This window comes from Nocardioides sp. (assembly GCF_047606145.1).
Classification (GTDB): domain Bacteria; phylum Actinomycetota; class Actinomycetes; order Propionibacteriales; family Nocardioidaceae; genus Nocardioides.
The window spans coordinates 1-48555 of record NZ_JASGET010000152.1 but is presented as its reverse complement, the minus strand read 5'-3'; the positions used below and the strand labels follow the sequence as shown (position 1 = coordinate 48555).

Genomic DNA, 48555 nt, shown 5'->3' with positions numbered 1-48555 from the left:
GGCGACCGCCGCCGTGCGCAGCTCCGGCACCGGGTCGGTCTGGGCGGCGTAGGCCGGCAGCAGCGCCAGCACGCCGGGCACCACGGCGATCCTCACGCCAACCCCCGGATCGCCCGCTCGGGCAGGCGCCGACCCGCGATCGCGTAGGCCATGTCGACCACGTCGCGGGTCTCGCGAACCTGGTGCGCTCGGAAGATCCGGGCCCCGGCCAGGGCACATGCGGCGGTGGCGGCCAGCGTCCCGGGCAGCCGCTCCGCGGTCGGCCGGCCGAGGGTCTCGCCGACGAAGTCCTTGTTGGACAGCGAGACCAGCACCGGCCATCCGGTGGCCACCATCTCCCCCAGTCGCCTGGTCAGCTCCAGGGAGTGATGGGTGTTCTTGCCGAAGTCGTGTGCCGGGTCGATCACGATCGACGCCTCGGGCACTCCGGCCGCCCGCGCCCGCTCGGCGTAGCCGAGGGTGGCCTCCAGCGCCGCGGCCACGACGTCGTCGTACTCCATCCGGTGCGGATCGGTGCGGGGTCGCAGACCGCCGGTGTGGGTGCACACGATCGCGGCGCCGAATTCGGCGGCGACGTCGACGAGGCCGGGATCGTGTCCGCCCCACGCGTCGTTGAGCAGGTCGACACCCTCGCCACACACGACCCGGCCGACCTCGGCCCGCCAGGTGTCGACCGAGATCACCAGGTCGGGATGGTCGCCGCGCACCCGGGCGACGAAGCTCGCCACCCGGCGGATCTCCTCGGCCGCGTCCACCTCCGGTCCGTATCCGGCCTTGACCCCGCCGATGTCGACGATGTCGGCGCCCTCCTCGATCGCCTGGGCGATGCGGTCGAGGGCGGCGTCCTCGGCGTAGGTGGCGCCGCGGTCGTAGAAGGAGTCGGGAGTCCGGTTGACGATCGCCATCACCAGCGGCTGACCGTCGTCGAAGACACGCCGTCCCAGTCTCAGCGGGCGGTCGGTCGGCATGGGGCGACCTTATCGAGCGACCCGACCACTCACCGCCCCGATAGGGTCGTGGCCATGAGCTGGTTGGTCACCGGAGGAGCGGGTTACATCGGATCGCACGTCGTCGTGGCGTTGCTCGAGGCGGGCATGGAACCGGTCGTCATCGACGACCTCTCCTCCGGCTTCGCGAGGTTCGTGCCGGACGGGGTGCCCCTGGTCGAGGCCTCGCTGCTCGACACCGCGACGATCACCGCGACGCTGCGCGACCACCGGGTCGAGGGCGTGATCCACCTGGCCGGGTTCAAGTACGCGGGGGTGAGCGTCCAGCGGCCGCTGCACACCTACTCCCAGAACGTCACCGGCACCATCTCGTTGCTCGGCGCGATGGTGGAGACCGGGGTCGACACGCTGGTCTTCTCCAGCAGCGCGGCGACCTACGGCACGCCCGACGTCGACCTCGTCACCGAGGCGACGCCCACCCACCCGGAGAGCCCGTACGGCGAATCGAAGCTGATCGGGGAATGGCTGATCGCGGACGTCGCCCGGGCGCATCGGCTGCGGCACACCAGCCTGCGCTACTTCAACGTCGTCGGCTCGGGCAGCCCGGGGCTCTACGACACCAGCCCGCACAACCTGTTCCCGCTGGTCTTCGACGCGCTGGTCGCCGGCAGGACGCCGCGGATCAACGGCGACGACTACCCGACCCCGGACGGCACCACGGTGCGCGACTACGTCCACGTCGCCGATCTCGCGCACTCGCACGTCGTCGCCGCACGCAGGCTCGCCGCCGGCGAGAGCCTGGAGCCGGTCTACAACCTCGGGTCGGGGGACGGCTCGAGCGTCCGGCAGATCATGGACACCATCCGTGAGGTCACCCAGATCGACTTCGTCCCCGAGATCGCACCGCGCCGCGCCGGCGACCCGGCCCAGATCGTGGCCTCGGGCAAGCTCGCCCGCCGTGACCTGGAGTGGGAGATGCGGCATGACCTGCGCAGCATGGTCTCCTCCGCCTGGGAGGCGCGCCAGGCCGCCGGCTGAGCCTGGCGGGCCTGGCTCTCGTCGGTCCCGGTACTCGTGACCCGACCACCGATCAACCCGACTCCCCGCCGGCCGAGTAGCCCTCGCGAGGAACGAGCGAGGGTGTATCGAGGCCACGAACCGAAGGGCCTCGATACGCTCGCCGGCACTCGCCGTTCGATCAACGGAAAGTCGAGCGGTCGACGGGGGTCCACACCGCAAGGCGACCGCCGGATCGGCGAGATGTCGCCACTTTCGACCAACCCGACCTGCTGGCCCGTCCACCCCACTAGGATGGGCTCACCCGGGCCTCGTGCCCGGGTACGACGCGTGTCGGTCGCGCCGTCGGTCCCCTGGCGTGATCGGCGATGGCGTCGGTCCCCACCGCAAGGAGCGGGGCCCGTTCGCGCGAGCGAACGGGCCCCGTGCGGTGTTCCTCAGGCCTCGGTGGACGGCGTCTCCGGGGTCTTCGGCGCGGCCTTCTTCGCCGCGGCCGTGCTCGACTTCTTCGCGGTCGACGACGCCGTGGTCTTCTTCGCCGGCGCCTTCGCCGGACTGGACTTCTTCGCGGTGGTCTTCTTCGCCGGGGACTTCGTGACCGCAGTCGTTGCGGGGGCCTTCTTCGCCGCCGGCTTCTTCGCGGCCGGCGCCGGCGATGCCGGCTTCGGCGCTGCCGGGGTCGTCGCTGCCGGGGTCGTCGCCGGAGCGACCGACTCCTTGCCACGCAGCTTCGCGACCACCACCTCGCCGCGCTTGGCCAGGTCGTCATAGGCGTCGGTGGCGCTCACGCCGGCCTCGTTCAGCTTGGCCTTCGCCTTGCCCGGCAGCGAGGCGACATCGGCCTGCAACTCGGTGAGGTTCTTCCGGGCCTGGCCGCCGAACTCGGCGTACGACGCCCGGGCCTTGCCGGACAGGGCCTTCGGGTCGAACACGTTCTTGCGGGCCTGGCTGGTGGCGTCCTCGACGCGCTTGCTCACGTCGTTCGCGTAGCCCTTGACGGTCTCCACCGCGACGTCGGCGGCACCCGCGCCGGCGTACAGCGGCTTGGCGGGCAGGCTCGGACGCTGCAGCTTCGGCAGCTTGGGCAGGTCGACCTTCGGCAGCTTCGGGAGCTTGGGCAGCTCGAGCTTGGGCAGAGTGGGCATCAGTTCTCCTTGGTGTCGGTGACGTCGGGGGTGTCGGCGCTGTCAGCGTCATCGGCGTCATCAGCGCTGTCAGGGGTATCGGGGGTGGCGGCAGCATCGGCGGCGTTGCCGGCTGCTTCGGTCGGCTCGGCGGCGACGGCGCGCCCGTTCAGGGCCAGGAACGACTGGTAGACATCGAGCAGCGACCGCTTCTGTCGTTCGGTGAGCTGGGTGTCGCCCAGGATCGCGAGCTCCACCGAGCCGCCGGTGTGCTCGTGCGGGCTGAGGATCCCGGCACGGACATAGACCTGCTCGGCGGAGATCCGCAGCGCCTTCGCGATCTGCTGCAGCACCTCGGCGGACGGCTTGCGCAGACCGCGCTCGATCTGGCTCAGGTACGGATTGGAGACGCCGGCCTGCTCGGCCAGCTGACGCAGCGACATACTCGCCGATACGCGCTGCTCCTTGAGGTACTCACCCAACGATCCGACGGTCTTGCCGACCTTGCTCTTGGCCATGTCTCCATCATGCTAACTCTTGCTAGCAGATTCAAGCTCGAGGCAGCAGACGTGGCGCGAGTCACGACATCTGCCCAGGTCATCTGGGTGACACAGCAATGGATGAGGGCGCGCGAGCCGCTAGGCGAGCATGCGGTCCAGGGTCGGTCGCAGTGCACCGACCGGCGTACCTCCACCGAGCACCGGACGCTCGCCGAGCGACCGGACCGCGTCGAGGTCGACCCCGTCGAGGCCGGCGAGCCCGTCGCGCAGCAGGGCGGCGACCATCGCCACCGGCCGGGCCCGATCACCGCCGTCGGCGATCTTGAGCGCATAGGCGCGTCCGTCCGGCAACGCGACGGCATAGACGGCCTCGGCGCCGAACTTGCCGATCGCTCCCGGCACGGCGCGCAGCAGGACCGCCTCGTCCCGGCCGGTCCCGGACACGTGCTCGGGATGGCTGCGGATGGCGTCCGCCACTCGCGCGGCCGGGCCGGTCCGCGCCTGCGCCAGCCGGGCGTAGGCGCGGGCCAGCCCGATCAGGGAGACCGAGAGCAGCGGAGCGCCGCATCCGTCCACCGCCAGCTGGGCCGTCTCACCGGTGACCGCCTCGTACCGCTGCCTGATGGCGACCTGGAGCGGGTGGACGGGGTCGAGATAACCGTCCACCGGCCAGTCGCGCCGCACACAGGTGGCGAGCATCGCGGCGTGCTTGCCGGAGCAGTTCATGGCCAGCCTGGTCGGCTCCTCGCCCGATCTGATCGCGGCGAACCGGGCGCGTTCGTCGAGCGGATAGTCGGGGACGTTGCCGAGCGCGTCGACCTCGAGGCCGGCACCGGCCAGGATGCGTCGTACGCCGTCGAGATGGAAGCCCTCGCCGGAGTGCGAGGCGCAGGCCAGCGCCAGCAGGTCGGCGGGCAGGTCCAGCCCGAGGTCGACCATCGCCAGCGCCTGCAGGGGCTTGCTCGCCGAGCGCGGCAGCATCGGCGCCGCGACGTCGCCCAGCGACCAGGCGAGCTCACCGTCGGCGCCGAGGGCGACCATCGCACCACGGTGCAGCCCTTCGACGAAGCCCGAGCGGACCACCTCGACGAGCGGGACGAAGGCATCGTCGGTGAGCAGCGGTGACTGCGGCATGGCGCCAGTGTGTCAGGGTTGGCCCGTGCCAAGCATTCCGCAGTTCTCCCCCTCGCCACGTGAGCTCGACGACCTCGAGTTGATCACCTCCGGCGCGGTGCCCGGACCGCTCAACGCGCCCGGCTCGCCGCTCACCCTCGACCTGCCCGACGAGGTCGCCGCCGCGGCGAAAGAGGCCGGCGCGGTCGAGGTGGTCGACCCCGAGGGTCTTCCGCTGGCCCACGTGGCCTGGCCCGGTGGAGCGGTGAACGTGCTGAGCGTCCCGGCGTACGGGCCGTTCCGACGCCTGCATCTGACCCCCGCCGAGGTCCGCCGGCGCTACCCCGGCCGGACGGTCGTCCCGGTGGTCGGTCCCCTCACCGATGCCGCGATCGCCGAGCTCGCCGGTCTCGGTCCGGTGCTGCTGCTCGCCCTGGTCGGCACCGGCACCCCGGAGCTCTCTCCGGTCGCGCTGCTGCGCGCATCGCTGCTGGCGGCCGGCCAGCTGCCGGATGCCGTGGTGGTGGCCTGTCCGCTCGCCGCGCACGGCGACGCCGAGGTCGATCACGGCCTCGGCACGCAGGTGGTGGCGACGTACGCCGGCGAGGACCCGGTGCACGCGCTCACCGAGGACCCGACCGACAGCTACCCCGACGACATCGCCGCGGTGATCGACTTCGACCGGCCCGAGCCGGAGCGGAGGGGGCTGGTGCTCTTCTTCACCGGCCTGTCGGGATCGGGGAAGTCGACCCTGGCACGCGCCCTGCTGGACCGCCTGGCCGAGCAGGGCCGACGCACGGTGACCAGCCTCGACGGCGACGTGGTGCGCCGCAACCTGTCCGCCGGACTGACCTTCTCCAAGGCCGACCGCGAGACGAACATCCGCCGGATCGGCTGGGTCGCCGCGGAGATCTCCCGGCATGGCGGGGTCGCGGTGTGCTCGCCGATCGCCCCGTTCGACGCGACCCGGCGAGACGTCCGCGGCTACGTCGAACAGGCCGGCGGCGCCTTCTTCCTGATCCACGTCGCCACTCCGCTCGCCGAGTGCGAGCGACGCGACCGCAAGGGCCTCTACGCCAAGGCGCGGCGTGGCGAGATCGCCGAGTTCACCGGCATCTCCTCGCCGTACGAGGTGCCGACCGACGCCGACGTGGTGGTCGACACCACCGGCCACAGCATCGAGGACGCGCTGGGCGACGTCACCGACGCGCTGCGCGAGGCCGGCTACCTCGACCTGTAGCCGGGCCGCGACAATTCGTCTAGGTATGCAGGCGAGTGGGCGCTTCCCCGTTGGAGTTCCACCGGGGAAGCGGGTGTTCGGCTGCATACCTAGACGAACGGGCGGCGGCGGCAAACCCACCGATCGTGCCCTACACTGCACCGGTCGACCTAAGTCGACTTGAATAGTTGAACTACGAGAAGAGTGAGTAGGGTGCACGACCTCTTCACCATCGACGCTCTGGATGTCCTGATCGTCAGCTTCGGCATCGGCATCGTCGTCGGGCTGACCGGGATGGGCGGCGGCGCGCTGATGACGCCGGCGCTGATCTTCCTGGGCATCAACCCGACGGCAGCGGTCGCCAATGACCTGGTGGCCGCCTCGGTCAACAAGTCGGTCGGCGCGGCCGTCCACTGGAGACACGGCTCGCCGAACATCCAGCTCGCCCTCTACCTGATCCTCGGATCGGTACCGTTCGCCTTCGTCGGCGGCTTCATCGTCCACGACCTCGGCTCCGATGCGGAGGACTTCCTCACCTACGCCATCGGCGGGGCCCTGCTGCTCGCGGCCGCGTCGTACACGTTGCGGATGTATCTGCAGCTGCGCCTGGTCACCGGCGGCAACGAGGCCCCCTCCGGGGAGGTGGTCCTCCGCCCGGTGATCACGCTGGCCGTCGGCGCGCTCGGCGGCCTGCTGGTCGGGATCACCTCGGTCGGCTCCGGGTCGCTGATCATGGTCGCGCTGCTGCTCCTCTACCCGACCCTGTCCGCGGTCAAGCTGGTCGGCACCGACCTGGTGCAGGCGGTGCCGCTGGTGCTCTCGGCCGCGGTCTCGCACTGGATCAACACCGGGGTCGACTGGGCGATCCTGATCCCGCTGATCATCGGCGGCTCGCCGGGCACCTTCATCGGCGCCCGGATGGCACGCTGGATCTCACAGTCGGTGATCCGGCGCGGCATCGTCATCGTGCTCACCCTGACCGGTCTGAAGATGCTCGGCGTCTCCCCCACCTGGGTCGGCATCGTCGGCGCCGGCATGCTGCTGCTCGGCCCGCTGCTGTGGGGCTTCGTGCGGCAGACCCGCGGCATCCCGGCCTTCGACAACAACTCCGGCGCCTGGCGGCTGCCGGAGAGTTCGGATCAGGCCAAGTAGCGGCGCAGGGCGAGCAACTGGTCCTCGGGCTCGAAGCCGGCCGCGCGGATCTTCGCCAGCTCCAGCACCGAGTTGGCCGGCCGTGGCGCGAGCTGCCTGCCCTCGCCGTACGCGGCGGTGCTGGTCGGCGCGACGTCGTCGCGGGAACGGCCGCACAGCTCGAAGACCTCACCGGCGATGGCGTGCCACGAGGTCGGCTCGCCGCTGTTGGTGACGTGATAGACGCCGTACGGCGACCGGGAGCCGAGCAGGTGGGCGGTGGCGTCCGCGAGGGTGTCGGTGAAGGTGAGCCGGCCGACCTGGTCGTCGACCACGCTGGGGCTGACGCCGCGCTCGGCGAGGCTCGCCATGGTGCGCACGAAGTTCCCGCCGTCGCCGACGACCCAGGATGTGCGCAGCAGATAGTGCCGCGGCGCGAGCGCCACCGCCGCCTCCCCGGCCGCCTTGGACTGGCCGTAGACGCCCAGCGGCGCCACCGGCTCGTCCTCGGCATGGGACGCACGGACGCCGTCGAAGACGTAGTCGGTGGAATAGTGCACCAGGGTCAGCCGGTGCTCCCTGGCCACCGCCGCCAGGCGCACCACCGCGGTCGCGTTCGCGGCCCACGCCAGCGGCCGCCCGGCCGCCGTCTCGGCGGCGTCGACGGCGGTGTACGCGGCCGCGTTCAGCACCACGTCGTACGCCGACCAGTCCCAGCCGGCCACCGCCGCCGGGTCGGTCAGGTCCAACTCGCTCCGGGTGGTCACCTCGGCCTCGGGGAACGCCCTCGCCAGCGCCCGCCCGAGCTGGCCGCCGCCCCCCAGCACGAGCGTCCTCTTCGGTGCCATCGGGGTGACCTCGGCCAGTCGCGGGTTGTCCCGATCCTTCGCGGACAGCTCGACCTCGGCCGAGTCCAGCGGGATCGGCCACGGGATGGCCACCGTCTCGTCGGCCAGGTGCAGCGCCGGGTAGGCGGTGCCGGGCCGCCAGTGGTCGTTGACCAGGTAGGAGTAGACGGTACCGTCGGCCAGCGCCTGGTAGGAGTTCCCGACCCCGCGCGGCACGAAGACCGCCACGTCGGGTCCGATCTCGGTCCAGTAGGTGGTGCCGAAGCTCTCCCCGGCGCGCATGTCGACCCAGGCCGCGAAGACCCGGCCGACCGCGACCGAGACGAACTTGTCCCACGGCTCGGTGTGGATGCCGCGGGTGGCCCCGCGCGCGGCGTTGAAGGACATGTTGTTCTGCACCGGACCGAAGTCGGGCAGGCCGAGCTCGGTCATCTTGGCCCGCTGCCAGTTCTCCTTGAACCAGCCACGGGCATCGCCGTGCACCGGCAGCCGGACCACCAGCAGCCCCGGGATCGCCGTCTGCTCGACCGCGAGCTCCTCGACGGACATCGGGCTCACTGTCCCTTGGCGGCGTACGAGGCCTCGGTGTCGGCCTTCGCCGGCCGCCACCAGTCCTCGTGCGCCTGGTACCACGCGATGGTGTCGGCCAGCCCGGACTCGAAGTCGGCGAAGCGGGGCGTCCAGCCGAGCTCGGCGCGCAGCTTGCCGGACTCGATCGCGTAGCGCCGGTCGTGCCCGGCACGATCGGCGACGAACTCGATCTCGGCGGGATCCTCGGGATCGCGGCCGAAGTGCCGCAGGATCGCGCGGACCACCTCCAGGTTGGAGCGCTCGCCGTCGGCGCCGATCAGATAGGTCTCCCCGATCCGGCCCCGCTGCAGGATCGCCAGGACGGCGGCCGAGTGGTCGTCGGTGTGGATCCAGTCCCGCACGTTGCGGCCGTCGCCGTAGACCCGGGGCCGGCGACCCTCGATCACCTCGGTGATCTGGCGCGGGATGAACTTCTCCACGTGCTGCCACGGACCGTAGTTGTTGGAGCAGTTCGAGATGGTCGCCCGCACGCCGAAGGAGCGCACCCACGCCCGCACCAGATGGTCCGAGCCCGCCTTCGTCGCCGAGTACGGCGAGGACGGCCGGTAGGGGGTGTCCTCGGTGAACCGCTTGGCCGGCACCTCGTCGGTGACCAGCGGCAGGTCGCCGTACACCTCGTCGGTGGAGACGTGGTGGAAGCGCACCCCGCTGCGACGGACGGCCTCGAGCAGGGTGAACGTGCCCACGATGTTGGTCTGCACGAACGGCGCCGGGTCGGCGAGCGAGTTGTCGTTGTGCGACTCGGCGGCGTAGTGCACCACCGCGTCGACCCGGTCGACCAGCGGGTCGACCACGCCGGCGTCGGCGATGTCGCCGACCACCAGCTCGACCCGGTCGCTCGGCAGCCCGGTCAACGACTCGCGGGTGGCGGCATAGGTGAGCTTGTCGAGCACCGTCACCCGGGCCTCGGTGTGGCCCACCAGGTGGTGGACGAAGTTCGAGCCGATGAAGCCGGCGCCGCCGGTGACCAGGATGTGTTCCACGGCGATCATCCTAGGATCCCCGGACTCGCCGATGGGCCCCCGCCGGATTCCGTAGGGTGAGCGCCATGAAGGGGATCATCCTGGCCGGCGGCACCGGCTCGCGCCTGCACCCGATCACGCTCGCGGTGAGCAAGCAGCTGATGCCGGTCTACGACAAGCCGATGATCTACTACCCGCTGAGCACGCTGATGCTCGCCGGGATCCGGGAGATCCTGGTGATCACCACCCCGCACGACGCCGAGGCGTTCGGTCGGCTGCTGGGAGACGGGTCGCAGTTCGGGATCGAGCTGAGCTACGCGGTGCAGCCGAGCCCGGACGGGCTGGCCCAGGCGTTCACCATCGCCGCCGAGGTCGGCTTCGTCGACCCCGCCGGCGGCGACCGGATCGGCCTGGTGCTCGGCGACAACATCTTCTACGGCCACGGCCTGGGCAACCAGCTGCGCCGCTTCTCCTCGCTCGAGGGCGCGGCCGTCTTCGGCTACCCGGTCTCCGATCCCTCGGCGTACGGCGTGGTGGAGTTCGACGAGACCTTCACCGCCGTCTCCCTCGAGGAGAAGCCCGCGCGGCCCAAGAGCCGGTACGCCGTCCCCGGGCTGTACTTCTACGACGGCTCGGTGGTGGAGATGGCGCGCACCCTGAAGCCGTCCGCGCGCGGCGAGCTGGAGATCACCGACCTGAACCGGCTCTATCTCGAGGCCGGCACGCTGCAGGTGCAGGTGCTCCCGCGCGGCTCGGCCTGGCTGGACACCGGCACCGTGGAGGACCTCAACGAGGCGGCCAACTACATCCGGGCCATCGAGCACCGGCAGGGTCTCAAGATCGGCGCCCCCGAGGAGGTCGCCTGGCGGATGGGCTGGCTCGGTGACGACCGGCTCGCCGAGCTCGCCCAGCCGCTGCGCAAGAGCGGGTACGGCGACTACCTGCTGGGGCTGCTGGGCTGAGCTGCCCCTGCCCCGGGGCGGTTTCACCGGTTCACCGGTGAAACCGGCACTTCCTGCGCGATGCAACCCGCAAGAAGTGCCAGTTCTGCGCAAGAAGTCCCCCAGGTCCGGCCGAAGGATCGCCGGCGGGACCGCCCGGATCCCCTCAGGGTCGCCCCAGCGCCCGATAGGTCCAGCCGGCAGCCCGCCAGGCGAGCGGGTCGAGGCAGTTGCGGCCATCGAGCATCCGCGGCACGGCGACGTGCTCGCGCAGGGCCGCGGGGTCCAGCGCCAGGTACTCCTGCCATTCGGTGAGGAGTACGACGACCTCGGCGTCGCGGACCGCCTCCTCGACGGTGTCGGCGAACTGCAGGTCGGGCCACTTCTTCTTGGCGTTGTCGATCGCCCGCGGATCGGTGAGCGTCACCTGGGCGCCCTGCAGCTGCATCTGCGCAGCCACCGACAGCGCCGGGCTGTCCCGCACGTCGTCGCTGTTCGGCTTGAACGCCGCCCCGAGCACGGCGACCCGGCGGGAGACGATCGAGCCGCCGCACACCTCCCGGGCGAGATCGACCATCCGCACCCGGCGACGCATGTTGATCGAGTCGACCTCACGCAGGAAGGTCAGCGCCTGGTCGACCCCGAGCTCGCCGGCACGGGCCATGAACGCCCTGATGTCCTTGGGCAGGCAGCCACCGCCGAAGCCGAGGCCGGCGTTGAGGAAGCGACGGCCGATCCGGGCGTCGTACCCGATCGCGTCGGCGAGCCGGGTGACGTCGGCGCCGGTCGCCTCGCACAGCTCGGCCATCGCGTTGATGAAGGAGATCTTGGTCGCCAGGAAGGAGTTGGCGGCCACCTTGACCAACTGCGCGGTGGCCAGGTCGGTCTCGATCTTCGGCGTCCCGGCCGCCAGCGCGGCGGCGTACACCTCGTCGAGCACGCCCATCGCGGCCGTCGCCTGGGCGGTGGGGACGCCGTCGCGCTGGGCCGCGCCGTAGACGAACCGATCCGGAGTGAGCGTGTCCTGAACGGCGAGGCCCTCCCGCAGGAACTCCGGGTTCCACAACAGCTCGGCGGCGGGCTCGGCGTCCTGGATCGTCTCCAGCAGCCGCTCCGCGGTGCCGACCGGCACCGTCGACTTGCCGACCACCACGTCGCCCGGCTTCAGCGCGGGCAGCAGATCCGCGACGGCGGCGCGGACATAGGTCATGTCCGCGGCGTACTCGCCCTTCTTCTGGGGCGTGCCCACACACACGAAGTGGACCGTCGCGTCGGCCGCCTCGGCCGCGTCGGTGGTGAACCGCAGCCGGCCCGTCGCGAGCGTCTCGGCGAGCAGCTCGGGCAGTCCGGGTTCGTGGAACGGCGGCCGGCCGGCCGCGAGTTCGGTGACCTGCTCGGGGAGTACGTCGATCGCCACCACGTCGTGCCCGAGCTTGGCCATGCAGACCGCGTGGACGGCTCCGAGGTAGCCGCAACCGAAGACTGAGAGGCGCACGCCGCAAGTGTAGGGATCAACCCCTTCGGCGGCCTGTCCGTGGGGACAGTTCGACCCATCTGGGTAAGACGGTTCGTCGGGTTGCGACGAGTATGTCTACGATGTTGGCTGCATTAGCCCGATGAGAGGTGTCTTGGTTCTGTCATGACCGAAACCCACGCCGACTACCGACTGAGTCAGCTCGACCAGTTGGAGGCGGAGTCGATCCACATCTTCCGTGAGGTCGCCGCCGAGTTCGAGAAGCCCGTGCTGATGTTCTCCGGCGGCAAGGACAGCATCGTGATGCTGCGCCTGGCGGAGAAGGCGTTCTTCCCCGCGAAGATCCCCTTCCCGGTGCTGCAGGTCGACACGGGCTTCGACTTCCCCGAGGTGCTCGCCACCCGGGACAACTGGGTCAACCGGCTCGGCGTACGGCTGATCGTGGCCTCCGTCGAGGAGGCGATCGCCGAGGGTGTCGTCGTCGACGACGGCAAGACCCCGCGCAACCGCCTCCAGATCGGCACCCTGCTCAACGCGATCGAGGAGAACGGCTTCACCGCCGCCTTCGGTGGCGGCCGGCGTGACGAGGAGAAGGCGCGCGCCAAGGAGCGGGTCTACTCCCACCGCGACGAGTTCGGCCAGTGGGACCCGAAGAACCAGCGCCCCGAGCTGTGGAGCCTCTACAACGGCCGGCTGCACGAGGGCGAGCACATGCGGATCTTCCCGATCTCCAACTGGACCGAGCTGGACATCTGGGACTACATCGGCCGCGAGGGGATCGAGATCCCCAGCATCTACTACGCCCACCAGCGCCGGGTCTTCGAGCGCGACGGGATGCTGCTCTCCGAGACTCCGCACAACCCGCTGCGGGGTGGCGAGGTCGTCGAGGAACGGACGGTCCGCTTCCGCACCGTCGGCGACATCACGCTGACCGGGTGCGTGGAGAGCACGGCGGGCACCATCGAGGAGATCATCGACGAGGTAGCCACCGCACGGGTGACCGAGCGCGGCGCCACCCGTGGCGACGACCGGTTCAGCGAGGCGGCCATGGAAGACCGCAAGAAGGAGGGCTACTTCTGATGGCCGAGGTTTCGACAGGATCAACCAGCGACGCTCCGGGCTCGACCACCGGACCGGACCAGAAGCCGACCATGGACCTGCTCCGGTTCGCGACCGCGGGCTCGGTCGATGACGGCAAGTCCACCCTGATCGGGCGCCTGCTCTACGACAGCAAGTCGATCTTCGCCGACCAGCTGGAGGCGGTCGAGGCCACCTCGACCGCGAAGGGTCATGACTACGTCGACCTGTCGCTGCTCACCGACGGACTGCGCTCCGAGCGCGAGCAGGGCATCACCATCGACGTCGCCTACCGCTACTTCGCGACGCCGAACCGGAAGTTCATCATCGCCGACACCCCGGGCCACGTGCAGTACACCCGGAACATGGTCACCGGCGCCTCGACCGCCGACCTCGGCCTGGTGCTGGTCGACGCCCGCCACGGGCTGACCGAGCAGTCCCGTCGGCACGCCGTACTGCTCTCGCTGCTGCGGGTGCCGCACCTGGTGCTGTGCATCAACAAGATGGACCTGGTCGACTTCTCCGAGGAGGTCTACGAGCGGATCCATGCCGAGTTCACCCAGTTCGCCACCAAGCTGAACATCCCCGACCTCGAGGTCATCCCGATCTCGGCCCTCCAGGGCGACAACGTGGTGACCCGCTCGGAGAACATGGACTGGTACTCCGGCCCGACGCTGATCCACCACCTCGAGCACATCCACGTCGCCTCCGACCGGGACCTGATCGACGCCCGGTTCCCGGTCCAGTACGTCGTCCGGCCGAAGTCGGACGAGCACCACGACTACCGCGGCTACGCCGGCCAGCTGGCCGGTGGCGTGCTCAAGCCCGGTGACGAGGTCGTCGTGCTGCCGTCCGGAATGACCTCCACCATCGCCGGCATCGACCTGTTCGACTCCGAGATCCCCGAGGCGTTCCCGCCGATGTCGATTACCGTGCGGCTGACCGACGACGTGGACGTCTCCCGCGGCGACATGATCGCCCGGGTCAAGAACGCTCCCGAGCCGACCCAGGACATCGACGCGATGGTGTCGTGGATGACCAACCAGCCGCTGCGGCCGCGGCAGAAGCTCGCGATCAAGCACACCACCCGCTCCGCGCGGGCACTGGTCAAGGACATCCAGTACCGCCTCGACGTCAACACCCTGCATCGCGACCAGGACACCAAGGAACTCGGCCTCAACGAGATCGGCCGCGTCCAGTTGCGCACCACCGTGCCGCTGCTCGCCGACCCCTACTCGAAGAACCGCACCACCGGCTCGTTCATCCTCATCGACGAGGCGACCGGCGTCACCGTCGGCGCCGGCATGATCAACGGCTGACGCGGTCGGCCTGCCTCCGCGGACGGAATCACCGGTGAACCGGTGAAACTGGAACTTCTCGAGGGTTGCAACCCTCGAGAAGTTCCAGTTTCACGCGAGAAGTACGCCGCCCGGGCCGGCCGCTCGGCGTGGCTCCAGGCTCAGCTCGGGGTGACGACGATGGCGCCGGTGTAGGTGGTGCCCGCCTCGATCGTGGTGGCGGTGCCGTCCACCGTCATGGTCGCCCCCTTCACCTTCGAGTCCTCATCGAGGGTGAGGCTGGTCAGGTAGGAGACGTCGGTCGGCTTCCACGTCGAGGAGACCAGGGAGACGATGACGCCGTTGTTGACCGCGGCCGAGGTGGTGTTCGAGACCCGACCGAGCTGCTGGTACTCGGTCGAGCTGATCGAGCTGACCGAATGCGCCGTGACGCTCGCCGAGATCACGCCCTTGACGGTCGAGTCGGTGAAGGTGAGCGCCATGTTCTGGTCGTCGCGCCGGCCGTTGTAGAAGTCTCCGGCCAGCTTGATCGAGGTGAACTCCGCGATCACGTCGGAGCTGGTGGCCGTCTCGGTGTCGAAATCGTCGTCCTTGGTGATCTCGTCGGTCGGCTCGGTGTAGGTGCCGGTGCCGCTCCCGGGGTCGTCGGTCTCCATCAGCTGCAGCAGCACCCCGTTGTCGGTGGTCAGCTTGGCGCCGTCGGAGCCGTCCACGCTGATCGTCGCCGCGACCGCCTTGACCAGGAACATCGTCTCCGCGGTGGTGAACCTGGTGGCCCCGTCGATGGTCACCGAGCCACCCGAGCCCTGACAGAACATCACCCCGAAGCGGGTCGAGTCGATGACGGTGTTCGTCTCGGCGAGAGCGGCACGCTCCTTCCTGGTCAGCTGCAGGTCCTGGCTGGTGTTGACCGCGGCGACCGCGTCGGCGGTGCTGTTCCCGAAGTAGATCGAGCCACCGGTGGTGATGCCCGCGTAGGCCACGTTGCGGAACTTGCAGCCGTAGAACTTGTCGATCGCGGAGCCGTCGGCGTAGGTGCCGTAGCCCTCGGTGTCGGTGATCGCCAGGACACAGTTGATGGCGGTCAGCTCCGCCTCGTTGTCGGAGTCGGTCGAGAGCACCCCCCAGTTGGTCGAGGAGACGTGGGAGTTGACATAGGTCGCCTTGGTGGCGCTGCCCAGCGCCACCGTGGCACGCACGTTGCCGGAGAGCCCCAGCATCCACGGCACCGACATCATCGTCGGGCCGAGCCCGAAGCTGTAGTCCGAGGGCAGGGTGCCGTCATGGGTCGCGATCCGGGAGTTCTTCACGATCACGTTGGCGCCGTCGTTGGCGATCACGCCGGGCCGTACGGCGCCGTGGTTGACGATGCTCGCGCCGTCGATCACGAACCGGGTCCCGCTGCCGGTGCCGACCAGCGAGGCGCCGTACCCGGCGAAGTCGAGGCGACCGTTGCCGTGGTAGCGCACCATCGGGTTGATCAGCTCGTAGGTGCCGTCGGTGACCCAGAAGCCGTCGAAGGCCTCGCCGGTGGAGCGCAGCGTGATGTTGCGGGCCTTGGCCGCACCGAGCGTCCCGATCACCGCGGAGAGCACCGAGTAGTCCTCGTTGATCCCGTCGGCGTCGACGTAGACCGCCTGGCGCACGTCGAAGGTGTAGCCCGCGAAGGTCTGCTCGTTGACGGTGGTCACCGCGATCACCACCTCACCGCGGTAGGTGCCGGCCTCGATGGTCGTGGTCACGCCGTAGGTCGAGACCAGCGCGGAGCCCGTCTCCACGCCGTTCACCGTGATCGTCAGGATCGAGCCGTCCGGTGCCGCGAGGGTGGCACCGTCGGCGATCTTGAGATAGCTGCAGGTCGTGGTCTCCTCGACGGTGAGCGTCTCGCCGTCGGCGACGACGATGCGCGTGCCCGACGCCGTCTTCGCGTGAGCCGGATCGGTCAGGCCGATCGGCACGATCAGCGCGGTGCCGGCGACTCCGGCGGTACGGAGCAGATTGCGGCGGGTGAGCAGGTTGGATGCCATAGGTCTTTCCTCGTTGAAGGGTCCGCTGGCCGGTCGGTCAACTGCCTCTCGACGCTAGGCCCTGAGCGCGTCGTGTGACCCCGCCCACATGTGGATGCCTCCCATCCCTGCCATGAATGCTCGCGCGCCGTCCCGCTATCCTCGTCGGGTGCGGGCGGTGCTGACCCGGGTGCGATCGGCCTCGGTGAGTGTGGCCGGCGAGGTCGTCGGTGCGCTGCCCGGACCCGGGCTCCTCGTCCTGCTCGGCGTCGGACGCGAGGACGGTGCGGACGAGGCGGGCTGGCTGGCCCGCAAGATCTGGACGCTGCGCATCCTGGCCGACGAGCGCTCGGCCAGCGACGTCGACGCCCCGATCCTGGTGGTCTCGCAGTTCACCCTGTACGGCGACGCCCGCAAGGGCCGCCGGCCGACCTGGACGGCCGCCGCGCCGGGCGCGGTCTCCGAGCCGCTCTACGAGAGGTTCTGCGACGCGCTCGTCGCGCTCGGCGCCCACGTCGAGCGCGGCGCGTTCGGGGCGCACATGCAGGTCGCCTCGGTCAACGACGGGCCGGTCACGCTGCTGCTGGAGACCCCTGACATAGGATCCCGGGGTGCCCGATGACCTCCCCGCGAACGGCGACCTGGTGACGATCTACACCGACGGAGCGTGCCTGGGGAATCCGGGGCCGGGCGGCTGGGGCGCGGTGCTCCGCTACGGGTCGCACGAGCTGGAGATGTACGGCGGCGAGGCGGCGACCACCAACAACCGGATGGAGCTGATGGCCGCCATCGCGGCACTGGAGAAGCTCACCCGTCCCTCGCGGGTCGCACTGTTCACCGACAGCAGCTACGTGCGCAACGGGATCCTGAGCTGGGTGGCGACGTGGAAGGCGAACGGCTGGCGCACCTCGGCCAAGAAGCCGGTGAAGAACGAGGACCTGTGGCGCCGCCTGGACGCGGCCGCCGACCGGCATCGGGTGGAGTGGCACTGGGTCAAGGGCCACGCCGGTGACCCGGGCAACGAGCGCGCCGACGCCCTTGCCGGGCAGGGCGCCCGCGAGGCGGCCGGATAGGCCGAGAGACCGGGAGGCCGGCAGATACGGACCGCCCGCCCCGGCGGGGGCCGGAGCGGGCGGATCAGCGGGCGTCAGCCGACCGGGATGACGACCTCGGCCACCGAGCCGACGGCGGCGTGCACCTGCTTGTCGACCGGGTCAGCCTTCGGCGCCAGCGTGCGCAGCGTCCACTGGCCGTCGCCGGCGAAGAACCGGAAGTGACCGGTCGCCGAGGTGGGCACCTCGGCGGTGAACTCGCCGGTCCGGTCCAGCAACCGGACGTAGGCGCCCTGCACCGGGGTACCGGCGCGGGTCACCTGGCCCTGGATGACCGCCTCCTTGGCGACGTCGACGCCGTCGAGCGAGAGGCCGCCCTCGGTCGCGCCACACATCAGGCCTCCCCGGCCTCGTCGCCGAGCACGACCGGTACGCCGACCAGCGAGCCGTACTCGGTCCACGAGCCGTCGTAGTTCTTGACGTTCTCCTGGCCGAGCAGCTCCTTGAGGACGAACCAGGTGTGCGAGGAGCGCTCACCGATGCGGCAGTAGGCGATGGTGTCCTTGCTCCAGTCGACGCCGGCCTCGGTGTAGATCTCCTTCAGCTCCTCATCGGACTTGAAGGTGCCGTCGTCGTTCGCCGCCTTGCTCCACGGCACGTTCGCAGCGGTCGGGATGTGACCGGCACGCTGCGCCTGCTCCTGCGGCAGGTGGGCCGGGGCGAGCAGCCGGCCGGCGTACTCGTCGGGCGAGCGGACGTCGACCAGGTTCTGCGCGCCGATGGCGGCGACGACCTCGTCGCGGAACGCCCGGATGGTCAGGTCCTGCTCGGTGGCGGTGTAGCTGGTGGCCGGGCGCTGGGTCGGCTCGTCGGTCAGCTCGCGGGAGTCCAGCTCCCACTTCTTGCGGCCGCCGTCGAGCAGCTTGAGGTCGTCGTGACCGTAGAGCTTGAAGTACCAGTAGGCGTACGCGGCGAACCAGTTGTTGTTGCCGCCGTAGAGCACCACGGTGTCGTCGTTCGCGATGCCGCGCTCGGAGAGCAGGGCCTCGAACTGGGTCTTGTCGACGAAGTCGCGACGGACCTGGTCCTGCAGGTCGGTGGTCCAGTCGAGCTTGACCGCACCCTTGATGTGGCCCTTGTCGTAGGCAGAGGTGTCCTCGTCCACCTCGACCAGCACGACCTTCGGGTTGTCGAGGTTCTCCTCCACCCACTGGGCGGAGACGAGCGAGTTCTCGCGGCTCATGTTTTCCGTACCTTTCTGTTGCGCCGCTCTCGGCGCGGGGTCTGTTGGGTCAGGCGATTCGCTTGAGAAGCAGGTAGAGCTCACAGCCGAGGCAGAACCGGAAGGCCGCGTTGAGCACCGCGGCGACCAGGGCGAGCCCGATGGCCACCAGGGCCGCCGTGGTCCAGCCCAGGCCGAACGCGACGAGCGCCACCAGGGTGAAGACCAGCCCGACCGCCTGCGCGAACCGCGGCGGAGCCGGGTCCTCCAGCTCCGCCGGCGCCTCCAGCCGCGGCCGCACCAGCGTGCGGAACACCCAGGCATGCGGTGTTCGCTGCACGCCGAGCGTCGCGCCGATCGCGAAGAACATCGCCTGCACGGCGGTCAGTACGACGGCCGCCGGGGTCGGCAGCACCAGGATCGCCACCAGGACGACGACGGTGACGGCCGCGGTGAACTGCGGGCCGCGAGGGTCGATCCCACGCGGCCGCGACGGGACGGCACCGGCCGGACCGGCCGGACCTGTCGGACGTGCGACGGTGGACATGACTCTGCTGTGCTCCTGGACGGATGAGGGCGGGCGTCGGAAACGACGATACTGCAGTAATTGAGTAGATATAAGGGTCTACTGCGAGCTCAGCCGCACATTCGACACAGCGACGAGCGCACGCGGCAGTGGTCCACCGCACGGCGCTTGGTCAGCATGGTCGAGAGCACGACATGAGGTTATCCCGGCCCGAAACGGAGCAGAAACGAATCGTCCGAATGGTGAGACTGACGTCTTGAATACTGAACACGATCAGTCGACCGCCTTTGCCAACGCGGCCAGCACCTGCTCCTTACGCGGTGCCCCGGCCGCCCGGGCGACCTCGACCCCGGTCCGATCGAGCACGAGGGTCGTCGGCGTACGCAGCACGCCGAGGCTCCGCACCATGTCGAGGTGCTGCTCGGCGTCCACCTCGACGTGGACCACCCCCGGCACCTGGTCGGCGATCTCGGCCAGCACTCTCCTGGTGGCGCGACAGGGTGCGCAGAACGCGCTGGAGAACTGCACCAGGGTGGCCCGCTCGCCCGGCTCGACGGAGCTCGCGGCGGCCACCGACGACCAGGCGTTCGGCGGCCCGTCCGTCCCGGCCCGGCGGGACTCGTCCGCCGCGATCCGGACCGCCCGGGTGCCACCGAACCGGCCGTCCGTCATCGCCCGGAACCCGCCGAACCCGAGCGCCACCACCACTGCCACCAGCGCTATTCCGACTCCCGTGCTCACGTTCGGGCACAACCCCGCCACCGGCCCCGGCATTCCTGCGGGCCGACCCGGCGGGACGCGACGCCCGGGCACTGTGCTCGGCGGGCCCCGTGCTCAGCGGGCTTCGAGCGCGGCTGGCTCAGTCGCGCGGACCGCCGTGCATCAGGCCGTCGAGGCCACCGGGAAGGGTGGCGGCCAGGCCCGGGTCGAACTCGCCGTCGACGAGCACGAAGACCACCCGGGCGACCTCGTCGCCGCGGTTGGCCCAGGCGTGGTCGGTGCCCCGCTGCACCACGATGTCGCCGGCCCGCAGGGTCACCTCCTCGGCGTCGAGGATCAGGGTGATCTCACCGGAGAGCACGATGCCGTAGTCGACCGAGGCGGTCCGGTGGATCGGCGACTGCAGCCCCCGCTCGTCGAGGTGCCCCGGGGCGAACTCGTTGATCCGGATCTTGGTGCCCCGCTCGGGCGGCGGCACCGCGAGAGTGCGCTCGGTCGGCTCGTTCGGCTCCTCGGCGGCGATGACGGCCGGAGCGCCCGCGGTGTTCCAGATCTCGTGGAAGGCGACCCCTTCCCCCGGCAGCTCGCGACTGACCGGCACCGGCCCGTCCGAGAGGATCACCGACACCCCCTCCGGGGTGTGACCGGTGACGACCCGGCGAGGTGCGGGGAAGGCAGCGGAGGCGGGGACGGGCTCGGGCATAGGGGCTCCTGTACGACGCGGTGACGGGATGGCCCAGCCTCACTCCCCTGTGGCCGCGGCCACAAGGGCATCCGGCATCACCAGCCGCTATCGCTGGCATCGCCACATCGGGTCAATCGGCGTCCTCGACCTCCACCGCGATCTCGTGCAGCAGCTGACGAAGCCACACCACCGCGGGGTCCTTCTCCCGCCTCGGATGCCAGTGCGCCGCCTCGGTGATGAAGACCTGCGGCACCGGGGTCTCGGCGGTCGTGAGTCGCAGGCTGTCCAGACAGCGACGGGCGAGTCGCGAGGGCACGAAGGCGCACATGTCGGTACCGGCGACCGCGAACGGCAGCGTGAGCAGGCTGGTCACCCGGACCAGCACCGGGCGGTCCGCCAACCCGCTCTCCGCCATCGCGCGCTCCAACGGCCGCGGCCGCCCGGCGGGGGCGAACTCGGCGACCGCGTGCGGCATCTCGGCCAGGTCGGCGAGGCTCAGGGTGCCGTCTCGCAGCCGGGGGTTGGTGTCGGCGACGACACAGACCAGCCGGTCGGTGAAGACCGGCTGCAGCTCGCCGGGAAACTCGAACCCGAGCGGCGCCACGATCAGGTCACGGCGCATCAGCTGGGTCTCCACCTGGTCGCCGGGCACATCGAGCGGGTCGAGCGCCATCGCGCAGCCGGGTGCGCGCTGCGCGAGGGTGCGGGTCAGCGGCTCGGCGAGCACCGTCATGGCGTATTCCGACATGCCGACCGCGAACCGGCGGGTGCTGACCGACGGGTCGAACTCCCGATGGTTGCCGAGCAGCGCCTCGGCCGCCTCGACGGCCGCGGTGACCTCGCCCCGCAGTCGCTCGGCCAGCTCGGTGAGCTCGAAGCCCCGGCCGCTGCGAACCAGGAGCTCGTCGTCGAAGTGCGCGCGCAGCCTGGTCAGGGCGCCGCTCATCGCCGGTTGGCTCATCATCATCCGCTCGCCGGCCCTGGTCAGGTTGCGCTCCTCGATCAGGGCCTGCAGCGCGAGCAACAGGTTCGCATCCACCCGGCGCAGGCGTTCGGGAGTGCGATCTCCTCGCGTGACGGTGCTCACGTCGGCGAGCGTAGCCTGGCTCGGCGGTCGGATCCGGACGCCGGGGTGGCAACCGGGGTGGCAACCGGTGTGGCAACACGCGAACACCGCGCGCCTCGGATGGCATCATCGGGCTACGACGCGGCCCGACGAGACATGGCACCGTCGAGAACGGCACGGAGTCGAGAACGGCACGGAGAGGAGTGGCGATGGCCCTGGGTGGCACCGACCTCAACCTGCTGCTGCCGCTCAAGGTGCTGCTCGAGGAGGCCAACGTCACCCGGGCGGGGCAACGGCTGGAGCTGAGTCAGCCGGCCATGAGCGCCGCGCTCGCCCGGTTGCGGCGACGGTTCGACGACGAGCTGCTGGTGCGCGCCGGCCGGAACTACGAGCTGACGCCGTTCGCCCGCGACCTCATCCCCGAGGTCCAGCACGCGGTGCGGCTGATGGGGATCGCGCTCAACCTCGAGGACGAGTTCGATCCGGCCACCAGCGACCGCGTCTTCCGGATGACGATGAGCGACTACGCCATCGCCGTGGTGCACGAGCCGCTGGTCCGGCTGATGGAGGCCGAGGCACCCGGCGTACGGCTCACCGTGGGCCACCTCGGCCCGGACTCGCGGACCTCGGACCGGATCCTGGTGGACAACGACGCCCTGATCGCTCCCCTCGGCTTCGGCTTCCCGGGGTGCTCCCGACCGCTGTGGCGCGACCGGATGGTGGTCATCGCCGACCGGACCAATCGACGGCTGCGCGATGGCCGGCTGACCCTCGAGGACCTGGCAGCACTGCCGCACGCGGTGGCCTCGTTCGGTCCCGGGATCCTCACCCCGGTCGACCGTGCCTTCGGTGAGCACGGCATCCAGCGCCACATCGCGCTCCAGGTCTTCGGGTTCCTGCCGCTCCCGTTCATCGTCGAGGGCACCCAGATGGTCTCCGTGATCCCCGAGAGGCTGGCCCGGTTGCACCTGCGCGGCGAGACCACCCTGGTACTGGTGGAGCCGCCGTTCGGCGAGGCGATCCTCGCCGAGGGCTATTGGTACGCCGAGGACCGGCTCTCCGACCCGGCCCACCGCTGGTTCTTCACCCAGCTCGAGCGGGTCGCCGCCGCGATCGCGTAGCCGCGGCGGTCCACGCCCGGGCGCCCGCTGCCGCACCCACGTCGAGGCGGATGCGGCTCCGCACCGGTCCGGTCACTCCCAGTGGTTGCGATTGGTGGCGCCACCGGGACCGGCGAGATAGCCGACGAAGAGCCCGTCGGGGTCGCGATCGGCGTACACCTGCTGCAGCCGCACCCAGGCCTCGTCGGAGAGGAACCGGACCTGACGGCGGGAGAGGTCGCTGTCGCCCAGGTACTGGCCGACGGTGACCGGCTCCAGGTCCGCCATCGCCTGCTCCAGCCACCGCTGGCAACGCTCGTCGTCGGCGGCGTCCTCCCACAGCACGTAGGAGGCGAGGTAGATCTCGGACTGCACCGAGAAGGCCATCTCGGGAAGCTCCCGCAGTGGCGCCATGCTGAACCAGATGGTGAACGCCTTGTCGTTGGGCAGAGTGGTGTAGGCCCGGCGCATCGCCGGCACGACCTGCGCCGCGGAGCCGCTCAGCCAGGCGTTGTCGACCGCCCAGCGGTGCCCCTCGGGGTTGTCCTCGATCTGGCGGGCACGCTCCGCCTCGGGTGTGGTCGGCTCGTTGTCGATCACCAGCAGGGCGCGCTCCAGGGCCGGGTTGGCCCGGAACGGCGCCAGCGCGGCCTCGGCCTCGGCCCGGTCCCCGACCATGGCGAGTGCGGTCACCAGCAGGATCGGGTCGGCGCAGATGTCGGGGTCGGTCTTGGTCACCGCCACGATCTCGACTTCTGCGGCGATCTGGTGATGGGTCTCGTGCAGCCAGGTCATCACCTCGTCGAAGTCGGCCATCGCGAAGCCCTGCACGGTGTGCGCGAAGTGACCCGGCAACGGCCTGGTCCGCAGGTGGAAGCGGGTGACCACGCCGGGGAACCCGGGCCCGGCGCCGCGAGCCGCCCAGAACAGGTCGGCGTTCTGCTCCTCATCGGCGCGGACCAGCTCACCCTCGGCGGTGACCACGTCGACGGCGACCACGTGCTCGGCCGCCCAGCCCCAGCCACGGGCGTTCCAGCCCTGACCGCCCTGGAGCAGGAAGCCGCCGATGCCGACGGTGGGGCAGTGCCCACCGACGAAGAAGCGGCCTCGCTCGGAGAGATACGGACCGAGCTCCGAGCCGCCCTTGGTCGACGGGGAGGCGGTCACGATCCCGGTGGTCTCGTCATAGTCCATCTCGTGCATTCCGCCGAGGTCGATCACCAGTGCGTCGTCCCGGACCGACCACTGCGCCCAGCTGTGGCCGCCGGATCGTACGGCGACCTGCCAGCCCCGCTCACGGGCCAGCCGTACGCCGGCCACCACGTCGTCCTCGGTGAGCGCCTTGAGCACCGCCGCCGGCTGCCGGGTGGTGAGGCGACGGTTGAAGATCCGGTCGGTGCGAGCGTCGTCGAATCCGTCCTCGCCACGCAGGACCAGCGTGCCGGTGAAGGGGGGAGCGCCCATCAGGCGGGCTCCACCAGTGCCTGCAGCGTGTCGGCGGTGAGCTTGGCGGGGTCTGCTCCCGGCGTGTCGGGGTGGATCTCCCACTCGGCGAGCTGGAGGCTGCCGTCGAGCACCAGCTTCACCCGCGGGAACCGCCGGGCCATGAAGGCCGGCAGGCTCTTCTCCAGCTGGTCGCCGGCGGTGATCACCTCGGCCAGCACCACCGCGTCCTCGGCGCACATCGCCGCGCCCTGGGCGACCAGCGGCGGGCAGGCGTGTGCGGCGTCCCCGATGATGATGGTCCGGCCGCGATACCACGGGGACTCGACCAGGATCGCCTCGATCCACTGGTAGTTGACCACCGTGTCCTCGGTCAGGCTGTCGCGCACCTTGCCCCAGTTGCCGCCGTACCCCTGGCCGTGCTCGCGGAACATCTCCAGGGTCGGCACCTCGCCGATCACCGACCGGTCCAGGTTGTCCTCGATGAGGAAGGCGTAGCACAGCTCGTCCGAGATCGGGGTGCAGCCGGCCTTGTACTTGGGGCCGCCGTAGTAGATCTCGGAGACGTCCATCTCCGGCGTCCGCGGTCCGATCACCCGCCAGATGCCCATCCCGACCGGCTCCGGCTGGGTGTCGATGCCGATCATGGAGCGCACCGTGGAGCGGATGCCATCGGCTCCGACGAGCAGGTCGACCCGCTCGGTGGTGCCGTCGCTCAGGGTGACGGTGACGCCGTCGCCGTCGCCGTCGCCGTCGTCGTCGAACGCGGTGAGCGTCGTGCCCAGCCGCAGGTCGATCAGCGGCGAGGCGACGATGTCACCGGCCAGCAGGTCGGCGATGTCGGCCCGAACGGCGCCCATCGTGCCGGGCAGGTCCTCCCCGCCCATCGGCGGCGCCTGGATCTGTGCGGTGACGGTGCCGTCGGGGGCGCAGAGCTTCAGGCTGTTGAACGGGAAGCCGCGTTCGGCGAGCCGGTCATAGATCCCGACCTCGCGGAACGCCTTGAGCGCGTTGCCCTGCACGGTGATGCCGTGTCCCACCCCACCGAGCTCGGGACGCAGGTCGACCAGCACCACCTCGACACCGCGCTGGGCAAGCGCCAGCGAGAGCACCCCGCCGGCGATGCCGCCGCCCACGACCAGTACGCGGCGTACGGCGGACTCGGTGGGCTTCGACGATGACGCGACTGACATTTCCACGCTCCAGACTTCACGACGTGCCCGCACTCGTTGTGCGGTCGATCACAGCAAACCGCGCTGCGCCCGACAACAGAACCCCACCTCCGCTGATGCCAGGCATCCGTGCAGAGCCCGTTCCGGATCACAGCGAATTCGTACAGGCTCTGCATCGTGACCACTGTCACACCCGATGGGCGAGCGACCGCCCGGCACAAGAAGGAGCAGGAGATGAGGCACAAGACCACGCGAACCCGCGGGCGTATTCCGCAGGTGGGCGCCTTAGTAGCGGCGGTGGTACTCGCGCTTGTCGCCACCGGATGCGGCAGCAGCGGATCCTCGGGCAGCTCGTCGAGCACCGCCGGCACCAGCGACGAGGCGAAGCAGGCACTGGAGGCGGCGTACACCGGAGACACCGGCACCCCGCCGACCAAGTCCACCACGCCGAAGTCGGGCGTGACCGCCTGGGTGATCTCGTGCGGGCAGTCCGTGCCCTCCTGTGTCACGCCCACCAAGGCCATCGTCGAGGCGGCCAAGGCGGTCGGCTGGACCGCGAAGATCTGTGACGGCAAGCTCAGCCCGGACGGCTGGGGCACCTGCATGGACCAGGCCACGTCGTCGGGCGCCGACGTGGTGTTCCCGGTCGGCATCGACTGCGCGAGCATCCAGAAGCCGTTCCAGGAGGCCACCAAGGCCGGCGTCGCCATCGTCGGCGCGGGCGGCGCCGACTGCACCTCGACCGGCGGCAAGACCTCCTACATGGCCACCGAGCGGCTGGAGCTGTCCAAGGCCTCCGACCAGTTCGAGACCTGGTGGAAGAACGCCGGCAAGACCGTCGCCGACTACCTGATCGGCTCCACCGACGCCAAGGCCAAGGTGCTGGAGCTCAAGTTCACCTCGCCGGTGTGGGGTCCGTGGCTGACCGAGGGCTTCGAGGCCGAGATCAAGACCTGCTCCGGTTGCGAGATCGTCGGCTCGGTCGACATCGCCAACGAGGACTTCGGCACCACCTCGGCGGTGGACAAGTTCACCGCCGCGCTGCAGAAGTACACCGACGCCAACGCGGTCTACGTCCCGGTCGGCGGCTGGATGACCCAGGGCTTCGCCTCGGCGGTCAAGTCGTCGGGTCGGATGGACGACCTCGTGGTCGCCTCCGGCTTCGGTGACGAGTCCACGATGGACCTCATCCGCAAGGGCGACCAGGGCCTGAACGCCGCGCTGGGCTACGCCACCACCTGGGGCTCCTACGGGTCGGTCGACGAGGCCATCCGGGTGCTCAACGGCGAGGACCCGGTCGTCGAGGGTGACGGCTACCAGATGGTCGACGCCGACCACAACATGCCCTCCTCCGGCGACTACGTCGGTGGCGACGTGGACTACAAGGCCAAGTACCTCAAGCTGTGGGGTGTGAGCTGAGATGACCACCACTCCCGACCTCCCCCGTACCCCGGCCGCCTCGGCGTACGCCCTCACCATCGACGGCCTGACCAAGCGCTTCGGCGCCACCCTGGCCCTCGACGAGGCGTCGCTGAAGGTCCGCCCCGGGACCGTGCACGCCCTGCTGGGCGGCAACGGCTCCGGCAAGAGCACCAGCATCAAGGTGCTCGCGGCGGTCTATCAGGCCGACGGCGGCCGGCTCACGGTGGGAGGTCGGGAGTACGACCTGTTCTCCCTGACCGCGCACCAGGCCCGCGAGGCAGGGCTGCGCTTCGTCCACCAGGACCTCGGCCTGTTCGAGGGGCTGAGCATCGCGGAGAACTTCGCCTTCGACGCCGGCTACCCGGCCAAGGCCGGGACCGCCATCGACTGGCGGGCGCTGTACCGCCGGGTCTCGGCGGTGCTGGCCGACTACGAGCTCCATGTCGACCCGCGTACGCCGATCAACGAGCTGCGTCCGGCCGACCGCACCATGGTGGCGATCGCCCGAGCGCTCCAGGACGGCGGCGAGGAGTACGGCGCGGACGGCAAGAAGCAGGAGCTCATCCTGATCCTCGACGAGCCGACCGCGTCGCTGGCGCAGCACGAGTCCGCGCTGCTGCTCGACCGGATCCGGCAGCGGGCCGACATGGGCCAGACGGTGATCCTGGTCAGCCACCGGATGACCGAGGTGCTCTCGGTCGCCGACGACTTCACCATCTTCCGCGACGGCCGCACCGTCGCCACCCTCGTGGACGCCACCCCCACCGAGGACGAGCTGGTCGAGCTGATGGCCGGCCGGGCGGTGGACGCTCTTCGTCCGGTCGAGGCCACCAGCGCCGGCGAGGAGCAGGTGCTCAGCGTCTCCGGCGTGGCCGGTGGCCCGCTGCGCAACGTCGACCTCGACGTGCGGCGCGGCGAGATCGTCGGCGTGGCCGGCCTGGTCGGCTCGGGGCGCAGCACGCTGCTGCGCATGCTCTTCGGCGACCTGAAGCCGACCGCGGGACAGATCACCCTCAACGGCAAGCCGTACCACCCCAGCAGCGTGGTGGCCGGCATGCGCCGCGGCGTGGCCCTCGTCCCCGAGGACCGCGGTCGCGAGGCGGCGTTCCCCGACCTGACCATCGCCGAGAACATGTCGGTCACCCGGCTGGGCGACTACTGGAGGTGGCGCGGCATGAACGGCCGCGCCGAGCGGAGGAACGGCCGCCAGCTGATCGCTGACTTCAAGGTCAAGGCGGCCGGACCGGAGGCGCTGTTCACCTCGATGTCGGGCGGGAACCAGCAGAAGGTCATCCTCGCCCGCTGGCTGCAGCGCGACCCCGACCTGCTGTTGCTCGACGAGCCCACCCAGGGGGTGGACGTGATGTCCCGCGTCGACATCTACCGGACCGTCCGTGAGGCCGCCCGTCGTGGCACCTCGGTGCTGGTCGCCTCCTCCGACGCCAGCGAACTGCTCGCGCTCTGCGACCGGATCGCCATCCTGCGCGAGGGCGAGGTCGACGAGGAGCTCGCCGCAGACGGCCTCGACCCCGACGAACTGACCCGCACCCTGCTGCGCGCGACCAGCGTGCGCCGTACCCGTTTGGACAAATGACCAATGAGCACCACCGACCGCGCCCACCCCGGCACCAGGCCCGGCAATGGCACGACCGAACCCAAGGAGGCCGACGCCATGGCTCAGCCCACTGAACCCGTCACCACCGAGACCGCTACCGAGACCGCGGTGGTCCACCGGTCCAGGCCGAGCGCACACTCGCTGCTCGGCTTCGCCGAGCGGTATGCCCTGCTGGGGCTCGTCATCGCGATCTTCGTCGTCTTCGCCGTCATGCCCAGCACCAGCAGCACCTTCACCTCGATGAACAACATCGCCACCGTGCTGCGCGGGCAGACCGCGGTGGGGATGATCGCGATCGCCGCGGTGTTCCCGCTGGTGACCGGGAACATCGACTTCTCGCTGGGCGCCACCTCCTCGGCGTCGATGGTGCTCTCCGCGGGCATGATGGCCAACCACAACATCCCGTGGGTGCCCTGCGCGATCGCCAGCCTCGTCTTCGGCGCCATCGTCGGCACCTTCAACGGGGTGATGGTCACCCGCTTCAAGCTCGACGCGTTCGTCACCACCCTCGGTGTGGCCACCCTGCTCGGCGGTCTCATCACCTGGTACACCGGGGGCCAGACGATCTACAACAACATCTCGACCACGCTGACCGACTTCTCCTACGCCAAGATCCTCGGCATCCCCGAGGTGACCGTGATGGTGATCGTGATCGCGGCGATCGCCTGGTACCTGCTCTCCCACACCCCGTTCGGGCGCTCGTTGTACGCCATCGGCTCCAACCCCACCTCCGCGCGGCTGGTCGGGCTCCCGGTGCAGCGCAACGTCATGCTGACCTTCGTCATCTCCGGCACCGTGGCCGGTGCGGCCGGCCTGCTGCGGCTCGCCGTCGTCGGCAGCGGCCAGTCGGACAACGGCACCTCGCTGCTCTTCCCCGCGCTCGCCGCGGTCTTCCTCGGCGCGACCGCGTTCCGGCCCGGGTTCTTCAACATCCTGGGCACCATGGTCGGCGTACTGCTCGTCGCCTTCTCCGTCAGCGGGCTCACCCAGGCCGGCGTCAACTCCGCCGTCCAGGACGTCTTCAACGGCGCCGCCCTGCTGGTCGCGGTCGGTTTCTCCACCTATCTCGGCGTCAAGCGCCGCTCCCGCGGCTAGCCGGGCGGGCGGGGCTGCCCGCACCGACGCCATCGGTGATGGCAGCCATAGCGGCCAACTCTTTCCCTCACGCCTGGCGGCCCACCTAGCGTCACAGGCGTACCAACCACAACACAGGAGATCCCCATGTCATATGTCGTGACCGCGACCTGGACCGCCCAGCCCGGCAGCGAGGACATCGTCCGCGACGCGATCGAGAAGCTCACCGGCCCCTCCCGGGAGGAGCCCGGCAACCTCTTCTACCAGGCCTACCAGGACCCGGCCGAGCCGAGCGTCTTCCGCCTCTTCGAGATCTACGCCGACGAGGAGGCGTACGCCGCCCACGGCAGCTCGGACCACTTCGCCGAGTTCGGCCACGGCCAGGCCATCCCGGTGCTCGCCAGCCGCGAGCGCGCCTTCTACGAGACGATCGGCTGACCCGAGATGAGGCTCGCTGCCTTCCGAAGCACCGCGGAGGACGCCGGCGCACGACATGTCGGCCTCGTCCTCGGGGATGCCGGGCCTGACAGGTCGACGGCGTGGTGGATCCACCCGTTCGCGGAGGGCACCGACCTCATCGAGCTGCTCGCGGCCGACCCGGTCGACCGCGAGCGGCTCGCCGACGAAGCCGCCCAGGCCGACGGCCTCGCCCCCACCGACGTGGTGCTGCTCCCCCCGGTCTACCCGGTCGCGATGCGGGACTTCCTCACCTTCGAGGCCCACGTGGACGGGATGGAGCGCGGCATGGGCAACCCCGGACCGCCGGCTGCCTGGTACGACGCCCCGGTCTGGTCCTTCATGGCACCGCACGCCGTCACCGGCGGCAACGACGACATCCCGATCCCGCCGTACACCGAACGCCTCGACTTCGAGCTGGAGATCGCCGCGGTCATCTGCCGCGACGCCCGCAACGCCACCCCCGAGGAGGCGCACGCGGCGATCGGTGGCTACTGCGTGATGAACGACTGGTCCGCGCGCGACGTCCAGGGCAAGGAGATGACGCTCAAGCTCGGACCGTCCAAGGGCAAGGACTTCGCCACCACCGTCGGGCCGTGGGTCGTCACCGCCGACGAGGTCGACCGCTTCCGCGACGCCGACGGGTTCCTCGACCTCGCCATGACGGTGCGGGTCAACGGCGTCGAGATCGGCGCCGACCGGTCCGGCAACATGGGCTGGTCCTTCGACCAACTGGTCTCGCACGCCTCGCGAGGGTCCTGGGTGAAGGCCGGCGAGATCCTCGCCTCCGGCACCTGCGCCTCCGGCTCCCTGGCCGAGTCCTGGGGCCGCACCGGCTCGCTCAACCCGCCGCCGCTGCAGGTCGGCGACGTGGTCGAGATGACCATCGACCGCATCGGCACCATCCGCAATCGCGTGGTCGCGTCCCAGCCGGCCGTCGCCGCCGTCGCGCCCGCACGCCGTCAGCTCAGAACGGAGCAGTCCGCATGAACGCCGACTCGCGGGCCACGAGTGTCGCGACCGTCACCACCAGGGACCCCGCCACCGGCGAGGTGCTCGCCAGCTACCCCACCCACGACGCCGCGGCGATCGAGGAGATCCTCGCTCGGGCGGCCACGGCGGCGGCCACCTGGGCCGGGACTCCGCTCACCGAACGGCTGGCGCTGCTCGGCAAGGTCGGCGCCCTGCTCGCCGAGCGACGCGAGAGCTATGCCGCGCTGATCACCGCCGAGATGGGCAAGCCGATCACCGAGGCACTCGGCGAGATCGACAAGTGCGCCTGGAACTGCGAGGTCGTCGCCGACCTCGCCCCGGGCTGGCTGGCCGACGCCGAGATCGCCTCGGGCGCCTCGCGCTCGTGGCTCTCCTACGAGCCGATCGGCGTCGTCTTCGCGGTGATGCCGTGGAACTTCCCGTTCTGGCAGGTGCTTCGCTTCGCCTGCGCGGCACTCGCGGCCGGCAACGCCGCGCTGCTCAAGCACAGCCCCGACGTGACCGGCTGCGCGCTGGCGATCGAACAGCTCTTCGCCGACGCCGGCGCCCCGGCGGGACTCTTCGGCTCGCTGGTGGTCGCGGCCGAGGACGTGCCGGAGATCTCCGCCCGGGTGGTGGCCGACCCGCGGGTCGCGGCGGTCACGCTCACCGGGAGCGAGCGGGCCGGCTCGTCACTCGCCGCCGCCGCCGGCGCCGCCATCAAGAAGTCGGTCCTGGAGTTGGGCGGCTCCGACCCGTTCGTCGTGCTCGCCGACGCCGACGTGGAGGCGGCCGCGGCGATGGCGGTCAAGGCCCGGTTCAACAACACCGGCCAGAGCTGCGTGTGCGCCAAGCGCTTCATCGTGCACGACTCGGTCGCCGAGGAGTTCGTCGAGCGCTTCGTCGCCGGCGTGGGCCTGTTGCAGGTGGGCGACCCGACCGACCCGGCCACCACCATCGGCCCGATGGCCCGCGCCGACCTGCGCGAGGCGATCCTGCGCCAGATCAGCGACAGCCTCGCCCAGGGGGCTCGCCTGGTCCTCGGCGGGCACGCCATCGACGGCCCGGGCTGCTTCGTGGAGCCGACGGTGCTCGAGGACGCCGGGCCGGGCGTCACCGCCTTCGTCGAGGAGACCTTCGGCCCGGTCGCGGCGATCGTGCGCGCCCACGACGACGAGCATGCGATCGCGCTTGCCAACGACACCACCTTCGGCCTCGGCGCCTCGGTCTGGGGCGAGACCGAGCATGCGCTCGCGGTCGGCCGGCGGATCCGGTCCGGCGCCCTCTTCGTCAACACGATGGTCGCCTCCGATCCCCGGCTCCCGTTCGGCGGCACCGGGCGCAGCGGCTACGGCCGGGAGCTGTCGGCCGAGGGCGTCCGCGAGTTCACCAACGTCCGCACCATGGTGCTGGCATGACCGGGCCGGACAACGGAGTCCGCAACGGAGTCTTCGACCATGTCGGGCTCTCCGTCGCCGACCTGCCGGCGATGAAGCGGTGGTACGCCGCCGCACTCGGCATGGAGATCGAGTTCGAGTTCGAGTTCGACCTTCCCGGCGGCCGGATGAGCGGCGCGATGCTGCACGCCACCGCGCCCGACGGCGGCCCCGGCTTCCGGATCGAGTTGCTGCATCGCGCCGAGAGTCGGCTCGGCCTCCAGGCCGGCAGCCCGGTGGAGGCCGCCCTGACCCGCGGCTTCGGGCACGTCGCGTTCGACGTACCCGAGGTCGACGCGGCCTACGACAGCCTGATCGCGCTCGGCGCCAGCGACCGGATGAGCCCACGGGCCTCCCCCGAACCCGGCGTACGGATGGCGTACGTCGCGGACCCCGAAGGAAATCTCGTCGAGCTGCTGGACCGTGCCGCCGCGATCGCGGCCGGCCGCTACGGCACCGGCGAGGCCCACACTCCAGGAGAGCACTGATGAGCGCCCACGGACGACTCGACGGCAAGATCGCGCTGATCACCGGTATCGGCGGCGGCATGGGCGTGGCCGCGGCCCGCCGGTTCTGCGCCGAGGGTGCGCGGGTGGTGGGCTGCGACCTCAACTCCGAGGGGGCCGCCGCCACCGAGGAGCTGATCCGCGCCGAGGGCGGCGAGATCACCACGATGGGCGGCGTCGACCTCGGCGACGCCGAGGCGGCCCGCGCCTGGGTGGATGACGCGGTGGCCGTCTACGACGGTGTCGACGTGCTCTACAACAACGCCTCGACCCAGCGGTTCGCACCTCTCGAGGAGCTCTCCGTCGCCGACTGGGACTTCACCATGCGCAACGAGCTGAACCTGGTCTTCTACACCGTCAAGGCCGCCTGGCCGCACCTGAAGACGTACGGCGGTGGCTCGATCATCAACGTCGGCTCGATCGCCGCGCTGCGCGGAGTCGAGTTCATGGCACAGAACGCCCACTCGACCGCCAAGGGCGGCGTCATCTCGCTGACCCTGCAGCTGGTCGTCGAGGGCGGACCACACGGCATCCGGGCGAACGTGATCAGCCCGGGCCTGACCGAGACCCCCAACACCGCGCCGATGCTGGCCGACCCGCCGGAGCGGATGCGCCGCGTCGTCCTCGATCGGATCCCGCTGGGCCGGCACGGCCAGGCCGAGGACATCGTCAACGCCGCGGTCTTCCTCGCCTCCGACGAGTCCTCCTGGATCAGCGGTACCAACATCGTCATCGACGGTGGTGCCTCCGTCCTCGGCTGAGACGCCTGCCCGAGGTGAGGCGCGAGGTCGCCCCCGGTCAGGCCCCGCGATACCCCTTGCCGAGTCGATAGGCACGGAGACATCGCCAACTCCCGTCCGGCGCGGTCGCAAGGGCGGGGCCCGTCCACAGCTCGACATGACTCACCCGCTGCGAGAACGGCAGCCGGGAGCTCACCGCGCGTTCGGCCGCTCGCAGGGCCGGTAGGGGCTGGCCGTGGCCGACCGTCAGGTGCGGAACGACCTCGGTGAAGGCTCCCCCGTAGATCGGACACTCGGGGAAGAGCTCCTGACAGGCCCCGGTCAGCGCCGTCACCGGGCCGGGGTCGGCCGGAGCCACGAAGAGCACATCGTCGCCGAACCACCCCGTCCGGTCTCCGCGAACATCGAACGGCTCGAACGATCCGAACAGCGTGGCGAGTCGTTGGTGATCGGTGTCGTCGAGGTCGGTCATGAACGGATACAGCACCGTGAGATGCGCCGGCACGCCGACGGCCGCGGCGCGATCCAGCCGACGCCGGTGCTCCCCCACCGCGGCTTCGGCTTCGGGGCACGGCACGATCAGTGCTGCCTCGAGGTCCACGGCGCCATCGTAGGTGCTGGCGAGGAGACAACGTCCGCACTCGAGGTGCGCGACCCACCGCTGCCCACCGGAGCGCGGGACGTACCGCGCATCCTCCACGGCAGGGTCTGAGTCGGCGAGGCCCCAGGACGTAACGCCTGAGCGAATGCCAGGCATCGCCACGCGCTAGTTCCGCCCGGCTGTGACGACGCCTACATTCGCAAATAGTCGCCTATCCCTGGAGCCTCGATGAACCCCCACCTGAACGAACACGGCATCACCCACCTGCGTCACGTCGACCTGGCGGTGCCGGACTATGCCGCCCAGCGCACGTTCTACAAGGACACCTGGGGGCTGACCGAGGTCGGCACCGACGGAGACATCTCCTACCTGGCCGCCGAGGGCTCGCCGGAGCAGTACATCGTCCGACTGCGGAAGTCGGGCGACAAGCGACTGGACCTGATCGCCTTCGGCGCCGAGTCGGACGCGGCCGTGGACGCGCTCGCCGCCAAGCTCGGCACCGCCGGAGTCCAGCTCATCGGCGAGCCCGGACCGCTGCAGACCGCGGGCGGCGGCTACGGCTTCCGCTTCTTCGACCTGGACGGACGCACCGTCGAGATCAGCTCCGGTGTCCAGGTGCGGCAGCACCGGGAGATCGAGGAGGGCGAGGCCATCCCGGTGCGGATCTCGCACGCGGTGATGAACTCGACCGACCCCAACGCCACCCGGGACTGGTACGCGAACGTGCTCGGCTTCAAGCTCACCGACACCCTGTGGGGCGAGCACATGGGCGAGATGATGCACTTCATGCGGTGCAACGACTGGCACCACAGCCTGGCGATCGCCCGCGGCCCGCACACCGCCGTGCACCACGTCTCCTTCGAGATGCGCGGCCTCGACGAGTACATGCGCGGCACCGGCCGGGTGATGCGGGCCGGGATCAAGAAGATCTGGGGCCCCGGCCGGCACAACGCCGGCAACAACACCTTCTCCTACTTCCTCGACCCCAGCGGCAACACCATGGAGTACACCACCGAGCTGGAGCGGCTCACCACCGACGCGTGGCACCCGCACGTGTACGACATCGCCGACCCGATGACCCAGGACGTGTGGGGCACCGCGGACCCGATGAGCGAGATCATCGCCCGGGACTCCTTCAACGACCCCGACAAGGGCGTCTTCGTCGCCCCGCCGGTCTGAGTCGAGGAGACGAGATGAGACTGACCGACAAGGTCATCGTCGTCACCGGTGCCGCCCGCGGCCAGGGTGCCGAGGAGGTCCGCGCGCTGGCGGCCGAGGGCGCACGGGTCATCGCCACCGACGTCCTCGACTTCGAGGGCTTCGACGACGAGGGGCAGGGCTGGGACACCGTCGTCGAGCGTCGCCTCGACGTCACCGACGCCGCGGGCTGGGCGGCCCTGGCCGACGAGCTCCGGACGACGTACGGACGGGTGGACGGGCTGGTCAACAACGCCGGCGTCGCCGCCCGGGAGCGGCTGCCGCACGTCTCACTGGACGCCTGGCAGCGGACCTTCGACATCAACGTCACCGGCCCGCTACTGGGCATCCAGGCGATGGTGCCGCTGATGTCGGCGGGCGCCTCGATCGTGAACATCTGCTCGGTCGCCGCCGTCTCCGGGCATGCGGCGGCGGCCTACACCGCCAGCAAGTGGGCCCTGCGTGGACTGACCAGGTCGGCGTCCCTGGAGCTCGGTGAGCAGGGCATCCGGGTCAACGCGGTCATGCCGGGCCTGATCGACACCCCGCTGATGGCCAACGCCTCGCCGGCCTTCGCCGACGCCGCGCTCTCCGAGATCCCGCTGGGCCGGGTCGGCCTCCCGGCCGACATCGCGCCGACCATCGTGTTCCTCCTCAGCGAGGACTCGGCCTACTACAACGGCGCCGAACTGGTCATCGACGGCGGGCTGACCGCGCACGTGTCACACAAGCACATCGCCGACGCCACCCGGCCGTAGGCTGGTCGACTGCCGCACCTCCCGGCCGACCTCCGCCAGCACCTCGAGCAACCAGCACAGCCCGGCCTCGTCGCTGTTCAACGGATGCCAGTGTGCGGCCTCGACCAGCGGCGAGATGTCCAGCGGCGTCTGGACGACCCGCAGCCCCAGCTCCTCGGAGACCTGGGCGGCGAGTCGCTCGGGGATGAAGGCGTACAGCTGGGTCCCCGGGATGAGGAACGGCAGCGACAACAGCCCGGGCGCCCGCTGGACACAGTGCACCGTCACCCCGGCCTCGGCCAGCGCGTCGTCGGCCGGGGTCAGGATGTCCTCGCCGAACCAGCCGGCCAGATAGGGCAGTGCGGAGAGCTCCGCCAGGCTGGCGTGATCACCCTCGAGCGGGGTGTCCCGGTCGCTGACCACGCAGACGAACCGGTCCCCGAAGACGGTCATCCGCTGACCCGGGATGCCGCGGCGTGCGCTGCCGATGACGAGGTCGCGGCGCAGCAGATGGGTGCCGTGGTCGATGCTCGGGATCGAGTCGTAGGCGACCTCCACGCCGGGGGCGACCTCCGCGAGACGTCGCTCCAGGGCCGTGCCGATGACGAACAGCGCGTAGTCCGAGGCCGAGATGGTGAAGCGCCGGGTGCTCGTCGCCGGGTCGAAGTCCCGCGAGGCCAACAACGTGCGGCGGACCTCGCTGAGGGCCTCCCGCACGATCGGCAACAGCTCCTCGCCGCCGGCCGAGCGGACATAGCCCCGGCCGGCGCGGATCAGCAGCTCGTCCCCGGTCACCTTCCGCAACCGGTTCAGCGCGCTGCTCATCGACGGCTGGGTCATGCCGACCCGCTCGGCGGCACGGGTGAGATTGCACTCCTCGAGCACGGCCTCCAAGGCGACCAGGAGGTTGAGGTCGATGCGGCGCAGGTCGGAGGCCATCGCCCCAGGCTAGAGGATGGCCGCCGAGCGCGCCTGTGCGTCCGCTGTGCAACTGCTACGCACTCCCGATGAGTCGCGCTCATCGGTCGCGCGCCGGCCGCGGCACTCCTATGCTCGCGTTCATGAGCGTGGCCGGCACCGACCTCAACCTGCTGGTTCCGCTGCAGGCGCTGCTCGAGGAGGGCAATCTCACCCGCGCCGGGCAGCGGATCGGCATGACCCAGCCTGCGATGAGCGCCGCGCTGGGCAAACTTCGCCGCAGGTACGGCGACGAGCTGCTGGTCAAGGTCGGCCGTGACTTCGAGCTCACCCCACTGGCCCGGGCGCTGCTTCCCCAGATCCAGCAGACGATGCCGCTGGTCGAGCGCGCCTTCGGCCTGGACCGGCGCTTCGAGCCGGTGCGGAGCACCCGCCACTTCACCATCGCCGCCTCCGACTACGCGATGGTGTTGCTCGCGCCGGAGCTGCGCCGGCGGCTCGACGGCCTCCGCGCCGGGGTCGCCATCGACTGGCGGCCGCTGCCCCCCGACCTCATCTCGCAGCCTCGCGGACTGCTGGACACCGATCTGGTGATCGCTCCTCGCGGACTGGGTGTCGATGCTCCCTCGGCCGATCTGTTCGCCGACCGATTCGTGCTGGTGGTCGACCCGGCCAATCCGGCCTACGTCGACGGAGCGATCAGCGACGATTCGCTGCGTCGACTGGGCTGGGCCCGCGCCGCCCTCGGGGCGGACCATCTCAACCCCGCCGACCGCCGGCTCGCCCAGCTCGGCATCGACCACCATTCCGGGGTCACCGCCCGCGGCTGGCTCCCGCTGCCGTTCCTGGTCCGCGGCACCGAACTGGTCGCGATCCTGCCCGAGCGACTGGCGCGGCGTACGGCGAGTCTGGCCGGCGTGGTGATCGTGCCGACCCCGTTCCGGGAGGCGACCCTGCCGGAGGCGCTGTGGTGGCACCCGTCGCGGGAACACGATCCCGGATTGGTCTGGCTACGCTCCATGCTGGTGGAGGTGGCGTCCACGCTCGCCGGCCCGACCGGCTGACGCCCGGCCGAGGCCGTCGTCGAGCGCGCCAGAGGCGACCGCCCGCTTCCCAGGCGGACTCCGCCTGGGAAGCGGGCGACGGCACCGGTGCGCGCGGGTCAGCGGGTGACCCGCAACCGCACGGTGCTGCTGTGCGAGGTGGCGATGTTCTTGTTGCCGACGTACACGATCCGCAACCGGTAGGTGCCGGCCTTGGCGATCTTCGGCAGCCTCGTGACCAGCCTGCCGTGCTGGGCCGCCCGCAGGGTGTACCTGGCGAGCACCCTGGAGCCGCGCCTCACCGTGACCTTGCCGGTCGGCTTCAGGCTGCCCGGCTTGACCCGGATGACGGCCCTGACCCGCTGGTGCCGGCTGACCTGGTGCGTGGCCAGGCGCAGCTTCGAGGTCGAGGCGTGCTTGGTCACCGTCAGCTTCGCCGTACCGGTGGAGGTCGTCAGCTCGTCGTCGCCGGCATAGGTGGCCGTGACGGTGTGCTTCCCGGCCGCGGTGCCGGCCGGCAGGGTGACGGTGGCCTTGCCGCTCTTGAGCGTGGCGGTCTTGACCAGCGACCTGTCGACCTTCACCTTGACCGTGCCGGTCGCGGTGTCGTCCCCGCCGCTGACGCGGACGGTGGCCGTCCGCTTGGTGCCGTAGGCGACCTTCGCCTTGGACAGCTTGACCGTGGTGGTCGACGCCGACGTGGCGGTCGAGGAGCCGCCGGCCGTGACGATGATCGGGTCGTCCGAGTCACCGGTGTAGGTGGTGCCGGCGGTCAGCTCGGAGGGCGAGTAGTCGACACCGTCGATGGTGATGGTGACGTCCGCGCCGTCCGCGCCCTCGATGCTGGAGTCGTCGCTGACGGTCAGGCTGGTCAGGTACGAGGTGCCGGTGGCGGTCCAGGTCGAGCCGTCGGCCAGGTCGACGATGACGCCGTTGTTGACCGGTGCCGCGGCGGTGTTGCTGACGTGGCCGATGTCCTCGTAGTTGTCCTCGTCGACGTAGCCGTCGGGATGCGCGATGGTCGAGGACGAGATCGCACCCTCCACGGTGCTGCCGTCGAGGTTGACCACCATGTTCTTGTCGCTGAGGGCTCCGTTGTAGAGGTTGCCGGTGACCGAGGTGTCGGTCAGGTTGACGTCGGTGCGCGAGTCGGCGTCGGCATCGGTCAGGTCGGCGCCGTCGGCGGTCGCGGTCGAGTCGGTGTAGGTCCCGCCGACGCCCGGGTCGTCGTTGTCCATCACCTGCATGATGGTGTTCTCGTCGGAGTTGAGCGAGGGCTGCTCGGTCGAGTCGCCGGTCACGTTGAAGGTGGTCGCCACGCCGGCCGCGCCGGTCTTGTCCTCCAGCACCGCCTGCCCGGTGTTGAGGGTGGTGCCGCCGTCGATGGTGACCGTGCTGGCGCCCGCCCAGGTCATCACGCCGATCCGGTCGGAGTTGACCGTGGTGGTCCGCTCCTCCAGGTCGGCCAGCTCGTCGTCGGTCAGGCCGATCGAACGGTCCGTGTTGAGCGTGGCCACGTCCTCGGCGTCGCTGTCACCCAAGTGGATGACATTGGCACCGTTGGCCGCGATCGCGCCGTAGTCGGCGACGTTGAACGTGGTGCCGAGCATCTGGGCGTTCGCTCCGCCGATCTCGTAGGTGCCGTAGCCGGAGTCGGTGGTGCTGACGTCGCTGTTGATCGCGGTGAGCTCGACGTCCTCACCCGAGTCGGTGGACAGCGCGCCCCAGTCCTGGGCCTGGACGGTCGAGTTGACGTACGCCGCCTTGCTGTCGGTGCCGAGCAGCAGGGTGGCCCGGTTGGTGCCCTCAATGCCGAGCATCCACGGCGCCGCGATCATGGTGTCCTCGGACACGTTCGCGGTGTAGTCGCTCGGCAGGGTGCCGCCGGCCGCCTTGATCGTGGAGTTCTTGACGACCACGTTGGCCCCGTTGTCGGAGATCACGCCGGTGCGCACCACGCCGGTGTCGTCGACGTCGGCACCGTCGACGGTGAGGTTGGCATCGTTGGTGCCCATGATCGCGGCGCCGTCTCCGACGAAGTCGCTGCGACCGTTGCCGGTCAGGCTGATGGTCGGGTCGGTCAGGTCGTAGTCCGTCCCGTCGACCCACACGCCGTTGAACGTCGAGCCGGTGGAGGTGGCCTTGAAGTTGCTGGCCGAGGAGTCACCGGGGGTGTCGCCCAACCAGCTCGCGTCGACCGACTCGTCGCCGTCGACGCCATCGGAGTCGACGTAGAGCGACTGCCGGATCGGGAAGACCAGGCTCGAGCCGGTCTCGGTGTGCTGGGTGGTCACGGTCAGCACCACGCCGCTGTCATCGCTGCCGCCATAGTCGCCGGCCTGGATGGTGCCGGCCACGTCCTCGATGCTGTCCCAGGCCTGTCCGGTCTCGACGCCGTCGACGGTCAGGGTGACGTCGTACCCGTCGGGGGCGACCACCGAGCCGCCGTCGTCGACGATGAGCTCGTCGAGGTCGCTGGTCGCGCTCACCGTGCAGGTGTCGCCGTCGGCCACCTCGAGCACGCCGTCGCTCACCGACCCCGAGGTGCAGCTGATCCCGTCGGTGTCGGCGAATGCCGCGCCACCCATCACCGGCGTCATCGTCAGTGCCAGTCCGGTCAGGCTCCCCGCCGCCGCGGTCCGCGTCAGCCAGATGAGTCTGGGACTCCTCTTCCGCACTGCCGATGCCATCTTCGGCCTATTTCGCCGCATCCTCACTCCTCTGCTCTTTCTGTGTTATTTCGAAGACGATTGAACGATGGTGAAGAAATGCTCAATGACGTCCGTGCCCGACTAGAACATCCGTATGAAGTGTGACGCCAGTCACGCTCTGCGATGACTGACATCGGATTCGTCAATATGGCCTCTCACCTGCGTGAACACGTGCGATCAAACATTGCCGATCGTGATAGCCGCCACGCCCTTGCCCCGATGAATTCATAGGAAATCCACGGCCCCGGCCAAGCCGCCCCACCGGGAAGGCTGGTGGCATATGAGCGGCCTGTGGAGAAACGCGGTATCGGGTGCCGACAAGAAACCCGCGCCGGAATTCGTTGATCCAATGGCCATCAAATCCCCTGAGGCAGGCCCCCACGTACCGTGCCGCAAAGGCCGGACCAGGTGGCGGGCCCCCGTGGCGACGCATCGACAACGGGCATGGGTCCTATTCGCATGGGTGAGTTCCGTCACAAGGGCTGACCGGTTTGGCTGTTCCCCTCGGCCACGACGCGGTATCTCGCGCGTTTTCAACGACAGGAGCCATTCACCCATGCATCTCTCACCACCACGGCCAGGCCGACCCAGATTCGCGATCCGGTGGTCGACCACCGCGCGGCTGGCCGTTGCGGGCGCGCTCGGCGGTCTCGCCGTCAGCACCCTCCCGCTCGCCGGTTCCGCCTCCGCGGCGACCGCGGTCAGCTGTGACGGCAGCGACGCGGTCTCCGCGGGGGTCCTGAACGTCGCCGACGGCGAGACCTGCACGATCTCCGGCAAGACCACCCTCGACGAGCTGGTCGTCGCCGACGGCGGCTCGGTGGTGGCACCCGACGGGTACGACGTCACCCTGACCGTCGACGGCGTCGAGACCGGACAGGCCTGGGACAGCATCGAGGACGTGGCCGGCACCATCCAGGCGGGGACCTACCAGGGCGCCGACGACAGCGGCGTGGTGCTGACCGTGACCACCCAGCACACCGAGACCGGCTCGAGCCTGGTCTTCCCGATCCGGCAGTCGCTCTACGTCGACTCCAGCGGCATCGACGACTCCCAGTCCGTCGCCGCCAGCTGGACCGGCAGCAAGCCCGGCGCCACGAAGGCCAAGAACTTCGCGGTGACCTCGACCGGCTCCACGTTCAACGGAGCCTGGGTCGACGGCGCCGACTACACCATGACCGACCCGACCTTCACCATGACCGGCAACGGCCGCGACGACTTCGTCGACGACGGCGCCGCGGTGACCGGCACCAACGGGGCGAACCTCACCCTCGACGGCGCCACCATCAAGAACAAGGGCGTGGTGCGGACCGGCGTGATCTCCGACGGCGGTGCCAACGTCGTGGTGAAGAACTCCGACATCGACGTCTCCGGCGGCGACCTGCCCAGCGACTACACCGCGAACGTCAGCCCCGACACCATGATCGCGGCGCCGTGGATGCTCGGCCTAGAGGGCACCAACCGGGCCACCCTGCTGCTCGGCGACGGCAGCAAGGCGACGTACCTCAACACCAGCGTCACCGCCGCCGACTGGGGCGCCCTGTCGACGGACTCGGGCTCGGACGTCAAGCTGAACGCGATCAACTCGAAGGTCACCACCACCGACTCCGGTTACGGCACCTACGCGATCGGCAGCGCGACCGGGGAGTACCTCGGCACCGACTTCGACGTGGCGAGCTACCTGTCGATCTCGGCGAACGGCGAGAACGTCGTCCACTTCGGCGACAGCGACGCCGACGACGTCGCGGCGCTGAACACCGATGACGACCTCGGCCTGAGCGACGACGACCTGGCCTCGGTCGACGAGCAGACCTCCACCCTGACGTCGGCGCGCCTCGGCTTCATGACCTGGGCCGGCGACAACACCGTCGACGTCGATGGCGGCACCAAGGTCACCACCGGCAACGCGACCTTCGAGGACAAGTCGCAGACCGGCACCACGACGTACAACGTCACCGGTGACGAGGACGAGTCGCCGTCGCTGAAGTCCGGCACCGGCGTCATCGTCCAGGTCATGGACCAGGACGACCCGGGCCCGGGCGGCAGCTACACCGACCCGACCAGCGTGACCCAGAGCGCCAGCGACTCCGACCTGCAGAACGCGGACCTGACCGCACGCACGGACACCAACCTGACCGGCACCACCGTCAAGGGTGACTTCTTCAACGGCTCCACCGTGTCGAAGAACCTGGTCGTCAACCTGTCCGACAGCACCGTCAAGGGCCGGATCAGCTCCGCCACCGCGGTCCACGAGGGCACCGTCGACGAGGCCGACTACACCCGCATCGGCATGGTGACCAACACCGTCTCGGCGCCGGTCAACGGCGGCGTGATCGCCGACCTGACCGACGGTTCGACCTGGAGGGTCACCGGCACGTCGTACCTGACCAGCCTCACCGTCGACGACTCCTCCTCGATCGTCGGCTCGGGCGGCAAGGACGTCACCATCACCCAGGGCGACAACACCTACACCCCCGACGAGCTGGTCGGCCAGACGATCACCGGCACCTACGCCGACCCGATCGAGGTCAGCGTGGCTGACGGCACCATCGGCTCCACGACGGCGGTCAAGGTGGCCAACACCACCTACGGCAAGGCCGGTTCGGCCAAGGTCACCGTCGTCGACGCCGACGGCGACGCCGCCTCGGGCGACGTCACCGTCAAGGTCGACGGCACCACCGCCGGCACCGCCACCCTGAGCGACGCCGGCACCGCCACCGTGGCCCTGCCGGCCAAGTTGAGCGCGGGCAAGCACACCGTGACCGCCACCTACGCCGGTAACGACGACGACGCCTCCTCCACGGCGAGGACGACGTTCACCGTCGCCAAGCTGGCCTCGACCTCGAAGCTCTCGCTGGCGAAGTCGAAGATCCACAAGGGCAAGCAGGTCCGGGCCACCATCAAGGTGACCTCCTCGGCCACCCCGACCGGCCGGGTCTCGGTGCTCAACGGCTCCAAGGTGATCGGCAGGTACACGCTGAGCGCCAAGAAGTCGGGCAAGCTCACCGTGACGCTGCACAAGTTCACCAAGGCCGGCACCTACCACCTGCGGGCCGTCTACGCCGGCAGCACGAACGTCGCCGGGTCGAAGAGCGCCAAGGTGACGCTTCGGGTCGTCAAGTAGACCCGAACGGGGCCTCGTCTCGGCCTCGACATCAGCACCGGTCCCCGGTCGCCTCTCCCGGCGACCGGGGACCGGTCATTTCGCGTCCTTCGCCTCATTTCGCGCTGTGGAGTCCGGCCGGGTCCGCAGACCTGCCCACGGCGTACCGCCGTCTGGGTCAGGCTGCGCACGCGCACCGCGGTCACTCGACCGCCAGAAGGGCTCGGAGAACCGGTGCGTCGGCGGCGAGCGAGGTCTGCGTGCGCGGGTGCCCGAACGAGGCTGTCCCCCAGGGCACACCCCGCCTGGTGAGCTCGCGACATCGCCCAGCGGTGGCGGGGGCCGAGGACCCTGGCCGAGGAGCGTGGATCCGCTGCGCGGTGGGAGACGACGAGCGCCCGTCTCCCAGGTGATCGCCTGGGAGACGGGCGCTCGGTGATCGAGGTGCCCTTCGTCGGACTAGCCGACGGTCACCACGATCGGGTTGTCGGAGTCGCCGGTGATCGTCTGGCCGGCGAGCTCGTCGGGGGTGTAGGTGTCATCGCCCACGGTGATGGTGACGTCCTTGCCGCCGGCGCCGGTGATGCTGGCGTCGTCGCCCACCGTCAGGCTGGTCAGGTACGACGTGCCCGAGACGGTCCACGTCGAGGTGCCCGACAGGTCGACGATGACGCCGTTGTTCACCGGTGCGGAGACGGTGTTGTCCACGTTGCCGATGTCGGTGTAGTTGTCGGCGTCGACGTAGCCGTCCGGGTGGGTCGCGGTGGTCGAGGAGATCACGCCACGGATGGTGCTGTCGTCCAGGTTGAGCACCATGTTCTTGCCGTAGAGGGCGCCGTTGTAGAAGTCGCCCTTGACGCTCTCATCGGTCAGGTTGACGTTGGTCAGCGAGTCGGCCGAGGCGTCGGTCAGGTCCCAGGAGGAGTCCTTGGTGGCCGTCGTGTCGGTGTAGGTCCCGGTGGTCGAGCCCGGGTCGTCGTTCGACATCACCTGCATGATCACGCCGTTCGCCGAGGTCAGCGACGGCGACTCGGTGTCGCTGCCGGTCACGTTGTAGGTGCTCACCAACGCACTGCCGCTGCCGGAGGCCTTGTCCTCGAAGACCGGGCCCGCGGTCTTGAACACGGTGCCGCCGTCCACGTTGACGGTGCTGGAGCCGCCCCAGGTCATCACGCCGATCTTCTTGGAGACGACCTTCGTGGTCTGCGCCGAGATGTCGGCCAGCTCGCTGTCGCTGAGCCCGATCGACCGATCGGTGTTCAGCGTGGCCACGTCGTCGGCGTCGCTGTCACCGAAGTGGAGGACGTTCTCGCCGTTCGCCGCGATCGCCCCGTAGGAGGCGACGTTGAACTTCGTGCCCAGGAACTCCGAGTCCGCGCCGCCGATCGCGTAGGTGCCGTAGCCGGACCTCTTGGTGATCACCTTGCTGTTGATCGCGCTCAGCTCGACGTCGGAGCCGGCGTCGGTGGACAGCGCGCCCCAGTCCTGCGCCTGGACGGTGGAGTTGACGTAGGCGGCCTTGCTGCTGTCACCGAGCAGCAGCGTCGCGCGGTTGGTGCCCTCGATGCCGAGCATCCACGGGGCGCTCATCATGTAGGTGGTGTCGACGGTGCCGGTGCTCGGATAGTCGCTCGGCAGGGTGCCGCCCTTGGCCTTGATGGAGGAGTTCTTGACCACCACGTTGGCGCCGCCGTTGGAGATCACCCCGGTGCGCACCACGCCCTTGTTCTTGACGTTGGCCCCGTCCACGGTGACGTTGGCGTCGTTGTTGCCGACGATGGCGGCGCCGTCCCCGGCGAAGTCGCTGCGACCGTTGCCGGTCAACGAGATGGTCGGGTCGGTCAGGCTGTAGTCGGCGCCGTCGACCCACACGCCGTTGAAGAGCGCACCGGTGGAGGTCACCTTGAGGTTGTCGGCGCTGGAGTCGCCCGGGGTGTCACCCAGCCAGCTGGAGGCCACCGACTCGTCGTCGTTGACCCCGTCGGAGTCGACGTACAGACTCTGCCGGATCGGGAAGGTGTCACCGCTGGTCTCGGTGTGCTGGACGGTCGGGGTCAGCACCACGCCGTCGCTGCCGGACCCCTTGTAGGTGTGCGGCTGGATCGTGCCGCTGGTGTCCTCGTAGCTGTCGTAGGCCTGGCCGGTCTCGACTCCGTCCACGGTCAGGGTGACGTCATAGCCGTCGGGCGCGACCACCGAGCCGCCGTCGTCGACGATCAGCTTCTTCAGGGTGGTCACCGCCGAGACGGTGCAGGTGTCGCCGTCGGCGACCTCGAGGACGTTGTGCGAGACCGCCCCGGTCTCGCAGCTGATCCCGGAGGTGTCGGCGAACGCCGCACCGCCGACGAACGGCGTCATGGTCAGCGCCAACCCGGTGAGACTGCCGACGGCCGCGGTCCTGGTCAGCCAGATCAGCCTGGGACTCCTCGGTCGTTCCGATGAAGCTGTATTTCCCATTGTCTGCCGCATGCTTTCTCCTGTGCCCTGTCTGTGTGTGGTTCCAGAAATCCCCCATGAATCCGCAAATGACTAGACCACTCGGGCCAGTGTGATGCTAGTCACCCGATGAAATAACTGGCATCGCATTCGTCAATGAGCCGGACTGAGCGGGGCGAGAGGGCAGATGCATTGACGAGCGTGATGCCAGCCATTCACTCTGTGTGACTTCTGTCACAGGAAACTCACGGTCTTGAATGTTCTCAGCGAATCCACAGTGCCCGCCGCGCGTTCACGGCGGACGGATCCGCTCGGCTCGGGAAGTTCCGAAGGATGCCGGACATCGAGGAGTTCAGAATGAAGCACCCCCACCCCCGCCGCGTCGGCCTCGCCGTCGCCGCCGTCACCGCGGCGGTCGCCGCCTGCCTGGCGACGACACCGGCCAACGCGACCACCGGGCTGCTCAGCAGCTCGGCCAGCGCCCATGCCAAGACCGTCGTCGTCGCGAGCGGCGACACCTGGACCGTGACATCGACCACCAAGCTCCACAAGCTGGTCATCGAGGACGGGGCCATCGTCAACGCCGAGGACGGCAAGGCGGTCGTGCTCACCGTCAACGGGAAGGAGACCGGCGGCGTCCTCGCCTCCACCAGCGGCACCGACACCTACATCGGAGCCGGCACCTACCGCGGTGACGTGGTGCTCCACGTCGTCGACGCGAACGAGATCACCTGGAACAGCCTGGTCTTCCCCGAGCGGCAGGCCATCTACGTCGACGCGGACGGCGTCAGCTCGACCAAGTCGGTCCGCGACGCGGCGATCGGAGGCAAGATCACCGCCACCCGGGCCAACAAGACCTCGATCACCTCCACCGGGCAGAACTTCACCGGCTTCTACATCGCCGGGAAGAGCTACGACATCGCCAACTCGAAGATCCGGATGAAGGGCAACGGACGCTCGGACTTCTCCGGGTACGGCGCCGGCCTGGTCGCCGACGGCCAGCGGGTGACGGTGAACAACACCACCATCAACAACACCGGTGCCGCCCGGGTCGGCATCCTCGCCGCCAACGGAGCCAACCTGGTGGTCAAGAACTCCGGCATCCACACCCACAACGGCACCCTGCCCAGCGACTACACCCCGACCGTCGACCTCTCCCAGATGCGCAGCGCGCCGTGGATGCTGGGCATCATCGGCAACGTCCGCGCCACCAACATCACCGGCGACGACACCGAGGCCACCTACATCAACTCCCAGGTCAGCTCGGACGGCTGGGGCGTGCTGTCCACCGACTCGGGCTCCAACGCCCAGCTGACCTCGATCAACAGCCACGTCTACACCACCGGCAACGAGGGGTACGGCGCCTACGCGATCGGCAACGCCACCGACCGCTTCCTCGGCTCCAAGCTCGATGTCGGCACCTACGGCGCCATCATCACCGGCGGCTCGGTCGAGTACGGCGACTCCAGCCGGTCGGCGGTCTCGGCCCTCAACGACAGCCTCGACCTGGAGTTGAGCGCCAAGGAGCTCAGGAACCTCGCCGACCGCGCCACCACCATCCGCTCCCGCGGCTGGGGCGTGATGTGGCACGGCCAGGGTGACGCCACCATCACCGGTCGCACCACGCTGGTCAGCAAGCGGGCCACCTTCCTGGACAAGGGTCAGCACGTCGACATCAGCGTGGACGGCTCCGACGGCGCCGTCCTGACGCCGAAGGACGGCACCCTGCTGCAGATGATGGAGAACGACGACCCGGGCCCGGTGATGGTCGACGGGAACCTGGTCAACGAGGGCGTCTACACCGAGCCCACCACCGATCCGACCAAGGACTCCAGCTTCGACGTCACCGCCGTGCACTCGAGCTCCGACGCGATCGCCGACTTCTCCGACATCGCACTGCACGGGAACCTCTACAACGGCATGCGCAACGGCAAGAACCTGGTGCTGACCCTCGATGACGCCACCCTGCGCGGAGCCGTCTCGGCCTCGACCACCAAGCACGCGGTCGACACCATCTCCAGCGCCGAGTACAAGCAGCTGGGCGTGGTGAGCAACACCGTCGGCCCGGTGGTCAACAACGGGGTCATCGTCAGCCTCACCGGCGACTCGACCTGGACACCGACCAGCACGTCGTACCTGTCCAGCCTGAGCATCGGCGAGAACGCCGCCGTCAAGGCGCCCAAGGGCAAGACGCTCACCCTGACCGTCGACGGCGTCACCGAGCCGCTCAGCGCGGGCTCCAGCTACACCGGGGACATCGAGCTGACCGTCTCCTGAGCTCCGCCCGGTCTCCTCGGCCCCGGCCGACCGTGGGTGCCTGGGTGGGCTGTCCGCCTCGCTGGCACCCACGGCTG

At 69.9% G+C, this 48555-nt stretch carries 42 protein-coding genes; 22 read left to right on the top strand and 20 right to left on the bottom strand.

The genetic code is table 11. From position 1 onward, the window contains the following. Nucleotides 1-92: 92 nt before the first annotated feature. Nucleotides 93-968, bottom strand: coding sequence for a dihydropteroate synthase (gene folP / locus QM638_RS20570; protein WP_415145112.1), 876 nt, complete (start codon nt 966-968; stop codon nt 93-95). A gap of 54 nt (nt 969-1022) precedes the next feature. On the opposite strand from folP, the gene galE reads away from it, so the two are divergent. After that, nucleotides 1023-1985, top strand: coding sequence for a UDP-glucose 4-epimerase GalE (galE, locus tag QM638_RS20565; RefSeq protein ID WP_415145110.1), 963 nt, complete (start codon nt 1023-1025; stop codon nt 1983-1985). 416 nt (nt 1986-2401) lie between these two features. On the opposite strand, the gene QM638_RS20560 is transcribed toward galE, so the two are convergent. From QM638_RS20560 to QM638_RS20550, 3 genes are all read right to left on the bottom strand, one after another. Next, on the bottom strand, nt 2402-3109 hold the full coding sequence (locus QM638_RS20560) for a hypothetical protein (RefSeq protein ID WP_415145108.1): 708 nt from the start codon (nt 3107-3109) through the stop codon (nt 2402-2404). After that, nucleotides 3109-3606, bottom strand: a complete 498-nt coding sequence (locus QM638_RS20555) for a helix-turn-helix domain-containing protein (protein WP_415145106.1) — start codon at nt 3604-3606, stop codon at nt 3109-3111. Before QM638_RS20555 ends, QM638_RS20560 begins: the two co-directional genes overlap by 1 nt. A 120-nt stretch (nt 3607-3726) precedes the next feature. Next, on the bottom strand, nt 3727-4722 hold the full coding sequence (locus tag QM638_RS20550) for an asparaginase (protein ID WP_415145104.1): 996 nt from the start codon (nt 4720-4722) through the stop codon (nt 3727-3729). A 25-nt stretch (nt 4723-4747) separates the two neighbouring features. On the opposite strand from QM638_RS20550, the gene cysC reads away from it, so the two are divergent. Next, nucleotides 4748-5941, top strand: coding sequence for an adenylyl-sulfate kinase (cysC, locus tag QM638_RS20545; protein WP_415145102.1), 1194 nt, complete (start codon nt 4748-4750; stop codon nt 5939-5941). A gap of 192 nt (nt 5942-6133) precedes the next feature. Further along, entirely contained in the window at nt 6134-7072 is a 939-nt protein-coding gene (locus QM638_RS20540) for a sulfite exporter TauE/SafE family protein (protein WP_415145100.1), read from the top strand. Here QM638_RS20540 and rfbD read toward each other — a convergent pair. Then, the gene (gene rfbD, locus QM638_RS20535) at nt 7060-8448 is read right to left on the bottom strand and encodes a dTDP-4-dehydrorhamnose reductase (RefSeq protein WP_415145098.1); all 1389 of its coding nucleotides are present in this window, start codon (nt 8446-8448) and stop codon (nt 7060-7062) included. The genes QM638_RS20540 and rfbD overlap by 13 nt on opposite strands. 5 nt (nt 8449-8453) lie before the next feature. Continuing rightward, nucleotides 8454-9482 (bottom strand): dTDP-glucose 4,6-dehydratase, encoded by a 1029-nt coding sequence (gene rfbB / locus QM638_RS20530; protein WP_415145096.1) that lies wholly within the window; start codon nt 9480-9482, stop codon nt 8454-8456. A 56-nt stretch (nt 9483-9538) separates the two neighbouring features. Here rfbB and rfbA point away from each other — a divergent pair, with 56 nt between their 5' ends. Continuing rightward, on the top strand, nt 9539-10414 hold the full coding sequence (gene rfbA, locus QM638_RS20525; RefSeq protein ID WP_415145094.1) for a glucose-1-phosphate thymidylyltransferase RfbA: 876 nt from the start codon (nt 9539-9541) through the stop codon (nt 10412-10414). Nucleotides 10415-10559: 145 nt separating this feature from the next. On the opposite strand, the gene QM638_RS20520 is transcribed toward rfbA, so the two are convergent. After that, the gene (locus QM638_RS20520) at nt 10560-11888 is read right to left on the bottom strand and encodes a UDP-glucose dehydrogenase family protein (RefSeq protein ID WP_415145092.1); all 1329 of its coding nucleotides are present in this window, start codon (nt 11886-11888) and stop codon (nt 10560-10562) included. 144 nt (nt 11889-12032) lie between these two features. On the opposite strand from QM638_RS20520, the gene cysD reads away from it, so the two are divergent. Both cysD and QM638_RS20510 read left to right on the top strand, forming a co-directional pair. After that, the gene (gene cysD / locus QM638_RS20515) at nt 12033-12947 is read left to right on the top strand and encodes a sulfate adenylyltransferase subunit CysD (protein WP_415145090.1); all 915 of its coding nucleotides are present in this window, start codon (nt 12033-12035) and stop codon (nt 12945-12947) included. A gap of 71 nt (nt 12948-13018) precedes the next feature. Continuing rightward, nucleotides 13019-14263, top strand: a complete 1245-nt coding sequence (locus QM638_RS20510; RefSeq protein ID WP_415145088.1) for a sulfate adenylyltransferase subunit 1 — start codon at nt 13019-13021, stop codon at nt 14261-14263. Nucleotides 14264-14403: 140 nt separating this feature from the next. Here QM638_RS20510 and QM638_RS20505 read toward each other — a convergent pair whose 3' ends face one another. Beyond that, complete coding sequence (locus QM638_RS20505) at nt 14404-16269, bottom strand: hypothetical protein (protein WP_415145087.1); 1866 nt, start codon at nt 16267-16269, stop codon at nt 14404-14406. A 148-nt stretch (nt 16270-16417) separates the two neighbouring features. Between QM638_RS20505 and dtd the strand changes: the two genes are divergently transcribed. Next, a complete protein-coding gene (dtd, locus tag QM638_RS20500; RefSeq protein WP_415145114.1) occupies nt 16418-16870 on the top strand; it encodes a D-aminoacyl-tRNA deacylase in 453 nt (150 codons plus the stop codon). Further along, nucleotides 16860-17321, top strand: a complete 462-nt coding sequence (gene rnhA / locus QM638_RS20495) for a ribonuclease HI (RefSeq protein ID WP_415145085.1) — start codon at nt 16860-16862, stop codon at nt 17319-17321. The genes dtd and rnhA overlap by 11 nt, the downstream gene beginning before the upstream one ends. A 74-nt stretch (nt 17322-17395) precedes the next feature. Here the strand turns inward: rnhA and QM638_RS20490 are convergent, their stop codons facing one another. From QM638_RS20490 to QM638_RS20465, 6 genes are all read right to left on the bottom strand, one after another. Next, the gene (locus QM638_RS20490; protein ID WP_415145083.1) at nt 17396-17695 is read right to left on the bottom strand and encodes a DUF1416 domain-containing protein; all 300 of its coding nucleotides are present in this window, start codon (nt 17693-17695) and stop codon (nt 17396-17398) included. Further along, a complete protein-coding gene (locus QM638_RS20485) occupies nt 17695-18543 on the bottom strand; it encodes a sulfurtransferase (RefSeq protein WP_415145081.1) in 849 nt (282 codons plus the stop codon). The genes QM638_RS20490 and QM638_RS20485 overlap by 1 nt, the downstream gene beginning before the upstream one ends. 49 nt (nt 18544-18592) lie before the next feature. Beyond that, on the bottom strand, nt 18593-19069 hold the full coding sequence (locus tag QM638_RS20480) for a DUF4395 domain-containing protein (protein ID WP_415145079.1): 477 nt from the start codon (nt 19067-19069) through the stop codon (nt 18593-18595). Nucleotides 19070-19321: 252 nt separating this feature from the next. Then, entirely contained in the window at nt 19322-19789 is a 468-nt protein-coding gene (locus QM638_RS20475; RefSeq protein WP_415145077.1) for a TlpA family protein disulfide reductase, read from the bottom strand. A gap of 118 nt (nt 19790-19907) precedes the next feature. Next, nucleotides 19908-20471 (bottom strand): cupin domain-containing protein, encoded by a 564-nt coding sequence (locus QM638_RS20470; RefSeq protein WP_415145075.1) that lies wholly within the window; start codon nt 20469-20471, stop codon nt 19908-19910. 112 nt (nt 20472-20583) lie between these two features. After that, the gene (locus tag QM638_RS20465) at nt 20584-21540 is read right to left on the bottom strand and encodes a LysR family transcriptional regulator (RefSeq protein ID WP_415145073.1); all 957 of its coding nucleotides are present in this window, start codon (nt 21538-21540) and stop codon (nt 20584-20586) included. Between the two features lie 188 nt (nt 21541-21728). Between QM638_RS20465 and QM638_RS20460 the strand changes: the two genes are divergently transcribed. Then, nucleotides 21729-22640 (top strand): LysR family transcriptional regulator, encoded by a 912-nt coding sequence (locus QM638_RS20460; RefSeq protein WP_415145071.1) that lies wholly within the window; start codon nt 21729-21731, stop codon nt 22638-22640. A 72-nt stretch (nt 22641-22712) separates the two neighbouring features. Here QM638_RS20460 and QM638_RS20455 read toward each other — a convergent pair whose 3' ends face one another. Together QM638_RS20455 and QM638_RS20450 are read right to left on the bottom strand one after the other, a co-directional pair. After that, a complete protein-coding gene (locus QM638_RS20455) occupies nt 22713-24083 on the bottom strand; it encodes an FAD-binding oxidoreductase (protein ID WP_415145069.1) in 1371 nt (456 codons plus the stop codon). Next, the gene (locus tag QM638_RS20450) at nt 24083-25255 is read right to left on the bottom strand and encodes an FAD-dependent monooxygenase (RefSeq protein ID WP_415145068.1); all 1173 of its coding nucleotides are present in this window, start codon (nt 25253-25255) and stop codon (nt 24083-24085) included. Before QM638_RS20450 ends, QM638_RS20455 begins: the two co-directional genes overlap by 1 nt. Nucleotides 25256-25411: 156 nt before the next feature. Between QM638_RS20450 and QM638_RS20445 the strand changes: the two genes are divergently transcribed. From QM638_RS20445 to QM638_RS20410, 8 genes are all read left to right on the top strand, one after another. Continuing rightward, nucleotides 25412-26653 carry a sugar ABC transporter substrate-binding protein gene (locus QM638_RS20445; RefSeq protein WP_415145066.1) on the top strand — a complete coding sequence of 414 codons (1242 nt, stop codon included), beginning with the start codon at nt 25412-25414 and terminating at the stop codon, nt 26651-26653. Between the two features lies 1 nt (nt 26654). Continuing rightward, nucleotides 26655-28250: a sugar ABC transporter ATP-binding protein gene (locus tag QM638_RS20440; RefSeq protein WP_415145065.1), complete on the top strand. Its 1596-nt coding sequence runs from the start codon at nt 26655-26657 to the stop codon at nt 28248-28250. A 3-nt stretch (nt 28251-28253) separates the two neighbouring features. Continuing rightward, nucleotides 28254-29366, top strand: a complete 1113-nt coding sequence (locus QM638_RS20435) for an ABC transporter permease (protein ID WP_415145063.1) — start codon at nt 28254-28256, stop codon at nt 29364-29366. Between the two features lie 126 nt (nt 29367-29492). Further along, complete coding sequence (locus QM638_RS20430; RefSeq protein ID WP_415145061.1) at nt 29493-29783, top strand: putative quinol monooxygenase; 291 nt, start codon at nt 29493-29495, stop codon at nt 29781-29783. Between the two features lie 6 nt (nt 29784-29789). Then, the gene (locus QM638_RS20425) at nt 29790-30791 is read left to right on the top strand and encodes a fumarylacetoacetate hydrolase family protein (protein WP_415145059.1); all 1002 of its coding nucleotides are present in this window, start codon (nt 29790-29792) and stop codon (nt 30789-30791) included. Beyond that, entirely contained in the window at nt 30788-32191 is a 1404-nt protein-coding gene (locus tag QM638_RS20420; RefSeq protein ID WP_415145057.1) for an aldehyde dehydrogenase family protein, read from the top strand. The genes QM638_RS20425 and QM638_RS20420 overlap by 4 nt, the downstream gene beginning before the upstream one ends. Further along, on the top strand, nt 32188-32697 hold the full coding sequence (locus QM638_RS20415) for a VOC family protein (RefSeq protein WP_415145055.1): 510 nt from the start codon (nt 32188-32190) through the stop codon (nt 32695-32697). The genes QM638_RS20420 and QM638_RS20415 overlap by 4 nt, the downstream gene beginning before the upstream one ends. Next, nucleotides 32697-33476, top strand: a complete 780-nt coding sequence (locus QM638_RS20410; RefSeq protein ID WP_415145053.1) for an SDR family NAD(P)-dependent oxidoreductase — start codon at nt 32697-32699, stop codon at nt 33474-33476. The genes QM638_RS20415 and QM638_RS20410 overlap by 1 nt, the downstream gene beginning before the upstream one ends. 37 nt (nt 33477-33513) lie before the next feature. Here the strand turns inward: QM638_RS20410 and QM638_RS20405 are convergent, their stop codons facing one another. Further along, nucleotides 33514-34056 (bottom strand): 2'-5' RNA ligase family protein, encoded by a 543-nt coding sequence (locus QM638_RS20405; RefSeq protein WP_415145051.1) that lies wholly within the window; start codon nt 34054-34056, stop codon nt 33514-33516. Between the two features lie 228 nt (nt 34057-34284). Here QM638_RS20405 and QM638_RS20400 point away from each other — a divergent pair, with 228 nt between their 5' ends. Together QM638_RS20400 and QM638_RS20395 are read left to right on the top strand one after the other, a co-directional pair. Next, nucleotides 34285-35235 (top strand): VOC family protein, encoded by a 951-nt coding sequence (locus QM638_RS20400; RefSeq protein ID WP_415145049.1) that lies wholly within the window; start codon nt 34285-34287, stop codon nt 35233-35235. A 14-nt stretch (nt 35236-35249) separates the two neighbouring features. Further along, on the top strand, nt 35250-36011 hold the full coding sequence (locus QM638_RS20395) for an SDR family NAD(P)-dependent oxidoreductase (protein WP_415145047.1): 762 nt from the start codon (nt 35250-35252) through the stop codon (nt 36009-36011). Here QM638_RS20395 and QM638_RS20390 read toward each other — a convergent pair. After that, nucleotides 35976-36929, bottom strand: coding sequence for a LysR family transcriptional regulator (locus QM638_RS20390; protein WP_415145045.1), 954 nt, complete (start codon nt 36927-36929; stop codon nt 35976-35978). The two genes, QM638_RS20395 and QM638_RS20390, sit on opposite strands and share 36 nt — an antisense overlap. 122 nt (nt 36930-37051) lie before the next feature. Here QM638_RS20390 and QM638_RS20385 point away from each other — a divergent pair, with 122 nt between their 5' ends. After that, a complete protein-coding gene (locus QM638_RS20385; RefSeq protein ID WP_415145043.1) occupies nt 37052-37972 on the top strand; it encodes a LysR family transcriptional regulator in 921 nt (306 codons plus the stop codon). A gap of 98 nt (nt 37973-38070) precedes the next feature. On the opposite strand, the gene QM638_RS20380 is transcribed toward QM638_RS20385, so the two are convergent. Then, nucleotides 38071-40641 (bottom strand): beta strand repeat-containing protein, encoded by a 2571-nt coding sequence (locus QM638_RS20380; protein WP_415145041.1) that lies wholly within the window; start codon nt 40639-40641, stop codon nt 38071-38073. Between the two features lie 577 nt (nt 40642-41218). Here QM638_RS20380 and QM638_RS20375 point away from each other — a divergent pair. Beyond that, complete coding sequence (locus QM638_RS20375) at nt 41219-43786, top strand: Ig-like domain repeat protein (protein ID WP_415145039.1); 2568 nt, start codon at nt 41219-41221, stop codon at nt 43784-43786. Nucleotides 43787-44224: 438 nt separating this feature from the next. Here the strand turns inward: QM638_RS20375 and QM638_RS20370 are convergent, their stop codons facing one another. Continuing rightward, on the bottom strand, nt 44225-46234 hold the full coding sequence (locus QM638_RS20370) for a hypothetical protein (protein ID WP_415145037.1): 2010 nt from the start codon (nt 46232-46234) through the stop codon (nt 44225-44227). A gap of 324 nt (nt 46235-46558) precedes the next feature. Between QM638_RS20370 and QM638_RS20365 the strand changes: the two genes are divergently transcribed. Continuing rightward, nucleotides 46559-48478: a hypothetical protein gene (locus QM638_RS20365; RefSeq protein ID WP_415145035.1), complete on the top strand. Its 1920-nt coding sequence runs from the start codon at nt 46559-46561 to the stop codon at nt 48476-48478. The last annotated feature ends 77 nt before the right edge of the window (nt 48479-48555 follow it).

What these genes read in the sequence shown, in the direction of transcription:
- QM638_RS20480 (WP_415145079.1), bottom strand. Translation starts at nt 19,069, where the DNA reads ATGTCCACCGTCGCACGTCCGACAGGTCCGGCCGGTCCGGCCGGTGCC.
- QM638_RS20450 (WP_415145068.1), bottom strand. Translation starts at nt 25,255, where the DNA reads ATGTCAGTCGCGTCATCGTCGAAGCCCACCGAGTCCGCCGTACGCCGC.
- galE (WP_415145110.1), top strand. Translation starts at nt 1,023, where the DNA reads ATGAGCTGGTTGGTCACCGGAGGAGCGGGTTACATCGGATCGCACGTC.
- rfbB (WP_415145096.1), bottom strand. Translation starts at nt 9,482, where the DNA reads ATGATCGCCGTGGAACACATCCTGGTCACCGGCGGCGCCGGCTTCATC.
- QM638_RS20400 (WP_415145049.1), top strand. Translation starts at nt 34,285, where the DNA reads ATGAACCCCCACCTGAACGAACACGGCATCACCCACCTGCGTCACGTC.
- rfbD (WP_415145098.1), bottom strand. Translation starts at nt 8,448, where the DNA reads ATGTCCGTCGAGGAGCTCGCGGTCGAGCAGACGGCGATCCCGGGGCTG.
- QM638_RS20410 (WP_415145053.1), top strand. Translation starts at nt 32,697, where the DNA reads ATGAGCGCCCACGGACGACTCGACGGCAAGATCGCGCTGATCACCGGT.
- cysD (WP_415145090.1), top strand. Translation starts at nt 12,033, where the DNA reads ATGACCGAAACCCACGCCGACTACCGACTGAGTCAGCTCGACCAGTTG.
- QM638_RS20455 (WP_415145069.1), bottom strand. Translation starts at nt 24,083, where the DNA reads ATGGGCGCTCCCCCCTTCACCGGCACGCTGGTCCTGCGTGGCGAGGAC.
- rfbA (WP_415145094.1), top strand. Translation starts at nt 9,539, where the DNA reads ATGAAGGGGATCATCCTGGCCGGCGGCACCGGCTCGCGCCTGCACCCG.
- QM638_RS20505 (WP_415145087.1), bottom strand. Translation starts at nt 16,269, where the DNA reads ATGGCATCCAACCTGCTCACCCGCCGCAATCTGCTCCGTACCGCCGGA.
- QM638_RS20555 (WP_415145106.1), bottom strand. Translation starts at nt 3,606, where the DNA reads ATGGCCAAGAGCAAGGTCGGCAAGACCGTCGGATCGTTGGGTGAGTAC.
- folP (WP_415145112.1), bottom strand. Translation starts at nt 968, where the DNA reads ATGCCGACCGACCGCCCGCTGAGACTGGGACGGCGTGTCTTCGACGAC.
- QM638_RS20370 (WP_415145037.1), bottom strand. Translation starts at nt 46,234, where the DNA reads ATGCGGCAGACAATGGGAAATACAGCTTCATCGGAACGACCGAGGAGT.
- QM638_RS20390 (WP_415145045.1), bottom strand. Translation starts at nt 36,929, where the DNA reads ATGGCCTCCGACCTGCGCCGCATCGACCTCAACCTCCTGGTCGCCTTG.
- QM638_RS20380 (WP_415145041.1), bottom strand. Translation starts at nt 40,641, where the DNA reads ATGGCATCGGCAGTGCGGAAGAGGAGTCCCAGACTCATCTGGCTGACG.
- QM638_RS20395 (WP_415145047.1), top strand. Translation starts at nt 35,250, where the DNA reads ATGAGACTGACCGACAAGGTCATCGTCGTCACCGGTGCCGCCCGCGGC.
- QM638_RS20375 (WP_415145039.1), top strand. Translation starts at nt 41,219, where the DNA reads ATGCATCTCTCACCACCACGGCCAGGCCGACCCAGATTCGCGATCCGG.
- QM638_RS20460 (WP_415145071.1), top strand. Translation starts at nt 21,729, where the DNA reads ATGGCCCTGGGTGGCACCGACCTCAACCTGCTGCTGCCGCTCAAGGTG.
- QM638_RS20485 (WP_415145081.1), bottom strand. Translation starts at nt 18,543, where the DNA reads ATGAGCCGCGAGAACTCGCTCGTCTCCGCCCAGTGGGTGGAGGAGAAC.
- QM638_RS20435 (WP_415145063.1), top strand. Translation starts at nt 28,254, where the DNA reads ATGAGCACCACCGACCGCGCCCACCCCGGCACCAGGCCCGGCAATGGC.
- QM638_RS20440 (WP_415145065.1), top strand. Translation starts at nt 26,655, where the DNA reads ATGACCACCACTCCCGACCTCCCCCGTACCCCGGCCGCCTCGGCGTAC.
- QM638_RS20415 (WP_415145055.1), top strand. Translation starts at nt 32,188, where the DNA reads ATGACCGGGCCGGACAACGGAGTCCGCAACGGAGTCTTCGACCATGTC.
- QM638_RS20420 (WP_415145057.1), top strand. Translation starts at nt 30,788, where the DNA reads ATGAACGCCGACTCGCGGGCCACGAGTGTCGCGACCGTCACCACCAGG.
- QM638_RS20470 (WP_415145075.1), bottom strand. Translation starts at nt 20,471, where the DNA reads ATGCCCGAGCCCGTCCCCGCCTCCGCTGCCTTCCCCGCACCTCGCCGG.
- QM638_RS20550 (WP_415145104.1), bottom strand. Translation starts at nt 4,722, where the DNA reads ATGCCGCAGTCACCGCTGCTCACCGACGATGCCTTCGTCCCGCTCGTC.
- QM638_RS20365 (WP_415145035.1), top strand. Translation starts at nt 46,559, where the DNA reads ATGAAGCACCCCCACCCCCGCCGCGTCGGCCTCGCCGTCGCCGCCGTC.
- QM638_RS20510 (WP_415145088.1), top strand. Translation starts at nt 13,019, where the DNA reads ATGGACCTGCTCCGGTTCGCGACCGCGGGCTCGGTCGATGACGGCAAG.
- QM638_RS20490 (WP_415145083.1), bottom strand. Translation starts at nt 17,695, where the DNA reads ATGTGTGGCGCGACCGAGGGCGGCCTCTCGCTCGACGGCGTCGACGTC.
- QM638_RS20430 (WP_415145061.1), top strand. Translation starts at nt 29,493, where the DNA reads ATGTCATATGTCGTGACCGCGACCTGGACCGCCCAGCCCGGCAGCGAG.
- QM638_RS20560 (WP_415145108.1), bottom strand. Translation starts at nt 3,109, where the DNA reads ATGCCCACTCTGCCCAAGCTCGAGCTGCCCAAGCTCCCGAAGCTGCCG.
- QM638_RS20425 (WP_415145059.1), top strand. Translation starts at nt 29,790, where the DNA reads ATGAGGCTCGCTGCCTTCCGAAGCACCGCGGAGGACGCCGGCGCACGA.
- QM638_RS20385 (WP_415145043.1), top strand. Translation starts at nt 37,052, where the DNA reads ATGAGCGTGGCCGGCACCGACCTCAACCTGCTGGTTCCGCTGCAGGCG.